The organism is Candidatus Protochlamydia naegleriophila, from assembly GCF_001499655.1.
In the GTDB taxonomy this organism is placed as follows: Bacteria; Chlamydiota; Chlamydiia; order Chlamydiales; family Parachlamydiaceae; genus Protochlamydia; species Protochlamydia naegleriophila.
The window spans coordinates 1,614,798-1,672,468 of record NZ_LN879502.1 but is presented as its reverse complement, the minus strand read 5'-3'; the positions used below and the strand labels follow the sequence as shown (position 1 = coordinate 1,672,468).

51 protein-coding genes (2 of these 51 cut by a window edge) are annotated in these 57,671 nt (G+C 43.2%); 25 read left to right on the top strand and 26 right to left on the bottom strand.

The genetic code is table 11. From position 1 onward, the window contains the following. Both ftsH and PNK_RS07010 read left to right on the top strand, forming a co-directional pair. On the top strand, positions 1 to 195 hold the end of the coding sequence (gene ftsH / locus PNK_RS07015; RefSeq protein ID WP_032125743.1) for an ATP-dependent zinc metalloprotease FtsH. 2,553 nt of this gene lie to the left of the window's left edge; only the last 195 of its 2,748 coding nucleotides appear in the window; the start codon falls outside the window, past its left edge; the stop codon is at positions 193 to 195. A 443-nt stretch (positions 196 to 638) separates the two neighbouring features. Further along, positions 639 to 1,730: a hypothetical protein gene (locus PNK_RS07010; protein WP_162264038.1), complete on the top strand. Its 1,092-nt coding sequence runs from the start codon at positions 639 to 641 to the stop codon at positions 1,728 to 1,730. Between the two features lie 47 nt (positions 1,731 to 1,777). Here the strand turns inward: PNK_RS07010 and PNK_RS07005 are convergent, their stop codons facing one another. Both PNK_RS07005 and PNK_RS07000 read right to left on the bottom strand, forming a co-directional pair. Continuing rightward, the gene (locus PNK_RS07005) at positions 1,778 to 2,524 is read right to left on the bottom strand and encodes a glycosyltransferase family 2 protein (RefSeq protein WP_032125741.1); all 747 of its coding nucleotides are present in this window, start codon (positions 2,522 to 2,524) and stop codon (positions 1,778 to 1,780) included. Positions 2,525 to 2,629: 105 nt separating this feature from the next. Then, positions 2,630 to 3,373, bottom strand: a complete 744-nt coding sequence (locus PNK_RS07000) for a glycosyltransferase family A protein (protein WP_032125740.1) — start codon at positions 3,371 to 3,373, stop codon at positions 2,630 to 2,632. 381 nt (positions 3,374 to 3,754) lie between these two features. Here PNK_RS07000 and PNK_RS06995 point away from each other — a divergent pair, with 381 nt between their 5' ends. Beyond that, positions 3,755 to 5,518, top strand: a complete 1,764-nt coding sequence (locus PNK_RS06995) for a DUF4116 domain-containing protein (protein WP_059061175.1) — start codon at positions 3,755 to 3,757, stop codon at positions 5,516 to 5,518. 139 nt (positions 5,519 to 5,657) lie between these two features. On the opposite strand, the gene pnp is transcribed toward PNK_RS06995, so the two are convergent. From pnp to PNK_RS06980, 3 genes are all read right to left on the bottom strand, one after another. Beyond that, a complete protein-coding gene (gene pnp, locus PNK_RS06990; RefSeq protein ID WP_032125738.1) occupies positions 5,658 to 7,751 on the bottom strand; it encodes a polyribonucleotide nucleotidyltransferase in 2,094 nt (697 codons plus the stop codon). 684 nt (positions 7,752 to 8,435) lie between these two features. Next, the gene (gene rpsO, locus PNK_RS06985) at positions 8,436 to 8,705 is read right to left on the bottom strand and encodes a 30S ribosomal protein S15 (RefSeq protein WP_032125737.1); all 270 of its coding nucleotides are present in this window, start codon (positions 8,703 to 8,705) and stop codon (positions 8,436 to 8,438) included. 267 nt (positions 8,706 to 8,972) lie between these two features. After that, positions 8,973 to 9,233, bottom strand: coding sequence for a hypothetical protein (locus tag PNK_RS06980; RefSeq protein WP_231909231.1), 261 nt, complete (start codon positions 9,231 to 9,233; stop codon positions 8,973 to 8,975). Between the two features lie 208 nt (positions 9,234 to 9,441). On the opposite strand from PNK_RS06980, the gene PNK_RS06975 reads away from it, so the two are divergent. From PNK_RS06975 to PNK_RS06965, 3 genes are read left to right on the top strand one after another with little or no spacing between them, the layout of a single operon-like run. Further along, positions 9,442 to 10,125: a hypothetical protein gene (locus tag PNK_RS06975; RefSeq protein ID WP_059061173.1), complete on the top strand. Its 684-nt coding sequence runs from the start codon at positions 9,442 to 9,444 to the stop codon at positions 10,123 to 10,125. Next, positions 10,125 to 10,658 carry a tRNA adenosine(34) deaminase TadA gene (gene tadA, locus PNK_RS06970; RefSeq protein ID WP_059061171.1) on the top strand — a complete coding sequence of 178 codons (534 nt, stop codon included), beginning with the start codon at positions 10,125 to 10,127 and terminating at the stop codon, positions 10,656 to 10,658. Before PNK_RS06975 ends, tadA begins: the two co-directional genes overlap by 1 nt. Further along, positions 10,633 to 10,875, top strand: coding sequence for a hypothetical protein (locus PNK_RS06965; RefSeq protein ID WP_059061169.1), 243 nt, complete (start codon positions 10,633 to 10,635; stop codon positions 10,873 to 10,875). Before tadA ends, PNK_RS06965 begins: the two co-directional genes overlap by 26 nt. A 3-nt stretch (positions 10,876 to 10,878) precedes the next feature. On the opposite strand, the gene PNK_RS06960 is transcribed toward PNK_RS06965, so the two are convergent. Together PNK_RS06960 and PNK_RS06955 are read right to left on the bottom strand one after the other, a co-directional pair. Further along, positions 10,879 to 12,183, bottom strand: a complete 1,305-nt coding sequence (locus tag PNK_RS06960) for an OTU domain-containing protein (protein WP_059061167.1) — start codon at positions 12,181 to 12,183, stop codon at positions 10,879 to 10,881. Between the two features lie 67 nt (positions 12,184 to 12,250). After that, positions 12,251 to 13,522 carry an OTU domain-containing protein gene (locus PNK_RS06955; protein ID WP_032125732.1) on the bottom strand — a complete coding sequence of 424 codons (1,272 nt, stop codon included), beginning with the start codon at positions 13,520 to 13,522 and terminating at the stop codon, positions 12,251 to 12,253. Positions 13,523 to 13,987: 465 nt separating this feature from the next. Here PNK_RS06955 and PNK_RS06950 point away from each other — a divergent pair, with 465 nt between their 5' ends. The 13 genes from PNK_RS06950 (at position 13,988) to metG (ending at position 24,901) form a co-directional block, all read left to right on the top strand. Then, positions 13,988 to 14,296, top strand: coding sequence for a type B 50S ribosomal protein L31 (locus PNK_RS06950; protein WP_032125731.1), 309 nt, complete (start codon positions 13,988 to 13,990; stop codon positions 14,294 to 14,296). A gap of 267 nt (positions 14,297 to 14,563) precedes the next feature. Then, positions 14,564 to 15,640: a peptide chain release factor 1 gene (prfA, locus tag PNK_RS06945; RefSeq protein WP_032125730.1), complete on the top strand. Its 1,077-nt coding sequence runs from the start codon at positions 14,564 to 14,566 to the stop codon at positions 15,638 to 15,640. Beyond that, positions 15,637 to 16,485 (top strand): peptide chain release factor N(5)-glutamine methyltransferase, encoded by an 849-nt coding sequence (gene prmC / locus PNK_RS06940; protein WP_059061165.1) that lies wholly within the window; start codon positions 15,637 to 15,639, stop codon positions 16,483 to 16,485. The genes prfA and prmC overlap by 4 nt, the downstream gene beginning before the upstream one ends. A gap of 60 nt (positions 16,486 to 16,545) precedes the next feature. After that, positions 16,546 to 17,874: a signal recognition particle protein gene (gene ffh, locus PNK_RS06935; protein WP_032125728.1), complete on the top strand. Its 1,329-nt coding sequence runs from the start codon at positions 16,546 to 16,548 to the stop codon at positions 17,872 to 17,874. Next, positions 17,865 to 18,191 (top strand): 30S ribosomal protein S16, encoded by a 327-nt coding sequence (rpsP, locus tag PNK_RS06930; RefSeq protein WP_032125727.1) that lies wholly within the window; start codon positions 17,865 to 17,867, stop codon positions 18,189 to 18,191. Before ffh ends, rpsP begins: the two co-directional genes overlap by 10 nt. A 7-nt stretch (positions 18,192 to 18,198) precedes the next feature. Beyond that, positions 18,199 to 18,867 carry a tRNA (guanosine(37)-N1)-methyltransferase TrmD gene (gene trmD / locus PNK_RS06925; protein ID WP_032125726.1) on the top strand — a complete coding sequence of 223 codons (669 nt, stop codon included), beginning with the start codon at positions 18,199 to 18,201 and terminating at the stop codon, positions 18,865 to 18,867. 105 nt (positions 18,868 to 18,972) lie between these two features. After that, positions 18,973 to 19,368 (top strand): 50S ribosomal protein L19, encoded by a 396-nt coding sequence (rplS, locus tag PNK_RS06920; RefSeq protein WP_032125725.1) that lies wholly within the window; start codon positions 18,973 to 18,975, stop codon positions 19,366 to 19,368. A 116-nt stretch (positions 19,369 to 19,484) separates the two neighbouring features. Further along, on the top strand, positions 19,485 to 20,156 hold the full coding sequence (locus PNK_RS06915; protein WP_059061162.1) for a ribonuclease HII: 672 nt from the start codon (positions 19,485 to 19,487) through the stop codon (positions 20,154 to 20,156). A 184-nt stretch (positions 20,157 to 20,340) separates the two neighbouring features. Continuing rightward, entirely contained in the window at positions 20,341 to 21,213 is an 873-nt protein-coding gene (locus PNK_RS06910) for a YicC/YloC family endoribonuclease (RefSeq protein WP_051981999.1), read from the top strand. Between the two features lie 36 nt (positions 21,214 to 21,249). Further along, positions 21,250 to 21,840 carry a guanylate kinase gene (gmk, locus tag PNK_RS06905; protein ID WP_231909230.1) on the top strand — a complete coding sequence of 197 codons (591 nt, stop codon included), beginning with the start codon at positions 21,250 to 21,252 and terminating at the stop codon, positions 21,838 to 21,840. 1 nt (position 21,841) lies between these two features. Beyond that, a complete protein-coding gene (locus tag PNK_RS06900; RefSeq protein WP_051981998.1) occupies positions 21,842 to 22,180 on the top strand; it encodes a hypothetical protein in 339 nt (112 codons plus the stop codon). Between the two features lie 14 nt (positions 22,181 to 22,194). Continuing rightward, on the top strand, positions 22,195 to 22,788 hold the full coding sequence (locus tag PNK_RS06895; protein WP_032125721.1) for a hypothetical protein: 594 nt from the start codon (positions 22,195 to 22,197) through the stop codon (positions 22,786 to 22,788). 46 nt (positions 22,789 to 22,834) lie between these two features. Further along, complete coding sequence (gene metG, locus PNK_RS06890) at positions 22,835 to 24,901, top strand: methionine--tRNA ligase (RefSeq protein ID WP_032125720.1); 2,067 nt, start codon at positions 22,835 to 22,837, stop codon at positions 24,899 to 24,901. Between the two features lie 148 nt (positions 24,902 to 25,049). Here metG and PNK_RS13765 read toward each other — a convergent pair whose 3' ends face one another. The 3 genes from PNK_RS13765 to PNK_RS06875 form a co-directional block, all read right to left on the bottom strand. After that, positions 25,050 to 25,721, bottom strand: coding sequence for a DUF1653 domain-containing protein (locus tag PNK_RS13765; RefSeq protein WP_162264037.1), 672 nt, complete (start codon positions 25,719 to 25,721; stop codon positions 25,050 to 25,052). 178 nt (positions 25,722 to 25,899) lie between these two features. After that, positions 25,900 to 26,175 (bottom strand): 50S ribosomal protein L28, encoded by a 276-nt coding sequence (gene rpmB, locus PNK_RS06880; RefSeq protein ID WP_032125719.1) that lies wholly within the window; start codon positions 26,173 to 26,175, stop codon positions 25,900 to 25,902. Positions 26,176 to 26,304: 129 nt separating this feature from the next. Next, a complete protein-coding gene (locus PNK_RS06875) occupies positions 26,305 to 26,748 on the bottom strand; it encodes a hypothetical protein (RefSeq protein WP_032125718.1) in 444 nt (147 codons plus the stop codon). Between the two features lie 267 nt (positions 26,749 to 27,015). On the opposite strand from PNK_RS06875, the gene sthA reads away from it, so the two are divergent. Then, entirely contained in the window at positions 27,016 to 28,413 is a 1,398-nt protein-coding gene (gene sthA, locus PNK_RS06870) for a Si-specific NAD(P)(+) transhydrogenase (protein WP_051981997.1), read from the top strand. A 241-nt stretch (positions 28,414 to 28,654) separates the two neighbouring features. Then, a complete protein-coding gene (locus PNK_RS06865; protein ID WP_059061160.1) occupies positions 28,655 to 29,176 on the top strand; it encodes a hypothetical protein in 522 nt (173 codons plus the stop codon). 103 nt (positions 29,177 to 29,279) lie between these two features. On the opposite strand, the gene PNK_RS06860 is transcribed toward PNK_RS06865, so the two are convergent. Further along, positions 29,280 to 31,880, bottom strand: coding sequence for an ATP-dependent Clp protease ATP-binding subunit (locus PNK_RS06860; RefSeq protein ID WP_032125715.1), 2,601 nt, complete (start codon positions 31,878 to 31,880; stop codon positions 29,280 to 29,282). A gap of 562 nt (positions 31,881 to 32,442) precedes the next feature. On the opposite strand from PNK_RS06860, the gene ispG reads away from it, so the two are divergent. Beyond that, positions 32,443 to 34,419: a (E)-4-hydroxy-3-methylbut-2-enyl-diphosphate synthase gene (gene ispG / locus PNK_RS06850; protein ID WP_059061158.1), complete on the top strand. Its 1,977-nt coding sequence runs from the start codon at positions 32,443 to 32,445 to the stop codon at positions 34,417 to 34,419. A 107-nt stretch (positions 34,420 to 34,526) separates the two neighbouring features. On the opposite strand, the gene PNK_RS06845 is transcribed toward ispG, so the two are convergent. From PNK_RS06845 to sctU, 8 genes are all read right to left on the bottom strand, one after another. Further along, entirely contained in the window at positions 34,527 to 35,111 is a 585-nt protein-coding gene (locus tag PNK_RS06845; protein WP_032125713.1) for a cob(I)yrinic acid a,c-diamide adenosyltransferase, read from the bottom strand. Between the two features lie 23 nt (positions 35,112 to 35,134). After that, positions 35,135 to 36,691, bottom strand: coding sequence for a transglutaminase family protein (locus PNK_RS06840; protein ID WP_079992850.1), 1,557 nt, complete (start codon positions 36,689 to 36,691; stop codon positions 35,135 to 35,137). Between the two features lie 560 nt (positions 36,692 to 37,251). Then, a complete protein-coding gene (locus PNK_RS06835; RefSeq protein ID WP_079992849.1) occupies positions 37,252 to 38,835 on the bottom strand; it encodes a 4-alpha-glucanotransferase in 1,584 nt (527 codons plus the stop codon). A gap of 150 nt (positions 38,836 to 38,985) precedes the next feature. Further along, the gene (locus tag PNK_RS06830) at positions 38,986 to 39,450 is read right to left on the bottom strand and encodes a CesT family type III secretion system chaperone (RefSeq protein WP_059061156.1); all 465 of its coding nucleotides are present in this window, start codon (positions 39,448 to 39,450) and stop codon (positions 38,986 to 38,988) included. Between the two features lie 52 nt (positions 39,451 to 39,502). Continuing rightward, a complete protein-coding gene (locus tag PNK_RS06825) occupies positions 39,503 to 39,856 on the bottom strand; it encodes a hypothetical protein (protein ID WP_059061155.1) in 354 nt (117 codons plus the stop codon). A 96-nt stretch (positions 39,857 to 39,952) separates the two neighbouring features. Then, positions 39,953 to 41,056, bottom strand: a complete 1,104-nt coding sequence (locus PNK_RS06820; RefSeq protein ID WP_059061150.1) for a hypothetical protein — start codon at positions 41,054 to 41,056, stop codon at positions 39,953 to 39,955. A gap of 34 nt (positions 41,057 to 41,090) precedes the next feature. Then, positions 41,091 to 43,271, bottom strand: a complete 2,181-nt coding sequence (gene sctV / locus PNK_RS06815) for a type III secretion system export apparatus subunit SctV (RefSeq protein WP_032126092.1) — start codon at positions 43,269 to 43,271, stop codon at positions 41,091 to 41,093. A 39-nt stretch (positions 43,272 to 43,310) separates the two neighbouring features. Further along, positions 43,311 to 44,384 carry a type III secretion system export apparatus subunit SctU gene (gene sctU / locus PNK_RS06810; RefSeq protein ID WP_032125708.1) on the bottom strand — a complete coding sequence of 358 codons (1,074 nt, stop codon included), beginning with the start codon at positions 44,382 to 44,384 and terminating at the stop codon, positions 43,311 to 43,313. 569 nt (positions 44,385 to 44,953) lie between these two features. On the opposite strand from sctU, the gene ychF reads away from it, so the two are divergent. Both ychF and PNK_RS06800 read left to right on the top strand, forming a co-directional pair. After that, positions 44,954 to 46,051: a redox-regulated ATPase YchF gene (ychF, locus tag PNK_RS06805; RefSeq protein ID WP_032125707.1), complete on the top strand. Its 1,098-nt coding sequence runs from the start codon at positions 44,954 to 44,956 to the stop codon at positions 46,049 to 46,051. 198 nt (positions 46,052 to 46,249) lie between these two features. Then, positions 46,250 to 47,392 (top strand): THUMP domain-containing class I SAM-dependent RNA methyltransferase, encoded by a 1,143-nt coding sequence (locus PNK_RS06800; protein WP_059061149.1) that lies wholly within the window; start codon positions 46,250 to 46,252, stop codon positions 47,390 to 47,392. A gap of 125 nt (positions 47,393 to 47,517) precedes the next feature. On the opposite strand, the gene PNK_RS06795 is transcribed toward PNK_RS06800, so the two are convergent. Next, positions 47,518 to 47,970, bottom strand: a complete 453-nt coding sequence (locus tag PNK_RS06795; RefSeq protein WP_051981995.1) for an outer membrane lipoprotein — start codon at positions 47,968 to 47,970, stop codon at positions 47,518 to 47,520. A gap of 313 nt (positions 47,971 to 48,283) precedes the next feature. Here PNK_RS06795 and PNK_RS06790 point away from each other — a divergent pair, with 313 nt between their 5' ends. Then, a complete protein-coding gene (locus PNK_RS06790) occupies positions 48,284 to 49,786 on the top strand; it encodes a leucine-rich repeat domain-containing protein (protein ID WP_059061143.1) in 1,503 nt (500 codons plus the stop codon). Positions 49,787 to 50,267: 481 nt separating this feature from the next. Here the strand turns inward: PNK_RS06790 and PNK_RS06785 are convergent, their stop codons facing one another. The 6 genes from PNK_RS06785 to rpsA form a co-directional block, all read right to left on the bottom strand. Then, positions 50,268 to 51,209 (bottom strand): bifunctional riboflavin kinase/FAD synthetase, encoded by a 942-nt coding sequence (locus tag PNK_RS06785; protein ID WP_059061141.1) that lies wholly within the window; start codon positions 51,207 to 51,209, stop codon positions 50,268 to 50,270. A gap of 144 nt (positions 51,210 to 51,353) precedes the next feature. Further along, complete coding sequence (gene truB, locus PNK_RS06780; RefSeq protein WP_059061139.1) at positions 51,354 to 52,067, bottom strand: tRNA pseudouridine(55) synthase TruB; 714 nt, start codon at positions 52,065 to 52,067, stop codon at positions 51,354 to 51,356. Continuing rightward, complete coding sequence (gene rbfA / locus PNK_RS06775; protein ID WP_032125704.1) at positions 52,048 to 52,443, bottom strand: 30S ribosome-binding factor RbfA; 396 nt, start codon at positions 52,441 to 52,443, stop codon at positions 52,048 to 52,050. Before rbfA ends, truB begins: the two co-directional genes overlap by 20 nt. A gap of 6 nt (positions 52,444 to 52,449) precedes the next feature. Next, entirely contained in the window at positions 52,450 to 55,218 is a 2,769-nt protein-coding gene (gene infB, locus PNK_RS06770) for a translation initiation factor IF-2 (RefSeq protein WP_059061137.1), read from the bottom strand. 4 nt (positions 55,219 to 55,222) lie between these two features. Beyond that, positions 55,223 to 56,497, bottom strand: coding sequence for a transcription termination factor NusA (gene nusA, locus PNK_RS06765; protein WP_032125702.1), 1,275 nt, complete (start codon positions 56,495 to 56,497; stop codon positions 55,223 to 55,225). 684 nt (positions 56,498 to 57,181) lie between these two features. Continuing rightward, on the bottom strand, positions 57,182 to 57,671 hold the 3' portion of the coding sequence (rpsA, locus tag PNK_RS06760; RefSeq protein WP_032125701.1) for a 30S ribosomal protein S1. The gene runs 1,250 nt beyond the window's last position; the window shows 490 of its 1,740 coding nt (coding positions 1,251-1,740); the start codon falls outside the window, past its right edge; it ends in the stop codon at positions 57,182 to 57,184.

Below are 57,671 nucleotides of genomic sequence, written 5' to 3'. Positions count from 1 at the left end.
TTCGAAACACTCGACAGTGAAGATGTTCAAGAGATTGTCATTAAAAAGAATTGGGATATTGTCCGTAAGAGAGAGAGACTTAAAAAAGCTGCAGAGCTCCATAAAAAAGACTCTGTAACTCCACCACCGCCTCCTCCTAAGGAAGCAGGAGCCTCTAACTCCGGGTTGCCAAATTCTTTAGGGCTCTCTTCCTAAATCTTGGCCTATCCTATCCTCAGAAGCCCTAATCGATATGAACCGATTAGGGCTTCTTCATTTAATCCCTCCTTTGCTTTCAGATGACGGGTTAAACAGTTGTAGAGGCTTATGCTTCTAAGATGAATGTCTTGACCAGCCCAGGCCATTTTCAGGCCATTTAGCTATTGCTATGCATGGCAAAACAGAATTGAAAAGTACCTGTTTACGCGGTTCTCAAAGGGTGTTTTTTGTCTGAGTGGATTGTGTAAAGTGATGATGTCATAAAAAATAAACTAAAAAGCAAGCACATAAAGTGAGTTGCTTGACTAATAATCTTTGCAATAAATCGCTTGCTTGTTTTATGCATGGAATTAAGTCGTCCGATAGACAAAACACCAGAAGGTGCCTTTGGCATGGCTGAAAGAGCCATCTTGTTGGTGTATATAACCATGGAGGGCCTTATGTCCAGCAATCTGACAATTGGAGCTTCGGCTCAAATATTTGCTTCTACAAGCATATCAGATGGTAGTCACCCATTTTTTCAATATGATTCACAAACAGTTGACAAATTGAAGGCTGAATTGAGGCTGTTAAGCAAGCAAGCTTTACAAGGCATTGCGATTGCTAAGCAAGAAGGGGTTGATATCAGCGAACAAGTGAATAACATGTCTTATTTGATTCAAGATAAGCTTACTGGTTCTTCACAAGGGTTGGAGGTTAAATACCGCCATCAGATAACCATGAGAGAGCGGTATTGTCGGCAGATTATGGAAAAAATTTGCAAAAAGAAATTCATGAAGACTGATCAAAATGCCGTCAGCCTTTTAAAATCCCGTTTGAAGCGCTTGGAATGTCTTGCATCAAAGTATATCTCTCTTGCAAACGGAAGGGATATTGACATTGCAGAGCCTACAGTAAATATGATCATGAGTATTTCTAGTAGTCCATCTGCCAATGAGCTTCATCAATTACAAGAGATCAGGTATCTTCATCTTGTGAAGGTACTTGAAAAGTATTGCAGTGAAATCTGTACGCGGATCAATCGGAGCTATTTCACTAAAGTTAATCAATCTGTGACTTCCGATTTAAAATGGGATCTCCAACTACTTGTCATTACGACTGGTGAATATACGAAGATTGCGAACAAGGAAGGGGTGGATATTCAATCTCAGATTAAAAACATTATAGCTACGATTTTGAATGCCCCTTCATTCGATGATCCTCATCAATCGAAGGAGCTGATTTATCGTCAGCAACTGCTTCTAAGAAGTGCTTACTGCAGTCAAATCATCCGCAAGGTGACAGAGCATCGCATTCGACGCACGGCTGATGCAGCAAGAAATATGCCGGAGCTTGCTAAGCAGGTTGAATGGATCACTACCTGTGAAAAATGGCTGTTAGATCGTCTGCCAAAAGAAGAGCTTCCTCTCGTTCAGCATCCAGAAGTTGTCAAAATCGAGTGTCAATGGCTCGAATCTAAATTAGAAGGAATGATGAAAAAAATTTTAGCAAAAGCTAGGGTTTCCACTCCTCTTAATATAGTGTTTAAATAGGACGTGAGTACAGGCAAAGGATTGGCTTGCGCCATCCTTTGCTATGTTTAGAAAATGGGTTTGTAATGAGGTTTTCCTCGAATATAATTGGTGGCTTCAATTTGTTCTTTCCGATTGATCTTATAGTCACTCAAAGGGTTGACGATATTATAGACATAGAGTTTTTCTGGTATGAATCGGACCTTATGAGCAGCCATTTCGAGCATGGGATACATTAGAGCCTTATCCCATGAGACGCGAAAGTATTCGCCTGATTCCGGATCCCGCAGATCTTCATCTTTAATTTCTCGAAATAGGCGATATTTGTACGTTTTTAAATGTCCAAAAATGTCGACGATTTCACGATAAAGCTGTTGTTCGATGACAAACTCCGGAATAGGCAGAGCATAATTCATTTTGAGACAGTCGGGCGGGTAGGTTTGGAACTGTCCCCAGGTGAGATACACATCTTCTTCGGAATAGACTTTGTCGAGAATGTTCAAGGCGTGCTCATCATAGAGCCAATCATCTCCGTCTAGCATGACAATCACGTCGTCATCTTGGCAATCCAAGGAGCGGATGGCCTCGACAATGCTTGCTAAGGCTCCTTGATTGTTGGAGTGAAAAATAGATTTCCAGTTGTTGCGTTGACAGTAGTCGGTAATGATTTCTCTTTGCTTCTCAAGTGTTGAAGCATCGTCGATGACGCAAACATCATAATTTTTATTGAGCTGGCTTTCTACCGATGCCAATGTATTGGGAATAAAACTGACGCTGTTGAAAGAGGGAATGACAATTTTAAATCGTCCTTTCATAAGAGAGCCCCATTAAGATGGATTAATACTCAACCTGAGCCTTGAATGAATTCTAGCTTCAGGTTCTTATTGTCTTTTTATCGAGCCGATTCGTTCTTGGATCAATTAAGGCAGCGGAGGATAGCTTGGCTGAGCTTTGATATACTGCTCCTCTAAAAATTGTTCATCTCGGCTAATTTTATGATCGTTTAAGGGGTTTTCAACGTTGTAGATGTAAAGAATGCGATCGATATGGCGGATGTGATGACCAGCAAGCTCCAAAAGTGGATAAAAAATGGCACGATCACTCGTGACCATGTAATAATCACCTTGAGCGTTGCGCAAATCCTTGTCTTTGAGATGTTTCCAAAGGCGAAATCTAAATGTTTTCAGATGGTGATAAATCCAAGGCGTTTGCCTATAGAGCTGTTTTTCAATGACCTCTGGACTCACTGGAGCGGCATAGGTGATATTAATGCAATTTTTTGGATAGGTTTCAAAAGATCCATATGTTAAATAGACCTCAGGCGCGGCGTATACCTCTTGGAGCGTCTTAAAAACTTGATCATCGGAGAGCCAGTCATCTCCATCAATAATTACAATGACATCGTCATCCTGACACTGCATCGACTCAATGCCATCTTTAATGCTGACGAGCGCTCCTTGATTGCATGTGTGAAAAATAAAGCTCCACCTATTCCGGCGGCAAAACTCTTCGATAATCACTCTTTGCTGAGGCAGTGTAGAACAGTCATCAACGACACATACATCGATGTCCTTAACTGTTTGCATTTCAATGGAATGAAGTGTCTTAGGTAAGTATTTAACACTGTTAAATGAGGGAACTATAATTTTTAAACGACCATGCATAGTTTCCAATACACGAATTAAAGGGTGTATGTTGATTGGGCTTGCCTTACTCGCAAATCAGATTCAAAAAGAAATTCCTCTTCGGCGCTCAGCTCGTAAACCCGTTAAGATCTCGCAGCTTCAATAAAATGGCAAGAGATTTTTTAAATTAAAGTTTTCAAAGCCTTAAAATTTTTCTAAGTTGTTGTTTTATAATATCTTAATAATGCTTTTAGAGTGTTTTAACTATTTGTTAGTACAATTTTATTTACTGCCATTAATTAATAAAAATAAATTTGTTTTGGACCGTTCAATAATTCGATAATTGTGCATTTTATGATTATTCATGAGATGGAAAATGACAGATGAGCGGTTTAGGGCAGTCCTAATAAAAGAGAAATTATGACTGAAATAGACCAAGTAAGTGAACTATATGTGTACAGGCCCTCGCATCTAAATCAGCTCGCTGTAAAAAGGGAAGTTGAGAGTAAGAGTGGATTTGAAATCGAGGTATCGTCTAGAAAGAGGCAGAAGTCTGTTAAAAATTCAGAGGGCTTCCACTATCTGCCGAAAGAGATACTCTATGAAATTTTTTCTTACATAGGGTGGAATGGTCAAGACGCTTTGCACTATGCTCTTGCGGGCAGGCAATACTACCAAATAGCCATGTCACATCCTCTTATGCGAATGGGCCATACCATTAGCAGGTTAAAGGATTCTGGCGACTATGCTACTACTCAGCAGGCCTGTTTTGAAGGTGTGTTGATTCCAAGAGAATGTGCATTGGGGCAAAGCGAAGTGGAGAAGTTGCATCAAATTGATCCTCAAGGTGTCGGCTTTAACCGGTTACTACATTCGGCAACAGATTTTACAGGACTTGGCCCTGTATTGCAGGAGCTTTTTAAGGCATTGACTTGGTATCCCGAATTGACAATGAATAGTGTCCATGATCAAAAAGTGAAAGCGTATGCGCAAACGGTGCATGCCTTATTTACCAAGCTTTTTGAGGTGACGACTTTGGATGATGAGACTCTTAGCGGTTTCGATTGGAAGGGGGTTCCAAGGCTAGCCATTGATTATCAGCGTGCTTTAAGCATCCGTGATGTATTAGAGTCAAAAACGCCTCCTCAATTTGATGGATGGGAAAGCAATGAGGCTTATTTTCATTTTTGTCTAGAATCTAATGGCTTGCTGCTGGAAAAGGCATCGGCCGCTATCCAAGATAACGAAAAGTTTGTCCTGAAGGCAGTTAGGCAGAATGGGAAGGCTCTGCAATTTGCATCTGAAAGGCTAAGAAATAATAAAGAAATTGTTTTAGCGGCCGTTAAAAATGACGGGATGGCGCTTCCTCATGCATCTTTAGAGTGTAGAGCTGATAGAGATATTGTCTGGGAAGCTGCTTTAATGCATCCCACGGCTATTTATTATGCGGATCATGCTATTACTGGGGATATTAGTTTTGCCTTAGCGTTGCTTAAACATAGAAAAGAAATTTTCACTTTCATTTCTCCTCAATTGAGAGAGGACCCTGCTTTCATTTTACGAGCCTTAAGTATTAACGGCCTCGTACTCGGCTATTTAAACGAAGAGAATCGAAAAGAACGTGATCTTGTATTAGCGGCTGTGGCGCAGAATGGCTTAGCGTTGGAATATGCAGACGACGATTTAAAAGCAGATCCAAAAATTGTCCAGACAGCGCTCAAGCAAAATGCATTGGCGGCCGAGTATATGGCTGAGCGTTTTGAAAAAATTAAACAAGTTGCTTTATTTGCCGTTTCTGAAAAAGGAATTGCCTTGGAGTTTTTTGAAAGTTTTCAAGATGATTACGAAGTGGTTGTTAAGGCTGTGGAGCAAGATGGGCTTGCACTTGAGCATGCCTCAGACAGGTTGAGAGGGATTTTTAGCTTTGCCTACCGTGCCGTTCGTCAAAATGGGCTTGCGCTCAAGCACGTGGAAGAGCTTGGTGATAACGAAATGTTTATTGTTGTTCAAGAGGCAGTGAAACAAAATGGACTGGCCTTGGAATTTGCAGCAGATCTTCAAGATAATGAAGAAATTGTGAAATGGGCCATCTTGCAAAACCCACAAGCCTTCAGATTCGCTAGCGAACGTTTACGAGCACGAGGCGATTTGGCGGCTATAGCTGCGCTTAAGGTTCAAGCTTGAGGAGCGAGGATTCTAGTAAAATGCAAGAATGGTTCTGGGACCAGCGCTTTTAGAGTCTTGCGAGTATGATAAAAGGGGTAATCAGGCAATGCCTGATTACCCCTTGCTTTTTAAGGTCTGTTTTTCACAAAAATAGACGCTATTGGGCTTGTAAAGTTGCTTTACGGCTTAATTTAATCTGTCCTCTTTCGTTGATGTCGAGAACTTTTACCGTGACAATATCACCTTGTTTGACAAAGTCTTCAAGGTTATTGATGCGGCTGACATCGAACTCGGAAATGTGGCAGAGACCTTCTTTTCCTGGCAAGATTTCTACGAATACTCCGAATGGAGCAATAGAAGTTGCTTTTCCAGTATAGACTCTTCCAATTTCAATTTCAGCTGTCAAGCCATAGATGATGGCTTTAGCTTTTTCGATGCTATCTAAATCGTTAGCAGCAATGCTTACAAGGCCCGAATCATCGATGTCGATTTGAACACCTGTTTGTTCGATGATTGCACGGATTTGCTTTCCACCCGGTCCGATGACTGTTGCAATCTTACTAGGCTTAATCTGAATGGTTTCAATGCGTGGAGCATAGCGAGACATTTCCCCCTTAAAGGTTGGGCACACGGCCAACATCTTATTGAGGATGTGGATACGTCCATCTTTTGCTTGTTGCAGTGCAGCTCTCATAATGTCGATTGTAATGCCTTCGACTTTGATATCCATCTGGAAAGCCGTAATTCCTTGGTGGTCTCCAGTGACTTTGAAATCCATATCGCCAAGAGCGTCTTCAATTCCTAGGATGTCAGACAAGATAATATAGCGATCACCTTCGAGAATAAGTCCCATAGCGATTCCAGAGACTGGGCGCTTAACCGGCACGCCAGCATCCATTAGAGCTAAGCAGCCACCACAAACGGTTGCCATTGAAGAAGAACCATTAGATTCGGTGATGTTTGACTCTACGCGAATGGTGTAGGGGAACTGCTCTTTTGGAGGAATGACTGCCATTAAAGCCCGCTCAGCTAACTTGCCATGACCAACTTCGCGTCTTCCAGGAGCGCCAATGCGTCCAACTTCACCAACAGAGAAGGGGGGGAAAAAGTATTGGAGGTAGAAGCGCTGGTTTCCTTCGCCTTCTAGATCTTCAAAACGCTGAGCCATACCTGCACCGCCTAAAGTACAAACGGCAACGGCTTGTGTTTCACCTCTTGTAAATAACGAGCTTCCATGGACTCGTGGAAGAAGACTCTGTTCGACGTCGATTTGACGGATTTCGGTTGACTTGCGTCCATCGGAGCGAAGATTTTCATTCAAAATCATGCGGCGCATCATCTTCGAAGAAATATCTTTCAATGCATAGCTAATGTGCTGAGCTGGATATTTTGGTTCTTGTCCAGCCGGCATTAAACTGTCATTGACAGCTTTAGCGACGTTGGCCAATGCCTCTTCCCGTTTTTGCTTCTGTTGAATGCGCAATGCTGATTCTAGCAGAGGATTAGCAATGGCTTCGATGTCGTTGTATAGCTCTTTTGGAAGCAGGCGCAGTGTTTCACGATTTTTCGCTTTACCAACTTTAGTTTTCCATTGCTCGAGAGCTTGGCAGATAACTTTAATGCTCTTGTGGCCAGTTTCGATGGCTTCCAATACCTGCTCTTCTGTTAGGAAATCGCAGAAACCTTCGATCATTAGAACTGCTTCCTCTGTTCCGGCAAGCATCAAATCGAGTTTGGATAGCTTCTGTTGTTCGATGGTTGGATTGACGACGAATCTTCCGTCAATAAAACCGACGCGTACAGCACCAACAGGCTTAATGAGGGGGGCGTCTGAAATCACAAGGGCTGCAGAGGCTCCGCAAATGGCTAAAGGCTCTGGCGAATGAACGCCGTCGTAGGACCATACGTAAGAGAGGATTTGAACTTCATTGTAATATCCCTCTTCAAACATAGGGCGTAAGGGACGATCGATTAAACGAGAGACTAAAATTTCCCGTTCTGTGGGACGACCTTCGCGCTTAATAAATCCGCCGAGCGTTTTACCAGCAGATGAAAACTTCTCCTGATAATCAACTCGTAACGGAAAGAAATCTGTTTCAGGATCCGCAGTGGGAGCTGCGCAAGCTGATGTAAAAACAATGGTTTCGCCGCAGCGAACAACGACTGCACCGCCTGCTTGACGGGCAATTTTACCGGTTTCAAATACGATTTCTTGTGCACCGACTTGGACGGATATTGTTTCACGTTGCATCTAATTATACTCCATAAAAAACTAATCTTAAAATTGAATTAATAACCTGAGCTTAGGGTTGCTTGAAAAATCGAGGATTGACAGAACCGCTTATTAGGATAAAACAAGGTGTAAAATGCCTGGAAAGGGCTGCTTAAGAAAGTGAATCGAACGATCCTTGTTCCTAGCTCACACGAAGTTTGATTGATCGTTAGGCAATTAGCCTTATCCTGCCACATAGTGATCTGGTCGATCCTGTTACTTTGCTATTCGAATTTTCAATTCTGCTTCTGATAAAATGTATGATTGGTAAGTTGTAGTTGTTGGTTGTAAGAGCTATTATCGCCTGAAAGTTCTTGCGAAATTTAGTTTCTTTATCAGCTGCCCTAACTCAAAAAAGAGCATCTTTTAAAAACATTAAAGCAAGATGGTGAAATGAAAGCCAAGGAATTTTCTCTGTTTACTTAAGATAAAATTTTATCTAACAGGTAATTAAGCTATTGCTCAAAGGCGAAAACGTCTTAGCTGATATGATACAAGAGTCTCTTAGAGTATCTAAGAGCGGAAATAGAACTCAGAAAACGGGCTTCAAAAAAGCGCTTAAAAGGAATCTGATTTTCTTTATCTCTCATCACTTTTCTCTTGATTGGGTAAGAAAAAGGGCAGCTTTTGGCTGCCCTTTTTCTTATAGCTTTCAAGCTTAAATTATCTTCTAAGCTTTAACTTGTTGATCAACGTTTGATAACGTTTTGTGTCTGTTGAATTGAGGTAATCTAATAAACGGCGACGTTGACCCACTAATTTAAGAAGTGCTAAACGAGATCCATGATCTTTAGGAGCTCTCTTTAAGTGATCTGTCAGCTCTGTGATCCGCTCTGTTAAAATGGCGATTTGGACGTCGGCAGAACCGGTATCTTTTTCATGCAGCTGAAACTTCTTTGTGATTTCTTCTTTGGTACCTTTGTCTAGTGACATTCAGGAATCCCCCGTAATTTAGAAGCCAAAATGGCTAAGTTTTGAACATGATTTCTGTAGATAACTCCTATAATCATAACAAGATTGAGATTTATTAGCAAGAAAAACCTGGGGAATTGATGAGATTAAAAGTAAGTAAATGGCCTTATAATTAACGTGGAAGGGTAAATTGGGTTGTAAATATTTCATCAAGATTGTTTTAAGACGATGACTTTCTAAAATAAAACTAAAAAAATGTATAAATAATTTTAAAAAATTAACTTTAAATTAAACTTTGGTATCTAGAATAACTTCTATATATGGAGGGAATTTCTTGAAAGTGTCACGGCGAAGAACGACTTTGAAGGGAATGCTGATTTTTCCGTGGTATTTTTCCATTTGCAACTCGTCCCAAATTTTCCCTTTTAATTCTTCTGTGACTGGTTCGTATCGGTATTTCTTCAATAAACTTTCAATATAGGCTTTCTCTTTGCGACGAATAATCTCCACTCCGTAAAAGGGATGTTCATCTTCTGTATGTTGGTTCATAAGGAGCTCCGTACAAAGAAGGTGCATGGCAAAAGCAAAAACACAGTGAGTGCTTGCGCTGATTGAGAATCTCATTTTTCACGTATTTTGTGTATAAGCAACAGATTGATTTAAATAAAAGAGAATTGTCATTTTGCATTCTTGAACTTGCATTTTTCGGGTCAAACATGCTAGCTTGAAAGTCTTTTATTTCAACTATAGGTTTATCATGTATAAAAATGCGTCGTACAAAGAAAAATTTGCCCTTTTGAATGACTGGTTTGGGCTTGTCATTGATTCGGTTAAGAAAGACTTGAAGAATGAGCATCTTAAAAAAGACTTGTATTTCGTTAAGAAATTTTTGGGTTCCAAAAACTTAAATAAACTAACGACGGAAGACTTAACAGAAGCTTATCAACGAGCCATTGTTGAGGAAGAAAAAGGCGAAGAGTTGGCAGAATTTATCACTTCTCGTTGGTTGTTGAAAAATAGCGAGCTTTATGAATTGTTTGAAACGCGTTTGTCGCAGATTAATCCCAATTTCACCGATTTAGAGGAATTGACAGTTGCGCAGGCGCAGCCATTGATGGATGATTCTGTTCGCCAATTTGGTGCTGCACAAACCTATCTTTTTTCTGTATTGAATTCAGTTGTTTTCCCGAAAGAAGTTTTTGAGCGCCTGGAACAGCAGGCTAGACAGCAAAGTCAGGAAGAAGAGCAGGATAATCAAGTCAGAATGGAAAAAATGACGACTGACAATCTGAAAAAAGCCTTCGAAACAGAAGTTTCCCGTTTAACAGATAAGTATGAAAAGAAGCTTGCTGGATTGCAGAAGAAGTATGTCACAGATGTCGAAGGTTTGAAAAAGCAAATTGCTCAGTTGCAGCGCAAGCTTCAAGGAAAGGATGCTTAATGTCTTTCCCCTGGAGTATTAGCCCCCAAAGCGACGATGAACGTTTTATGCTTGAAGCTTTAAAAGAAGCTTGGAAAGCATTTAAAGCAGATGAGGTGCCTGTAGGGGCTGTATTGGTGAAAGATAACCACATTATTGCACGGGGATACAATCAAGTCGAGATGTTGAAAGATGCGACAGCTCATGCCGAAATGCTTTGCCTGACGGCTGGCGAATCTGCCCTAGAGAACTGGAGGCTTTCCAATACAACTCTCTATTGTACCATTGAACCGTGCAGTATGTGTGCAGGTGCAATGTTGTTGACGCGTATTAGCACACTCGTGTGGGGAGCCCCAGATTTGCGACATGGTGCAAACGGAAGTTGGGTGGATTTATTCGAGCCTGTTCATCCAACCCACTCAATCCAAATCCGCAAAGGGGTTTTAGAAGGGCCTTGTGCGGAGATTTTAAAAGACTTTTTTCAGATGCAAAGAGACAAAAAATCCTCTAAGCAAAAAGGGCGCACTAATGGAAACGAATTCCCCTTGGAATGAAATCAATCAGCTGCTTCACGAAATGGCTCAAGGCCAACACAGTACGCTTTTAAGTTGTGGAAGGCGTCTGATTCCCTCTTTAACAACAGATGACATACTGCAGCCGAATGATTTTCCGGAGTTGGAAAACCATCCTCATTTCCGCTATGAAGAGGGACTTTTGGCTGGCATTCATAGCGTGCAAATGGCTTTGTTGGCTTTGAAAGAGCGTCTTTAATCGTTAAAGCCAGTCTTGATGCAATTTGAAGTGGTTGTTATTGACGAAAGCAAGCGTTAGCTTAGGTACCTCGGATTGTGTCGGATTAAACACCTCTTTGCGTTCGGTTTCTTTTGAATAATCAAAAATGACCTCGATAGGAATGCGATAGATCTCGCTCAAGGCTACAATTTGAGCCGTTCCGCAGTAAAAACCCTCTTCTCGTGAATGTTTCAAGTAACTCTCTACGTCGTCTTCTAGCACAATATTTCTTTTCAGTTCTTCGATCGACGATTGAATGTGATGAAGCTGGCTTTGCTTGGCTTTCATTTCTGCGGTTGTCAAATCGCGAGCATCTTCGTGAGTCGCAGGATCGAGGCCTTTTAAACGCTCCTTTAACACTTCAATATCATCTTCCAAGATTACGGTCATTACTTGTTGGCTTTGAATCTTTTTTTCTACAATCTCATTGTGGTCGATAATGCCCCCCATCAGGCTGATCATGACCGGTAATGTGTGGCGTATTTTTTCAAGAAAGTCGGCGGCTTGCTGCCGCAAACGCCTGCTCGGTTGACTCAACAAGGCTTCTTCATTTTTTAAATTTTTCTTCAGCAGGTCTGGGGAGATGGTCCAGTTCAATTCGCTTTGAATGGCTTCACTCTCATTATACAAGAGTTTGATTCCCACTCCAATTGCGCAGAAAAGGCAGTCTCCTTTATCTGGGACATCGATCGTATGCCGATCTTCTTCTGCATTCGAAAGCTTAATCGCATTTGAAATGACGTGAGGGGAATTCATTTTATCTTGTATGGAAATGCGCTCACTATCTTCGTTTGATGGGTGGATTGCCTGAGATTCTTTTTTGATAGCCTTTTCTTCGCTCTTTACACGAACATGCGGGCTTGCTTCCAATGCCTCATTGGGGACTAAAGGAGCGGCTTGGTTGGATTGAAGAGGACGGGATTCATTTGGAGCCTTGTAATTCTCGTTTGAAGCAGTGGGTTGAAGGGCAGGGGGGATATCTGCTGGAGTTTTGACATTCCCTTTTGTGGCAATGGATGGAAGTGAAGGTGATTTTTTGAAGAGGAAATTGTTTAAGGTGGGCTGCGGCTGTTTGGATGGTTTTATTGGAGGGAGCGGAGGAGGTGTGTGTGTTATTGATTTAAGAGGCGCTTTCCATAGAGAGCAAACGCGTACAACTAGCTCTAGCAGTTTTTGGTGGAGGCTAGTAAATTGCCTCCACGCCCGCCCAATTCTATTTGTAAAAGAGCGCCAGCTTGTCGGTGGCTGTGGCGAATTGGGAAGTTGAGGGCTAATAGGGGATGTCATAATGATCTCCTTTTTCAAGGGGTTTGCATGTACCACGGCCCTCTTTATTATACCCTAAGGGTAATTTTTAATGCGCGGCTGCTAGAATGTACTGATAGTGGTTGCCGCCAGAGCGATATAGTTGGATGGGAGGAAGTTCGGATTTCATCGGATTGAAGGTTTGTGCTCCAAATTTTGCGGGAATCAGGGGGTCATGAACCTCAATTGGAATGTTAAAAGCAGCGCTTAATGCAAACAGGTGTAGGCTCGAGCACCAAAAGCTGTCTTGCGAACAGCGTTGAAGGAACTCTTCGTTTGAGTGAATAATGACCTCTGCATCTATTCGCTTGCTTAATTTTTCATGTATGTCATATGCCTGATTGATAAGGGAGGTGTAGGTTTTTTCTAATGATTCTTGTCGATTGGATATCAATTGGTTGAATTGCTGTAAGGTGTTATTTTCAGCTTCTGTAAAGATGTGCCCGATTTTTCCTTGCTGCACGGCGATGTGCTTAATCCAAACGGATACTTGTTGCTTTAAAAGAGGGGTTACATTCGTAGTCGGTTTTTTGTCTCTAGTCAAAGTCTTGATGAGGTTGTGCTCTATCTTTAAAAGATCGCTTCTTAAAAAGTTGGAAGCACGTCTTTTAAAATCTGAATTATATTCCCCTCTATCGCTATCCAAATACCCATAACATTCTTCTGATAAGGGATGATCCTCCAAGAGACACTTCGTTATGAAATCAAGGCCTTTTTGCCTCAATGTACGATGCGAGTGCTGAATCATCTCCCCGTCCACAGATTGATCGTTTAAAAGATGGGGATATTGAATTTCAAGCCCTTTTAAAATAGCGTGAAGTTGGCAATTGCCATCACTTGGTACGTTAATGAGGGTTTGATTGATTGGATGGGGTTTGTGCTGTTCTGTAATTTTGGTGGTCGGCTTGCTCTGTAATGGTGGTGCGGAGTACTCAAATGGCGGTTGAGTCCATGCTTGCGCTCTTGGTTGTTGAACCCGGGCTTGCGGTTTTGATGTGAGAGTGCGATGCACAATGGTTGGGGTGGTACGTTTAGTTTTGTTAACAGTCTTTTCTATCTGTTTTGGCGTGCAAGCATCCAAATCAGTTGAGGGAGTCGGCTTTATGGGAGTAATTGATTGGGTCGATAAATCACACGGCTTGAGGGGCGTTGATTTGTTAAAGTTTGCCTGTGCTTGTTGATTTACTCTTTGAGTCAAGAAAGAAAGTGGGGATGGGATGTTTTTTAAAAATGTATAGAGTCTTCCTAAACCTACCATCATCCGACTAGGTAAAGAAAAAAGAGTTTTCTGAAATGAATAACTTGAAAATGGATTTATCATGAAAATTACTTTTTTAAATTGTTTTAATAGGATTTATAAATTTATTATATAATTTTATTTTGTTTTTATAAACAAAATATTTATTAAATTATTGTTAAGTTTGTTGTTTATTGTTATTTAGTGTTAATGCTGGAGAGGAATTTAGATTAGAAAAAAGGTTGGGGGTATGGGATTCGGGTGAGGGTAATAATTGAGTGGGTTTAGAAAAAGATTGTTTTTTAAAGAAGAAATCTTTATCTTAAGGGGTTTCCATTGGCTAATAGAAGCTTACAAAGATCAAGCAGCTTCTGGGAAGTGTTCACGAAGTCTGATGATTTGCTTTAATGTTGAGTGGAAGGATTGGCAGTCTAATTTCTGCTAAGGCGGACTCGCTTTGAATCAAACCAACAGGCTTTGTGAATGTTAAGCCAAATGAATAAACAACCTGTATTTAATTACTAACGTTTCTCTTTGAGGAGTCTTATAATGAAAAAGAATGTCCATCCGCAATACCAGAAAGTCTTGTTTGTTGATTCTGCTTCTGGTTACCGTTTTGTATGCGGATCTACTTTACAGCCTGAAGCAACTGAAAAGTTTGAAGGGGTAGAATATCCAGTTAGTTATCTCTCTATTTCTTCTTCTTCGCACCCTTTCTTCACAGGAAGCAAGCAATTGGTTGACTCTGAAGGCCGAGTTGAGAAATTTAAGAAGCGTTTCGAGCGTAAAAAGGAAGCTGCTAAAGACGATTCTCAGCAAGAATCTGGATCTGACAGCAAGCAGAAAGGTTCTAAATAATTCGTCGCAGGGTGGTCTAAGGTAATATCTTTAGCTTAGGCCTCCTAGCTTTCGTTCTTTTATCTTCTTTGTTACTTATAAATAATGACTTGAAGTATTAGAGTTAAAGTATGAGTTGCTCAGTTTAAATTGAATTGAAGTTATCACTCAGATGGTCTAGATTTAGCCGTCTTTTAATTCTGATTAGTCAATCTCATGTCCAATTTTAAATATCAATTCCCGGTTTTTATCTGAAGCTGGTGAAAATAAAGCAGAGTAGATTCTTTGATGGAAAAGAAAGTTCATCAACTTCTTGAGCGTTTGTCAGAAGTCGAGGAAGTGTTGGGGCAGCCGCACGTTTATGACGACCAAAAAAAATACCGTGCACTATCGCAAGAGCATGCTTATTTGAGCCAGCTCAAGCATACATGGGAAGAAAAGCAGTTGTCTCAGAGGCAGCTTGAGGATAATCAAGAACTTCTTAAGATTGAAAAAGATCCTGAGTTTGCAGAAGTGTTAAGGGATGATATCCGTCAGCTGGAAGCGCGTGTTCAAGAGCTTCAGACTGCGATGGAAAATCAGCTTGTTCCTCCAGATCCATTAGATAATCGCCCTTCCATTATTGAATTGAGAGCTGGTACGGGTGGTGATGAGGCTGCTTTATTTGTTGGCGATTGTGTGAGAATGTATAAGTTATTTGCCGATCGCAAAGGGTGGCGTTATGAATTGCTTTCTTGCACTCCTTCTGATGTGGGGGGCTATAAAGAGTATGTCATGGTCTTTTCCGGACCAAATGTTTATCGTTTTATGCAGTATGAGGCCGGAACGCATCGGGTGCAGCGCGTTCCAGAGACTGAAGCGCAAGGACGTGTGCATACCTCTGCAATCACCATTGCTGTTTTGCCTGAACCGGATGAGGACGAAGAGATCGACCTGGATGATAAAGATCTGAGGATCGATACCTATCGCTCCTCTGGTGCAGGCGGTCAGCACGTTAACACGACAGATAGTGCCGTTCGTATCACTCACGTCCCTACAGGAATTGTCGTGTATTGTCAGGAAGAGCGGAGTCAGCATAAGAATAAAGACAAGGCTATGCGCCTTTTGAAAGCTAAAATGGCTGAAATCGAGCAGCAAAAAAAGCAGCAGGAGTTAGCTAGTACGCGCGCTCAGCAAGTGGGTTCTGGTGATCGTTCTGAAAGGATTAGAACCTATAATTTCCCGCAAAATCGCATTACAGACCATCGCATTAATCTAACGAAGTATAATCTGGACTATGTGATGGAAGGGGATTTGGAAGAGATTACAGCAGCGCTCGTGACCTACTTCCATCAGGAGAAACTGAAAGGGACAGAAGAAGCATGACCTCTGTTGCAGAGGCGCTGGCTTTTGTAGCTCAGGCGTTAGCTGTGAAGAAAAGTTCGCTTGTGCGTAGGCAGGCAGAAGAGATTCTTTGCTGTGCACTTGCTTGCGACCGCTCTTTTCTCTATTCGCATAGTTGTCAGCAACTAAGCGAGGGTGAGTGGTTATGCTGCCAAGATTACTTGTCGAGGCGCTTGCGAGGTGAGCCGTTAGCGTATATTCATGGTGTGGTGGAGTTTTATCACTGCCAGATCAAGGTGACGCCTGCTGTGCTGATTCCTCGTCAAGAAACTGAAATTCTCGTTGATAAAATTGCAAAAACATTGGCAAGGCAAGATTTGCATGGAAAAGTGCTCTTGGATCTTTGTTGCGGTTCTGGCTGCATAGGAATTGCCTTGAAAAAGCAGTTTCCCGATCTCACGGTAGTTTTGGCTGACTTTTCTTTTGAGGCATTGCAAGTGGCCAGGCAAAATGCCTTGGATAATCAGGTTGATGTGACTTGTCTGCAGGGAGATTTTCTAGAGCCATTTAAAGGGGAGCGGGCGCATTATGTTGTGTGCAATCCCCCCTATATCTCAGAAGCTGAGTTTAACGAGTTGGGTTTAGAGGTTAAAGAGTTTGAGCCAAAGATGGCTCTTTTAGGGGGGAGTAGCGGATTGGAGTTTTATGAGCGATTAGCCAGCGACCTTCCGGCATGTCTCTTTCCTAATGCGCAGGTCTGGTTGGAGATTGGGTATTTGCAAGGAGAGGGCGTGCAAAAACTTTTTCAAGGGGTTCCTTGGAAAGGACAGCACCTTGAAAATGATTGGGCGGGCCATCATCGCTTCTTTTTCCTTGAAAATGAATGATTTTTTGAGTATCCTGTTTTCATTTAAGAATTAAGCCCTAAAAAGCGTATAGAGGATTTCATGTTAGGGACGTTAACAACAAAGTTGCAAGATGTTTTTTCGAAGTTAGGCGGAAAGAAACGTTTGACAGAAGAAAATATTTCTGACGCGGTCAATGAAGTGCGTTTGGCTTTGTTGGAGGCAGATGTCAATTATGGAGTCACTAAGACGCTTGTTAAGCGCCTTAAAGAGAAATCTTTAGGTGAGCAGGTTATTAAATCGGTTACGCCTGGTCAGCAGTTTATTAAAATCGTCCATGATGAGCTTGTTGTGTTGATGGGTGGTGATGAGGCGAACCTTCAGCTTGAAGGTAAACCTGGCGTGATTATGTTATGTGGATTGCAAGGGTCTGGTAAAACGACGCATAGTGCTAAGTTGGCCAGGTATTTGAAGAAGAAAGGCCAGTGCAAAAATCCATTGCTAGCTGCTTGTGATTTACAGCGTCCTGCAGCTATCGAACAGTTAAAGATATTAGGTCAACAAATTGGTGTGCCTGTTTTTTCTATGGCCGGTGAAAAAGATCCTGTTCGCGTTGCGAAGGAAGCTTTAAAACAGGCGCAAGAGGGACAGCATGATCTTCTAATCGTGGACACGGCGGGTCGTTTGCATATTGACGACGAGTTGATGACGCAGTTAGAAAAAATTAAAGACGTTTTGAAGCCAGGTGAAATTCTTTTCGTTGCGAATGCAACCACGGGGCAAGATGCCGTTAACGTAGCTGCTGAGTTCAATAAGAGGATCTCAGTGACGGGTACAATCTTGACCATGTTGGATGGTAATACGCGCGGGGGTGCTGCGATATCCATTCGCGAAGTGACTGGTAAGCCGTTAAAATTCGAAGGGGTTGGGGAGAAAGTTGATGATATTCAACTTTTTAATCCAAATTCGATGGCTGACCGTATCTTGGGAATGGGAGATACAATTAACCTGGTTAAGAAAGCTCAGGAGCATATCGACGAAGCAGAAGCTCAAAAGCTCGAACAAAAGATTCGATCGGCGACTTTTACCTATGATGATTATTTGAAGCAGATTCAGACAGTCAAAAAAATGGGATCGATCAAAAGTTTGTTGGGTATGTTACCTGGAATGGGTCAACTTCCTGCGATGGATTTTGACGAAAAAGAGTTTTTTAAAGTTGAAGCGATGATTTTGTCCATGACTCGTGATGAGAGGACTGAAAAATGCGAGTTGACAGCTCCGAGACGTAAGCGCCTTGCTCAAGGAAGTGGAACTAAGATTGAAGATGTCAACAAGCTTGTTAAATCGTTTAAACAAGCTAAACAATTTTTTAAAAATATGCCAAATATGAAACAATTAGAAAAGATGTTGGGAGGATCCCTATGGCGTTAAAAATTAGATTGCGGCAACAAGGTCGCACAAACCGTGCTTTCTTTCGTTTAGTTGTGACCGACTCTCGTTCACCTCGCGATGGTAAGTACGTTGAAGCTCTCGGCTGGTACAATCCAGTAGAAGCTGAAGACGATAAGAAGTTGTTTTTCAAATCAGACCGCATTAAGCATTGGTTGGACCTTGGTGCCCAATTGACAGAAAGTGCTGCTTGTTTGATCAAGAAAACTTCTCCAGAAATTATTCGTGCTCAGACGGAGAAAAAAGTAGCCGCTCGTGCTAAAGCAGCTGTAAAGCGTAAAGAAAAGACGCAAGGCTAAGAATAAGGTGATCGTCGATATTTTATCTCTTTTTCCTGGCTATTTTAGAGGGCCTTTCGATGAAAGTATCCTCAAGCGAGCTCAAGAAAAGAGATTATTGACGATCAATTTGCTTGATATACGGGATTTTGCCGACAATCGCTTTCGCCGCGTTGATGATCGACCTTATGGGGGTGGTCCTGGAATGGTGATGATGCCGCAGCCAGTGACAGCCGCCATTCGTCATGTGAAGAGCCCTCAAGCGAAGGTCATTTACATGTCTCCTCAAGGGAGACCGTTAAATGCAGCCAAGTGTCGTCAATTAGCGCAGGAACAGCATCTAATTCTTTTGTGTGGTCACTATGAAGGAATTGATCAGCGAGTTCTAGATGAAGAAGTAGATGAAGAAATTAGTATAGGTGATTACGTCCTGACTAACGGCTGCTTGGCAGCCATTGTCCTTCTAGATGCTGTCTCCCGTTTTATCCCAGATGTTTTGGGTCATGCTTCTGCTGCAGATGAAGATTCATTTGAAGGGGGACGATTAGATTATCCGCACTATACGCGGCCAGAAGTCTTTGAAGGGCGTTCCGTACCGAGTGTATTATTGAGTGGAAACCATCAGGAAATTGCCAAATGGCGCCTGGAGCAAGCACTGAAAAAGACGCTGGACGTTAGACCCGACCTTCATGCTTAGCAGAAGCCCTGCAAAAAAGTTAAAAATGATTTGCTTAACAATCGATTGAAAGAGGATAATTCTTTCCTTCGAGGCAAAAAGAGTGAAATTTAGGAGAAATTGATCATGAGTCGATCTGCCATTATTGAAAAGCTGCAAAGCCAGCAGATGAAAAAGGATGTTACATCCTTCCGCATCGGTGATACTGTTCGCGTTCACATTCGCATCATTGAAGGCGATAAAGAAAGAACACAGGTTTTTGCAGGAACTGTCATTGCTCGTAAAGGACAAGGCCTTTCTGAGACCTTCTCTGTGCACCGTGTTGCTTACGGCGAAGGCATGGAAAGAGTTTTTATGTTGCACAGCCCACGTATTGCAAAGATTGAAGTCGTAAAAGAAGGTGATGTCCGTCGCAGCAAGCTTTACTACTTACGTGGAACATCTGGCAAGGCTTCTAAAGTTAAAGGCCGTTTTGGTGCTCGCCGTGCTCCAGCTCCTGCTGCAGAAGCTAGCGCAGAATAAACCTTTCATGGTTTAAACGATTGTATTGCTTAACCCAGGTTTGCTAGCAAACCTGGGTTGTTTTTATTCCGATTATTGCCTTCTTTTTTTAACGTCTCTTCACCCCGACTACTGCCATGCCCCACTCCAGTTTAAGCGAAGACGAGCGCCTCCGTTTGGTATCAATGACGGCTTATGAAGAAGGAATGTATTTGAAGGGTTATCAATGCATTGCTGGTATCGATGAAGCGGGTCGTGGACCTTTGGCAGGTCCTGTTGTCGCTGCTGCTTGTATTTTGCCGCGCGGTCTTCTCATTCCCCAAGTGAATGATAGTAAAAAGTTGACTCCAAAAATACGCGAGCGTTTATTCGGCCGTTTACTGAATGATCCGTCTGTCAGGTATGGAATCGGAATCGTTGAACCGATTGATATCGATCGGATTAATATCTATCAAGCAACCATTCAAGCCATGTTAATAGCTGTCCAGCAACTTCCCGTTCCTCCCGACTGCTTGCTAGTTGATGGCATGCCGCTTCCCCATCCAAACCTGCCTTGCTTGAAAATTATAAAAGGCGATCAATTATCCCAGTCGATTGCTGCTGCTTCCATCATTGCCAAAGAAACGCGTGATCGCTTGATGAATGACTATCACTTGCAATGGCCTCAATATGGCTTTAACCAGCATAAAGGGTATGCAACGGAGCGCCATCTAGAAGCGATTTTACAGCACGGCCCTTGCCAAATTCACCGCCGCTCTTTCGATCCCATCAAATCCATGATTGGACAAGGCGCTGAGGTGAACATTTAACATTCAGAATCGCTTGCCTGCTAAGATTTGAATCAAGTCTAGAAGATGTAATTGGCAGTTTATGAGTAATAGTTAAGATCCTGGAGCTTAGTTTTTTTCAGAGGGGAATAATCTTGACAAAAATTAAAAATTTTATATAATCAGCTAAACCTCAATTTAATACCGTTTATCTATGCTTAAAAGTATGACAGCGTTTGGTCGTGCAAATTTCAACACCGAAATGGGCCACTTCACCGTTGAGATTCAATCCGTTAATCGTAAATTTTTAGAAATCAATGTACAGCTTCCGCGCGAACTGAGCTATTTCGATGTGGAAATCAAAAAATGGCTGCAGCCTTATATCACGCGTGGGCAAGTAACTGTCAAAGTAATGGCTTCTTTTGAGGGTAAGGCGCCTTTTATTGTTGTCCCCAATTTGGCATTGGCTAGGCAGATTAAAGAGGCGTGGTCGACGATTGCGAAGCAGCTGGAGTTGGATGGAGAATCTATTGACTTAGAGCTCTTATCGCAGTCAGAGGATATACTCCGGTTTGAAGAAAATCGCCATGAAGAAGAGAACTACCGTCAAATATTGAAGCAGGTGTTGGATCAGGCTGTTGCAGGCTTCATGCAGATGAAGTTTCAAGAAGGGGATGTCTTGCTAGGTGATATGTTGAGCCGCTCGGAAAAGATACGCCAAGCCATGAAGATCATTGAAGAAAGAACGCCTTATGCGACCAAAAAGTATCGCGAAAAGCTTATGGCGCGCTTAGAAGACTTATTGCCCGAGCATGTGGAAAATGAAGAGCGCATTTTGCGTGAAGTTGCATTGTTTGCAGAGAAGATTGACATTGCAGAGGAAATTACGCGTTTTTTCTGCCATTTGACTCGTTTTGAAGAACGCATTCAAGGTTCTGATTCGAGTGTTGGAAAGACCCTAGAGTTCATTTTACAAGAGCTTGGCAGAGAAGTAAACACGATTGGAAGCAAGTCGTCAGATATTGAAATTGCTAGGCTTGTGATCGACATTAAGAGTGAATTGGAACGCATCCGAGAACAGATTCAAAATATCGAGTAGGATATGGGGCTTTTGGAGAATAGAGCGAAAGGATTAATGTTTGTTATTAGCGCTCCGGCTGGAACGGGTAAAACGACTCTTGTAGATATGCTGACAAACGAGTTTGCATCTGTCGTTGCCAATATCTCTTATACCACCCGGCAGCCTAGATCTGGGGAGGTATATGGGCAGCATTATCATTTTATTACCCAATCAGAGTTTGAAGCAAAAATAGCTGCCTCAGATTTTCTCGAGTATGTTAAGCTATATGGGACTTATTATGGAACATCGCGCCGTTGGATTGAAGAGCAAAGAGCGTCTGGGCAGCATGTGATTCTCGTCATAGATACTCAAGGTGCTTTACAGCTGAAAGGACGTTGCGATGCAACTTTTATTTTTATACGTCCGCCCTCATTAGAAGTGTTAAAGCAGAGGCTGGTTCACCGTCAAACAGAGTCGACAGAGATGATAGAACAGCGACTGGCGTGCGCAGAACGGGAATTGGATGCCGCTCAATATTATGATTATCAAATTATCAATGATGACCTTAATGAGGCTTATCAAGTGTTAAGAAGCATTTTGATCGCCGAATGTCACCGCACCTCTTATGTGTGTGAAACAAATAGGTCATTAATAAAAGGAGCATGAAATGGAAAAAAAGAATCGATTCACGAATGAGAGTCTTTCTAAGAAATTTAAGAGTAATTTTGAGCTCGTTAATTACGCCATTTTATTGGCAGAGAATATGATTAAGACAGGGCGCGATACACGTGTTAAGTCCGAGATGCAAAATCGTGCAATGTTGATTTTAGAAGAAATCAATGAAGGCAAAGATCATTTTGATGAAATCAAAGATTCTTCTGCAAGAGCATCAAATCATCAAGGCAGCAGTCAAATGAATGAGGAATTGATGCAGGAAGAGAAAGCGGAAAGACGCAAGTACCGTACAGCTGCTGCTCCAATTTCCTTTGATGAAGATGAAGAATAGCACGGAGTAGAAGGATGGTTGATGCAACAACTGGATGGGTGTTACTTTTATCCGTCGCAATTGTGGCTACTTTAGCTTTCCTTATTTTTGCCTTTTGGTTCGGCTGGTGGATGTCTGGCCGAGCCATGGGTGTAAGTCCCTATACTGGAGTGCCGCTTAGGCGTGCTACCGATCTTTCTTATTATGCAGCCGAACAAGCGCTCCTTTTTCTTTACAACTTCCAGCAATATGACAATCGCATTTTTAAGCTAAGCCGCGCTGCCTATTGCCGCGAAACTGGCCGTATTTTTACCGAGTGTGTAACGTGGATGGATACGGTGAAGGTTGATTGGACTTTTTTGCAAAAGCGCTATCCTGGTATTTGGGTTTCTTGGGGAAGTTTGAACAGCGATCAGCAAAGAGCTATTAGTGATGCTCACGAATCCTTAGAAGGTTTTCAGACTGAAGTCTCAAGTCCTTCTCCAGCTCCTCGAGCGATTGAACCGGAATATGCCTATACGAAGCCCGGTCCTCTTTATGTTGATATTCAGACGAAAGTTCTGCTAGGATGGAAGGTCGTTCCCGGAACCGAACTTGAAGTTTTGATCGTTCAGAAGCCTGTTCGATAGTATTCGTTAATGCCTTTCTAAATAAATTTTGAAACAGGACAGTGCCATGACACAAAAGATTTTGATTACTTCTGCCCTTCCCTATGCAAATGGTCCGCTTCACTTTGGCCACCTTGCAGGTGCTTATCTTCCAGCAGACTGCTATGCCCGCTTTCAAAGACTTATGCAACAAGACGTGCTCTATATTTGCGGATCTGATGAGTATGGCATAGCCATTACGATGAGTGCGGATTTGGCTGGCCGTACGCCAAAAGAGCATGTTGATATTTTTCATCACATCAATCGCGACTTCTTCCATAAGTTGCAAATTTCATTCGACCATTATTCGCGAACAACTTGGGAAGGGCATGTCGAGCCTACCCATCAGTTCTTTAACGATCTGTTTGCGAACGGATTTATCGAGGAAAGAACAACGGATCAGCTCTATTCAGAAAGCGATCATAAATTTCTTGCCGACCGCTACGTCGTTGGAACCTGTCCCCGTTGTGCTTTCGAAACTGCAAGAGGGGATGAATGCCCTCGTTGTGGTGCCAGTTATGAAGCCACTGAGCTAAAAAATCCTCGTTCAAAGCTTACAGGTTCTCCTCTTGTCCGCCGTCCGACAAAGCATTGGTTTTTGCTGTTGGATAAATTTAAAAGCCGGTTAATGGATTGGCTGCAGACCAAAAATTGGAAGCCCAATGTTATTAACTTCATCAAGGGCTATATCGATAATTTGCATCCAAGAGCAATTACGAGGGATTCTAATTGGGGGATTTCTGTTCCGCTTCCGGATTCAGAAGGAAAAGTTCTCTACGTTTGGTTCGATGCTCCGATCGGCTATATCTCGGCTACGAAAGAGTGGGCCTTGTTGAAGGGGAATCCTGAAGAGTGGAAAGACTATTGGATGGACCCAAAGTCCAAGCTGGTCAACTTTATTGGAAAAGACAACATTCCATTTCACGCTTCCATTTTTCCTGCGATGGTGATGGGGCAAAATCAGCCCTACAAACTTGTGGATGAATTGCCAGCCAACGAATTTTACAATTTAGAAGGACGGCAATTTAGTAAATCAGATGGCTGGTACATTGATTTAGAAGACTTCTTCCAGCGCTATACGAGCGATCAAATTCGCTATGCGATTGCTTCCAATGCGCCAGAGACATCCGATAGTGAATTTACTTGGAAAGACTTTCAACTGCGCTGCAATAGTGATTTGCTTGGAAAATATGGTAATTTGGTTAATCGTGTTCTGGTCTTTATTCGCAATCAGTGTGACGGTATCATTCCTGATTTGGGCGATTTGGAAGAGCAGGATCAGGTGTTCTTAAATCAAATTCAAAGCTTGGTTGACCAGGCAGCAGCTAGTTATGCGAGCTTTAAAGTAAGGCGGGCAAGCCAGGTTTTCATGGAGTTGGCTCAGCTGGGTAATATCTATTTTGATGGCAAGAAGCCTTGGCAAGATGCCAAAAATGAAGAAACCCGGTCCAGGATGAAAACAACGCTTGCTTGTTGCATAGAGTGTTTAAAGGCTTTAGCCTTGATTTCTTTTCCGGTCATTCCTAAGACCGCTAACCAGTTGTGGCATTTACTGGGCTATCAAGGAGATATCGCTCTGGTTGATTGGAACCGGGTCAAGGTTGAAAAAGTGACTGCCGGGCAAAAAATTCTTCCTCCTCAAATTCTCTTTCAAAGAGTGGAAGACGAGGCTATTGAGTATGAAGTTCAGAAATTGCAGCAGCTTTCGGCGGCTCAAAAAAGCAAGTCAGTACCTATTCCAGCCCCAGCTCCCGCAGCTATCACGCCTTTAAAGCCTGCAATCGATATTGAAGACTTTCGCAAATTAGACTTGCGCGTGGGTGTCATTCTCAAGGCTGAGCCTGTCCCAAAAAGCAAAAAGCTGTTCAAACTATTCGTTGATATTGGAGTAGAGCAACGGGCAGTTGTTGCTGGAGTGGGGGAGTTTTATAAGGCAGAGGATTTAATCGGCCGCAAGGTTGTCGTTGTTGCGAATTTAAAGCCTGCTGTTTTGATGGGGATTGAAAGTCAGGGGATGCTGCTTGCTGCGAAGCAGGAAAGTTCTTTAGAAATTCTTTTCGTCGAAGGAATTGATCCAGGCGGCATTGTTAGTTAGTTTTTGGGGAATTGATTGCCTGAGATAGGCGCTCTCCCCAAAAATAGGTTTTGAATGGATCACTACCCAGGCAATAATGCCTGGGCTACATCAAGCCTTTTAGAACTCTCATTTGATTCATTCTTGCACATACTCCTGAATCCTTAGGCTACAAGCTCTTTAAGTTCTCTAGCCCTACTTTAGCAATTAAGGATACGATGGGTTCAAAAAGAGGTGTGGGGAGTTGATCCCAAGCAAACCACTCCCAGCCTTCGCACTTGTCGGGTTCCATTAGCTTAAGATCGCCCGTAAAGTCTTGAACAAACATGAATAGGGTCACATAATGTTTGTTTGCTTCCATGTGATTATTTATCCAAGGACCTTGTTTAATCGATAAAGGAGTCAAATTGGCTTCCTCTTGCAGTTCTCTTTGCACGCACTCTTCAACGGTTTCTCCATGCTCCAAATGCCCTCCTGGAAAGGCCCAGTAGCCGGTGCCATGCGAACCTCGCCTTTTTCCTAATAGGACTTTTCCCTGTTTGATGACGGCAATTCCGACACCAACTCTAGGGGGGTCTTTGACGACTATTTTTTTTTGTAGTTTAAAACGGGGAAGCTTCTCTTGAGTGTCTGTGCAGACAGTGTCAGAGAATAGGTTGAGAGGACGCACCCACACTTTTTGCTCCCCTTCCAAGGATTGATAAACGACACATTCTTCGAGCGTTTCGCTATGGTGGGCGATTGCTAAAACGCGGTAATGGTGTCCTTTATAGTGCTTATAGATGCCTTTTTGCAATAGCTGTGCTTCATCTGAAAGGGAAGGGAGAAGGGGCTTCGACATAGACAAATCTCCGATATTAATTTTCAATAGCAACGTTCGTTTGGTGCGAGCTAGCATCTTATGAATGGGAAAAAAAAGCAAGAAACGATTTGAAAAAAGTGACAAAAAAATAGAAATAAAAAAAAACTTTAAGATTGTAATCTATTACTCTCTAAAGTTTTTTAATTAGGCAAGAGGGTTAGACTGATTCACCATTTGCACGCATTTCGCGTACAACAGCTGCAACGCCGAGACGATCAATCGTTCTCATAGCTGCTGTAGAAAGCTTTAATGTGATAAAGCGGTTTTCTTCAGCGAACCAAATTCTCTTTTTGAAGAGGTTTGGTAGAAAGCGACGTTTAGTTTTTCCTGTCACTTTAAGACCAATACCTTTCTTCTTCTTAGCAATACCACGGATGGCGTACTTATAGCCGCGTGTAGGCTTTTTACCTGTAACTTGACATACTTTTGACATAGTTTCTCCAATAGCGATCGACGAATGAAAATAAGGAATATAGCAGAAATAACCTTAATAGACAAGGCAAAATTCAGAAGATTAAAAAAATTAAGAGAAGAATTAATAACTTGATAGATCTTTAGAGGGTCAATGTAAAGGAAGCCATCCTTCTCGGATATTAAAGCGTTTATAGACATGGCGCTTTCTTTCGTGTGCGACTTGCTGCTCATACTCAAGATTTGGCAATTCCTGGCCTTGCAATTCGCGCTTTAATTCTTCGATTTTTTCTTTCAAATGTCTTAAGCGGAGCCAATCGGTCTGAGTATACTGCCCAATGGGAACATTAAACCGTTCTTCATCTTCTGTAGTGAGTTCGAGCTTTTGATACAGCTTTTTGTCTTTCTTTTTCAGCTTATTTAATTCCCGCTGAAAGCTGGAGACAATTTCTTCAATCAATTTGGGAGTTAACGTTGCAGTCTGGGGGTCTTGGATCACGTTCGCAATCGCGGCCAGTTCCGACAGTCTTTCAATAAAAATTTTTCGGAGCGTTTCGGATAAAATGGTTTCAACTTTAACAAAGTCTACCTTCATAGAAACCTGCCTAGTTATTTTTATTATAAACCTATTTTTATTAATGAGCAATATGATCTCTGTGCAATTTTTTGGTGCAGAATATCATCAGCGACAGGTTTGAGGAGAAGCTAAGTATCGCTATTGATTTTATCAGTGGAAGTGTGCTAACAAACTATTTGATAAATTCACCTGCTCTGTATGGAGGAAAAAATTCCAAGTTCAGGCTTTTACAATTGAATCAATTCCCTACTCATTCTTGTATTGAAGGTATTTCTAGAAGGCATTATGGAAGATATTAAAGCTGACGTTGTCGTTATTGGATCGGGGCCCGCGGGACAAAAAGCTGCCATACAAGCGGCTAAACTTGGTAAAAATGTCATAGTCGTTGAAAAAGATGCAGAGCCTGGCGGGGCCTGCTTATATTCAGGGACCATTCCTTCAAAAACATTCCGTGAAGCTGTGGTTGATTTGACGCGGTTTTATGACCGTCATTTCGAGGGCAAAGAGTATATTTTACCCGATGTCACAATCGATGAACTCAACTTTCGTTTAAATTCGGTCATTAAGGAAGAACGCAATATTATCACGCGGCAATTTAAGAAGAATGGGATTCGCATCGTGCCAGGATCGGCCCGTTTCGAGAATCAAAACACCTTAATTGTCGTCGATAGTGATTACCGTCTCAAATATCAAATTAAGGCCACAACTTTTATCATTGCAACAGGATCTAATCCGCGCAATCCAAGCGATGTTCCCTTCGACCATCAAGTGATTTTGGACTCTACCACGCTGCTTGGAATCGGGCGCGTTCCCAAGAGCATGATCGTGCTCGGGGGGGGGATCATTGGGTCTGAATATGCCAGCTTTTTTTCTGCTCTTGGCACTGAAGTGACGGTGATTGATCGCAAAGAACACATGCTTCCTTTGCTCGATGCAGAGATTGGAATTCACTTGCAAACGGCGCTGACTGATATTGGTTTAAAGTTTTTAGGTAAGAAAGAGCCGATCGAGATCAAGCGGGTCGAAGATCACGCCTATGTGAAATTTAAAGACGGCAGTTCTTTAGAGGCAGATGTTCTACTCTATGCATTGGGAAGGGTTGCCAATATCGAGGCTCTTCACATCGAAAACACGGGCATTATCGTCGATGCCAAAGGATACATCCCCGTCAATGCCTTATTTCAAACAACAGTTCCCCATATTTATGCAGTGGGTGACGTCATTGGGGGGCCTTGCCTGGCTTCGACGAGCATGGAGCAGGGACGCTTAGCTGCACGCCATGCATGCGGAGTGCAAACTCATCATTTCCCTACATTCTATCCTGTCGGTATTTATACGATTCCAGAGATTTCTAGCTGCGGCTATACAGAAGAAGAATTGAAGGCATGGGGATTTCACTATGAAGTGGGCCGCGCTCACTATTATGAAATAGCTCGCAGCCATATAGCCGGTAGCAATACGGGATTATTTAAAGTCCTTTTCCACGCAGAAACCCTGGAGATTTTAGGCGTTCACGTGATTGGGCGCAATGCGACAGAGGTGATTCACATTGGCCAAATGGGGATCAGTTTCCGCGCGCATTTGGACTATTTCATTGATCATGTCTTTAATTACCCGACCTATGCCGAAGGGTATCGCGTCGCTGCTTTAAACGGGATCAATAAAATTAAATTCAAGAAGTAAAACAAAGGCTCTGAATGCTATAGCATCTGTCTTTTTTGATTCAGGGACTTTTGAAGCTTGGCAAACGGGCTTCTAAAGTTCTGTCTCTCGATAAAAGTTGGCCATTGATTTCTCGTGGCTTTTCTGCTATAATAGGTCTTGAAAAAGTCTTTAGTTCCTTGTTTAAGACAATTAATTTCATCCCAAATGAAAGGGACTAATACATAAAATTCTTTGTGTATGAGACTTGAAGGTAAGATTTATGACTCATTCGCATTCAAAGCCTGATAGCAGCGATTCCCAGCATGAAGGAAATCCCGACCAGGAAGAAATCACTTACAAGCGTCCTGAATTCATTGTAATTGATGATCGGCCGACTAATCCTTATGGCTACAAAAAACAGACGCGTTATAATTCTTCGGGCGAGCAGGCGGGAAATGAAGATCATTCCCAGGTTCAACAAGGCCCTTTTTCACTCCGCTTTTTATGCCTATTAGGCGTGATTTTCTGTTTCATCTTTGGGATAGGGTTATTTTTTATCGCCTCTCTTTCAACGGTTGCTGCAGTTGTTTTTTTATTGCAAAATGGCGAACTCAATCGGGGCGTGCGAGCGCTTTGGAAATTATTCTCCAACGTCATCGTTGTGGGAGCGGGTTGCATGATTGGGCTGATCAGTCCCACGATTGGCATCGGACTCATGGCGGTTTACTTTTCGCTTTCGGGCAGATTATCAAGCAGCGATGGGCTAAAAAGAGCAGTTAAGCGCTGGTTTAATATCCCTTAAGACAGCGACCCCCTCTTCAGGTGCATTCGTTAGTCTCATGAAATTAAGACGAGCCATTCCCTGCAAAATAGCTTATTAGCCCTTGCTGGGAATGGCTGGATTCCTATTTCTTATCGATCTTAAATTTAATTGCCTGTCCTTCCAACTCCAGCTTAATTTTGCTATGAGGTGGAATTTTACCTTCCAAAATGGCGGTTGAAAGTTGATTGACGACCTCATTTTGAATGTAACGCTTGAGAGGGCGTGCGCCAAAATGTGGATCATAGCCTTCCTTGGCCAGATGGGCCAAAACTTGCGGAGTCCAGCTGAGCTCAACATCGCGATCTTGCAGGCGCTTGGCGAGTAAATCTAGCTGAATTTTGACGATTTTTTCCATATCGTTTTCCCGAAGGGGAAGGAAGGGGAGGATATCGTCTAAACGGTTGATAAACTCGGGACGGAAGTGATTCCTGATCACTGGATCTAGCACCAACATGATCTCTTCTTTAGAAAGGCTGTGCCGGTTGTGCTCCATTTTATCGAGCAATCGGTCGGATCCAATATTGGAAGTCATGATGAAGAGTGCATTTTTACAATTGACTACGCGGCCTTTACTATCGGTCAGGCGCCCATCGTCAAATACCTGTAGTAGAATGTTGAAGACGTCGTGATGCGCTTTTTCGATTTCATCGAATAAGACCACGGCATAAGGACGGCGCCTTAAGGCTTCAGTTAACTGTCCTCCTTCATCATATCCGATGTAGCCAGGAGGGGAACCAATTAGTTTCGAAACTGTATGCTTCTCCATGTATTCAGACATATCTAAGCGAATGAGAGCTTCCTCTTGATTAAACAGTTGGACTGCCAACGCTTTTGCAAGTTCTGTTTTACCGACGCCGGTCGGTCCTAAAAAGAGGAAGACTCCCATGGGGCGTCCAGGATCGCTTAAACCAGAACGTGAACGGCGAATAGCTTCGCTGACAGCAGAAACTGCCATGTCTTGGCCGACAACGCGTTTTTCCAGCTCTTTTTCTAAGTGGAGAAGACGCTCAGCCTCTCCTTCTAACATCTTGTGGACCGGGATTCCTGTCCATTTCGCAACAATTTGGGCGATGAGGTGCTCGTCCACCTCTTCTTGCAGCAGGCGGTTGGGCTTGCTGTTGAGTTGGGTTTGCGCTTCTTCGATCTCTTTTTGAAGATGAGGAATGCTGTTGTAGCGCAGCTCTGCTACCTTGTTGTAGTCTGCATTGCGTTCAGCAGCCTCTTCTTCGAAGCGCAATTTTTCAAGCTTGTCTTTTTTCTCTTTCAGCGATTCAATGATTTTCTTTTCTTGATCCCATTGTTGACGCAAGACATTGAGCTCTTCCTTGATCTGTGCGATGCGCCCCTCTAGTTTTTCGACTTCATTCTTGGCAAGCGCAGTATTTTCCCTTTTCATGGCTTCCTGCTCGACAATTAATCCTGCTAATTCTCTTTCTTTGTTGTCGATGGGAAGTGGGCGGCTGCCAAGTTGCATTCTAATTAAACTGGCTGCTTCGTCAATAAGGTCGATGGCTTTATCTGGCAAGCGGCGGTCTGGGATATAGCGATAGGATAAAAAAACGGCAGCGTGAATGGCCGACTCTGTGATGCGCACACCATGATAAATCTCATAACGCTCTCGCAATCCACGCAAAATGGCTATGGAATCTTCAACGCTTGGTTCATTGATCATGACAGGTTGGAAGCGCCTTTCTAAAGCAGCATCCTTTTCAATGTGCTTTTGATACTCGTTTAAGGTCGTTGCACCGATGCAATGGAGCGTTCCGCGCGCAAGAGCAGGCTTGAGTAAGTTGGCAGCATCCATGGCTCCTTCTGTTGCTCCGGCACCAATTAAGGTGTGAACCTCGTCGATAAAAAGAATGACTTGCCCTTCACTTTTCTCAATGTCCTGTAAAATCCCTTTTAAGCGTTCTTCAAATTCGCCGCGGTATTTTGTCCCTGCAATCAAACTTCCCATATCCAGGGCAAGCAATTGCCTATTTTTGAGGGAGTCGGGCACATCTTGTTGAACAATGCGCTGGGCCAATCCCTCTGCGATGGCCGTTTTTCCAACGCCCGGGTCGCCAATGAGCATGGGATTATTTTTTGTGCGGCGGCTCAAAACTTGCATCGTCCGCCTGATTTCTTCGTCACGTCCAATGACTGGGTCTAGCTTTCCTTTGCGTGCGAGTTCGGTCAAATTTTTGCAGTATTTTTCGAGTGCTTGCAGATTGGCTTCTGCACTGGGAGAATCCATATGACGATCACCTCGAATTTTTTTGATTTGTTCTTCTAGCTTTTCAAGTGAGACGTTGGTCAATTTTTTCCAGCGAGCAAAAGGATCGCCTCCATTTTTCCAGTAAGAAACGAGGAAATGATCGCTGCTTGTATAAGTATCTTTCCAACTTTGGGCAATATTTTGGGCATCTACGATGCGTGCTTGCAGATTGCGGGATGGTGTGGGAGGCTGCGCACTACTACCTAAAAAAGTGGGAAGATGTTCGAGGCTGTCTTCTACTTCCCGAAAGAGCTTATGGGGACTTGTTCCCAGGCCGTCGAGGATTGAAAAAAAGTAGCCTTCTCGGTCCTTTAAAAAGGCCCATAGCAAGTGATTTTCGGTGACTTCGGTTTGATTGCGACGCTGTGCTTCAGCAAAAGCTGCTTGAATAGCTTCTGTAACGCTATCTGTAAAGTTCTGATTCATGGATCAATCCCCCTTACTTAAAATCTGATGATTTCTATTATCAAAAAAAGCGCTTAAATGAACAGAAAATAATAAAGAGGAATTGGGTATGATTTTAAAGGGGGCTTGCAGGTTGCATTTTAGACTTTTCAGTAGAGATAGTCAATCTGGAATGAGCCCATATTTAAGTGCTAACTGCTGTCTTTTAAGAGCTAACTCTTGTCTTGGAATATGCGCGGCAAATTCAGGTAGGGATTTATTAAATAGGCGGCTGCAATGACAGAGTGCTGATGGTCTGCATGGAATTTGGCAATCTCCAGTCGCTCTCTTTAATGATCTTTGAATTAATCCTTTGCCTGCTTTTTTTTGAAAGGAAGGGTAGGCAAATAAGCCAATTGTTTTAACAGGCGGATGCCGATTTCTGGAAGATAGATTTGGTGGGTTTGCGATAGTTATTGTTTTTCTTATGAAATAAGACGTTCTATTATCTTTAAGTAAACATAAAGAAATTGGTTTTATCATCCAATTGTGGTATCATATATTCTCTAAAAAGTCATTCTGTCATCTAAAGCAGGAAGTAAAGATGAATAAGAAATATTGTGAGGCGATTTATCAGACCCAAAGGCGACCAACACGCACGGTTATGGTTGGACATATAGGAGTGGGAGGCAATAACCCTGTACGCATTCAGTCGATGACAACTTCTAATACAAGAGATGTTGAAGCGACCATTGACCAAGTGATTCGACTGGCCGACAATGGGTGTGAAATTGTACGCATGACTGTGCAGGGGATAAAAGAGGCTGATGCATGCGAATACATTAAGAATGGCTTAGTTCAGCGCGGCTATAACATTCCATTAGTGGCTGATATTCATTTTTATCCGCCAGCTGCGATGCGCGTCATCGATTTTGTCGATAAGGTGCGCATTAATCCGGGTAACTTTGTCGATAAGCGGGCGAGCTTTAAGCAGATTGACTACGATGATGAATCTTATTCAAAGGAACTCGAGCGGATTGAAGAAAAATTCACTCCATTAGTGGAAAAATGTAAGCAACTAAAACGAGCGATGCGTATTGGCACGAATCATGGATCGCTATCTGACCGGATCATGAATCGCTACGGCGATACTCCTTTTGGGATGGTAGAATCGGCTTTGGAGTTTGCAAGGATTTGCCGCAAAAATGACTATCACGATTTTCTCTTCTCGATGAAAGCCTCTAATCCACAAGTCATGATCCAGGCGTACCGTTTATTGACTCAGGAAATGTATGATTTAGGATGGGATTATCCTCTGCATCTCGGTGTGACAGAGGCGGGAGAGGGGGAAGATGGCAGGGTTAAGTCGGCTATGGGAATTGGATCGCTACTTCTAGACGGAATCGGCGACACGATTCGCGTTTCTCTGACTGAAGATCCTTGGCTTGAAATAGATCCTTGTCAGCGCTTAATTAAGCTTGGACGAGAGTATCAAGATCAAGGTATTGCCCCCTTTACTGAAACGCATCGGAAAATAGAATGCTTGGAGCGTCGCCCTGTTGACTTGTCAGCTCGCGTTCCGATGCATCGCGATGGAACGGTCTTTGTTACGCTGCCTCCTCAAATGCTACACAATCCATTCCTTTATCAACAGCTGGGCTGTGAAGGCTCTTTTGGTCGTCCCAAGTTAAAGACTGTGACTGCTGACAATCTGGTCTTAAAAGAATTTGGCTTCAACCAGGCAGCGATGCAGAGGCTCCAGCCACTAAAAGACATCGGAGTTGGCCTTTTTTCAACTCATTCAGAAGCGCCCGCCATAACTATCGCCTCGTTGCAAGAAGCTGCGCAGAAGGTTAAAACCGATGCTTTCGCTTCCCGCTTTTCGGTTCATTCCTTTCCTGAGCAGCCGCTGGTGGTTCAAGTAAAAGAGGAAGTTCCAGCTGCATGGCAAGGTTTGCTCGATGTGAAGCCTGATTTAATTTTGCTCGCACCAACAACTAATCGTTTGCACTATTGCAGGCAGTTTTTTGAATGGGTGCGGGAAAATCAATTAGCGTGTCCTGTCATTTTAAACTTTGCTTATAGCGGAGATAAAGAGGATGTGACTCTTTTGGCGAGCATGGAGTGCGGCGCGCTCCTTTGTGACGGGCTGGGCGAGGGGCTTTGGTTAGAAGGGCCTTATGAAATCGATTTCTTGCGTCAATTGAGCTTTTCGATTCTGCAAGCGGCTCGCATGAGAATGTCTAAAACTGACTTTATCTCCTGCCCCAGCTGTGGACGTACGCTCTTTAACCTGCAAGATGTAACCAAGAGAATTCAGGCCCGCACTTCCCATCTTCCAGGCGTCAAGATTGCGATCATGGGATGTATCGTTAATGGGCCTGGCGAGATGGCAGATGCCGATTTTGGCTACGTTGGGTCGAAGCCAGGTATGATTGACCTCTACGTGGGCAAGGAATGCGTTGAACGCAATATTGACTTTGCTGACGCGGATGATCGCCTCATTGAATTGATTAAAACTCATGGCCGCTGGGTAGAGCCTAGCCAAGATGAAGTATCGGCTATAGAAGTGCTTTCCTAAGCTAATTTGACGCTAATTGCGACTGCACGCAATTGCGCGAGGCTCCTGCAAACCACTAGATTTTTGCAAGAGCCTCATGGGGTAAATGGAGGTTTTGCTTGGCAATGTCAGGCATGCTGACAGGTTTTATGGGATTGCCAAAGGGTTTCTGGGGCTTTTAAGTGATGATTGACAAAGCGTGAAACGGCGAATAAATAGTCTGATAAACGGTTTAAGTAGATCAAAACGTCTTGAACGACATCCCCTTGTTCATAAAGAGGGACTACGTAACGCTCTGCCCTGCGTATGATGCTGCGCGACAGATGCAAAGCAGCGCCTGCTGGATGACCGCCTGGCAAGATAAAGGTCTTTAATGCTGGCAGCTGGCCTTCCATTGCATCGATCCACTTTTCCAGTAAATCGATAGCTTCGTGGTCGAAGCGTGTTTTTTCAAGTTTTTGATTCTGATGGCAGCTGCGCGGTGTTGCAAGGGCTGCTCCCACATCAAACAAGGCATGTTGAATGATTTCGAGTTGATCTCTTGTTTCTTGATAGAAAGGCTCTTTTGGCAGAAAAGAAAGGGCTAATCCCAATGCAGAGTTGCCTTCATCAACGGTTCCAAGCGCATCGATAAAGGGATCATTTTTGTGAACTCTTTGACCTGAGAATAGCGAAGTTGTGCCTTTGTCGCCTGTGCGAGTATAAATTTTCACGCGATCACCTGTGTTAAATTAGATTATTCTGGACACTCTTTCACAAGAGCCATTCTAAACTCTTTGAGTTGCTTGCAATCATACTCTCTTGCTTTGACTAATTGTTCCGATTGGCGAAGATGATGCCAAGCTCGTTGATAATCTAAGCGCTGAGCATATAAAATTGCCAAATAATAATTGACTTCGGGGTCCTTATCATAAAGAGCTTGATATGCAGCCAAGGTGTCTAGTGCTTCGCCCATGCGGTGCAGTTGAGCCCAAGTCATGGCCAGCTGTAAAAGACCTGCCCGAAAGCGGGGATGCTCTTTGACTATCGTTTCCAATGCCTGTTTCTTTGCGAGCTGGGCCTGGCGATTGTCGTCAGACCGCGAAAAAAGAATGGCAATACTGGAGCTATCTATGTGGCCCTGCAAGTAATCCTCCGCTATTGTTGAGCGTGTAACTGCATAGTCAGGAATGTGGTCTTTGACTTCAGTTAGCAACTGTTTTCCCCTCTCCTCTCTATTCGTCAATAAACAGGCATAGCCCATCAACTCCTTCAGTAGGGGATCGTGAGGGAGATAGGGATCTCCCTTTTGATAGGCTAAAAAGGCCTGCTCGAATTCTCCCTGCTGCCAAAAGACGGAGGCTTGATTAAAGTGGGCAAGTCCAATCACTTCTTTGATCGTCCTCTGCTGCAAGGAACGGGTATTGATGCCTAAATATTCTCCGCTGTCGAGATGGATGCCTCTAGCTGTTGTTTCGATATTGATGACTCGCTTCGGTGCGCGATAGCGCACGTAGATGTGTCCAGGAGGCGTAACCATCTCGAGGGGAAGATTGAGGCGTTGGGCCAGGCAAAGGTAGAGAATGGATACCCCTAAGCAAACGCCTCGATGAGAATCTAAAACGGATGGCAAAAAAGTATAAATATCGATGTCTTTGGCATAGAGGGAATGAGGAGGAAAGCGGAAACCTAGTTCATCAAATATGAGTGTATTAATGGCTTGGATTTTAGCTTCAGGCAAAGCAGATGCTGGAAGACGGGCAAGGATCTGGAGAGCCATGAGATCCATCAAGGCTTCATAGGTCCTAATGCGTCGTGAATCGGCGCCAAATTGGCTCAGAAACAATCCTCGTGCGAGATCAACCTCTTCAACCGGTAAAGTCCAAACGGCTTCTTCGCTCCATACGTAATGCCCTTTCAGTTTGTTGTGAGCAAGGGATGACGAGAGCTTTTCCAGCTCAGTTAACTCTTCATCGGAGAGGGCCTCTAATTCTTGATCGGGCTGTTTATTAACCAAATTGACGAGAGCTTGAACAACGGAGCTTGAAAAGGGAATTTCGTGTAAAGATTGCGCTCGAGCGCTTTCCTTGCCGGATAGAAGTTGCCAAGCGTCTTGCAAAGCCTGGCGTCCTTGCGGACGGTCACCATAGAGTTCGTAAAAAGCAAGATGCTGCGAAATAGACGTTGGATCGAGGCTATTATAAAGCATTTTAAGCTTTTGATCGGTCGAAGGGAGGGCGTTTAAGTCACTAAAATAGGCACAGGGGGTGAGGCCGAGTAATAAGGCTGTGAGAGACGGATAAAAATGAGCCATGATCTTGCTTATGTAAAACGACACGCCCTAGTTGTTTAATATCAGAAAGTAAATTAACACTCCTCATCCAAAGAGACAAGCCCAAAATGAAGCGATGAGGGCGGAAAGGGGGACTTGGACATGTGGAAGAGTATAGTATCTTGTGAGGGTTTACTTTTATCCCTATCACGATCAAGAGAATCTCAGCAGCGGCTTTTTGCATGACCTTGATAGGGATAAAAAATGATTTAGCTTTCAACCGATCGAGATTGCAGCTTCAGATTTTCGATCAGCGTATTTTTTTGCAAGAGCAAGTCCTTGCCGCTGTATCTCTTTGTCTGTGCTGTTTAGTCCAAACATTCCCTCTTTATGCGGATTGAGCAAAATGCTGATAGTTGAGCCATTGATAAGGTCGCAGCATAGTTGAAGGCTGGTTCGGGGTGCATAGCAAATGAGAGGTTTTGGGCTTGACCTCTCAATTTTTTATTTCTTGAGACAACAAGACTCAGCGAAAAGCTTTTAACCCTAAATCTAATTGTCAAGCTCGGCCATGTTCAAGTGCGATGCTGAGGGATAAGGGTTTAAATGATGAGTTCACGCATGAGGTGTTGCAGGCTTGTGTGAGACGTGAACTCTTCTAAACTTGGCTTGAACCTGTAGCTCCAATTCCGATCGGATAAAATGCCCGGCATATTGATCCGTTCATCTTCTAAGAGGGGCCAAGTGAGTCCGGGAATGAGGGCTAAGTATTCTTGCAAGAGATTGATATGAAATAAGCTATTTGAGTGGTGGCTATCCCATAAAATTTCTCGCTGATATTCTCGACTCAGGTTGGGGTGATAGGTCCATCCTTTGAATTGTGCAAAGATTTGAGCGTCGAGCGGCATGTTTTGCCACCATTGCTGCAAGGTTTCGCTGTCGTGAGTCGAGACGGTTGTCATGCTGATCAGAGGATAGTCTTGGGGCAATATGTAGCGGGCATTATCTTTCCATAAACGCTCCCAGCGCATGACTTTAGTACCGCAGATGCCAAGAGCTGTTAAGCAGTCCCTTACTTCAGGTGGTACAACGCCTAAATCTTCTCCAATGGGGAGCATCGTACATTCTTTTAGCATCATAAGCATGATGCGTTGTCCATGATCGACCCAGGTCGATTCATCTTGAGGAATAAAGACTCCATCTTTCCCCGTTAATCCTCGGGTAATCGACCAAATGCGGAAGAAGCCAACGATGTGGTCGATTCGATAGACGTGGTAATAGCGAGAGGCGCACGAGAGACGGTCGATCCACCATTGGTAGTTTGCGCTCGCAATTTTTTCCCAATTATAGATAGGAAATCCCCAGTTTTGTCCTTCAAGGCTGTATATATCGGGCGGAGATCCGGCAGAATAATTTAAGTCGAAAAGATGGCGATGGAGCCAGACCTCGGCACTGTCCCGGTCGATTAAAATGGGGATGTCTCCCATCAAAAAAACCTCGTGCTTATCAGCATGTTCTTTGCTTGCATGAAGTTGCTGGTCGCATAAGAACTGCAAAATGCTATGCCATTCGACCTCTTCTTTGTGTTCTTCGGTCAGTTGATTGATTAATTCCGGGGTTGGCGATTGATCATTAACAGGCCAGCTTTCCCAGCTTGAGCATTGATAAAGAACTTTCAATGTCTTGTAGACGGCATAGCCTTTCAGCCAGGGAGAATTTTGAGTGAATGCGTGATAAGAGCGGCTGTTCAAGATCAATTGTTTTGTTTGCTCCACATAGTGGCGTAAAAAGCGCTCCTTATTTTCGCGGACTGTCTTATAATCGACTCGCGATTGCTGAGATAATTTGGGAATGGCCTTTAGCTCGTCTTGTAAGAGTGGAAATTGGTCCAGATAGGGAAGGGCGTGAAGGCCTAAATAGATGGGATTTAAAGCAAAGGCTGACAAGGCACTATAGGGGCTCGTTCCAAGTCCTGTATCGTTTAAAGGGAGGAGCTGGATTAAATCGAACCCAATGAATCGGCACCAATCGATAAGCGGTATGAGGTCTGTGTATTCGCCAATGCCTGAGGAGTTTGCAGAATGCAGGCTAAAGAGCGGGATGATAATTCCGTGATGATGCTTAACACCTATGCGTTGCCACTGTTTGGCGGCTGGGGAATGAAGAAGAGAGGTCGGATCTGTCATAAGTGCTGCTTGTTGCATAGGTTTAAATAATGCACATTAAGAAATTGGCAATAAAATGTGAATGAAGTTTTTACGGATGTTCAAAGATTAAATTTTTAGCCGCTCCTAAAGTCAATTTTTTTGGGCGGTGTGGGCTTTAAACCCGCGTTATTAGCGTGAAAATCCAAATGGCGGAGCCACAGCCGGTTGAGGAGATGTGACCGCTCCGAGGGCTGGAATATTGCCTTGATTGATAGAGTCGGACCATAACTTGGCTTTAGCTATAAAGGGGTTGAGTAGATTCGAAATTTTATCCTGATCCAGTTTAAGGGGATCGACGAGAAGATAGAGAAAGAGGTTGTTTGATTTGCGGCTTATACCGAAAATGCCCGTAAAAGGAGGGTAAAACTCGTTAGCTTTTAATGCCTCTTTGATGACATCGTCTTGAAAGCGACCTCGAGGCAGTTCGCCGATGCGGCAGCCAATCAATAAAAAGCCATAGCGATTCAACTCCATTTGAAGGGAGATTCCATGACCCATCCTAACGAGGCATGACTCATTTTGATCGGCCTGTAATCGACACTTAAAAAAGGGTTCAAAATCTTTTAGGATTGATTCGAATTGGCTGCTGACCATAGTTCACTCCTATCTACTTTCACTTTGGACATCATTTTTGTGAGAGGGGTTCCTAGCTTTCTGCTTCGGCTTCTTCTTCCTCATTTTCCAATTCTTTTTCCTCAAGCTCCTCTAGCTCATCTTCTAAGTCTTCGAGCGCTTCGATGACTGCTAAATATAAGTCATCGCGGTGTTGCATCGAGCGATAGAGGCGGGGAGAGACTCCCTTGATCATATTGCGAATCGAATTGAGTACTGTAATTTTGGTAAAGACGCTTTCAAGAGGATCGGTAGCGATGGGATCCACGATGCGGGAAACGAGCTGATTCATTTTTTCTGCTGTAGGATAACGCTCATCGGCGGCATCGAAAAAGAGCTTGCCGATCGATTCGTAGTTGATGTGTGCACGAAAAACCTCTCGCTTCATTTCTCATCCTTCTTTCGATTCCGGTTGTAATTCTTTGCCTCGTTTATATGGCAAAAGTGAATTAAAACGCTTTATCTATTCATCGCGCTTAAGGCATTAAAAGCCTCCCCGTTTTGAAGCCATGGGATCATCAATATATCCGGCACGGTACATGGTCTTTTCTGAGACCTTAGCTTCTTCTTTAGCACTTTTCAAAGTGTGGTACATAGCACTTCTTTCTTTAGTTGCTGCCGCGTATTGTTGCAATTGCACTGGCTCAAGGGTTGGCATATTAGTCGGATTGAGATTGTCTCCTTCAACCGTCTTTACATTGACGCGCTTGAGTTGCGATCCTAAGTGGTGAAAAAACTCTTTAATTTCCACAAATAATTGTTGATAGCCGCCGTTTGCTTCATAGTGCTTGCGTATGTCTTGCACAGTTTGAGGGTTGTCTAAAATATTGCGTAATTGATCAAGCGCTTCCTTCGTTGATAACTCAGATTCATCTACGATTCCACTGGCGAGACCAATGATTTTTTGGGCCGAGTCAATGGCTTTACCATTGGGCTTGCCATCGGGTCCCGGCATGTTGTAATAAATATCTTTAGCGACTTTAATGTGAGCTGCAACTTCTGTCAAGCGTTTGCTCTCGGGACTGTCTTTAGGAACTTTTTCTAACTGTCTTTCAGCTGCATAGATCAAGAATTCAAATGTTTTGTCAACTTGGGCACTATCGGGATCTTTCTGTTTACCCGTATTGGGGTCGATGGTGCGGAGGCGTGCAACAACGTGATCGATGATTTCGGTGGAAGACATTTTAGGTGTGATGCTTACACCAAGCTCTTGAGCTAAGGCGCTTAAGAGGGCTACTTCTACGTGGTAGTGTTTGTTATTACCACGTCCCATGAAGTCGCCAGCAAATTGATCGGCGTCTTCTTTGCGTACCAAGACTGACTCTTGGACCTCTTTAGCTTTTTCGATCTTTTCAGAGCGGGGAGGAGCAATAAGCTTTTTGGTTGGTGCCATCATCCCTGTGCTGGCATTTTCCTGCTCTTCTTGGGCAAGTTTTTCTTGGGCTGCTTCGGCTGCGTTTTCATCTAGAGTTAACTCGGCAAGTTTTGCTGCTTCCTGAGTTTTTTCGAGGCTAGCATCAAAATCTGCGTCCTGAGAATCAAATGCTCTCCTAGCAGCTGCGGCGTCAAAAGACGATGGAATACCCATGATATAACCTCCATGGAGAGGGGGTTTTTAGAATTTAAGAAATCTGAATACGACCCAATGGTTGTATGCGGATTTCTGGAACAATTTCTTGGTAAGACACCACAGAAATATCCGTAAATTCCATTTCAATGAGCTTGCGAACGAATCGTCGAACGTCAATCGCGGTTAAAATAACTGGAGGTTGCCCACCAGGTGGAGGGGGAGATACCGTATTGCGAACACCTTGTAAAATCAGCTGAACAGAATCGGGATCCAACGCTAAATAAGATCCAGCCGATGTCTGTTTAATGGCGCCTCTTACCATATCTTCAATTTCAGGGTCTAAAATATAAACCGATAATACGGACTGACCCTGAGAATATTTATAGCTTATGAACCGCTTTAGTGAAGAGCGAACATACTCTGTCAAAAGAACTGTATCTTTTTCGGTTTGCGCCCATTCACCAAGAGCTTCCAAGATTGTGCGTAAATCTTTGATCGAAATCTGTTCTTGAATCAATCGCTTGAAAATATCAGTCATTTTTTGCAAGGGAATCAAACGCGTGACTTCCTTCACTAGATCAGGAAAAGATTTTTCCACAAACTCTAACATAGACTTGACTTCTTGGATTCCAACAAACTCGTTTGCGTAGTGGCGGAAGAAGTAAGACAAGTGCAAGATCATGACTTCAAGCGAGCTCCAGTAGCGAATACCTGCCTTGTCGAGCAATTCCTTGTTTTTGGCATCGACCCATAAAGAGGGAAGGCCTAGTGAGTTTTTATAAGAGACAAAGGGAAGATTGTAGCGTTTGAGATTTTCCTCTGATTCATTGGTCAAAAGATAATTCTCTAAGACTTTGCCTCGAACAATGGGGACTTCGTTTAAGTGAATCGAATACTCATCCTTGTCCAATATGGGAGAGTCTGTTCTGACGTGTACGCCAGGAAAACGGACGCCTAAATCGGCATAAAGAGCTTGTCGCATTTTGGGAATCATCTGATCGATAAAGCTTGAGCCTTTATTTGCCTTTTGAATTTCAGATGACAGCCCTTTGCCTGCTTCCAAAACAACGGGAAGAGTTAGTGCATAGCTATCGACTCCGCCGCCAGATACCACCTTGTGCCCGCGAACGGATGTGTCAACCGCCGATTCTCCACCAGCAGCCGATTGAATCGTCGCACCTCCACCACCGGCTCCAATGCTTCCGCCTCCACCGCCACCGAGGATTTTTTGCTCGTTACTCCAAAGAGCGTAACCAATTAGTCCAAGGCCGGCTGCGGCGATCAGGAAAGGGGGCATAGGGAAGCCTGGAACCAGGCTCATACCCATCAAGAAGGCGGCCGTTATCATCAAGGCTTTAGGTTGCTTCAGGATTTGGCCTGAAATTTCAGTACCTAGGTTTTCAACCTTCTCAGAACCCGAGACGCGTGTGGTGACAATACCCGCAGTGATCGAAATTAAGAGAGCGGGGATCTGAGAAATCAAACCGTCACCAATGGATAGTAAAGCGTATGTTTTGGCTGCATCGGCAGCTTCCATTCCGTTAAGAGTCATTCCAATGATCATCCCACCGATGATGTTAATCAAGGTGATGACGATACCTGCAATAGCATCCCCCTTGACGAACTTCATCGCACCGTCCATCGCACCATATAACTGGCTCTCGCGTTGGATGGCTAGACGTTTTTCGCGCGCTTGGTTAGAGTCTAAGATACCGGCCCGCATATCGGCGTCGATACTCATCTGCTTACCAGGCATAGCGTCCAAGGTAAAGCGCGCTGCGACTTCGGCTACCCGCTCAGCACCCTTGGTGATGACCAAAAACTGCACTAAAGTAATGATCAAGAAGATAACGCCCCCGACGACGAAGTTACCACCGACGACGAAGTTACCGAATTGGAAAATGATTTCACCAGCATTAGCATGTAAGAGGATCTGACGAGTAGAGGCAATGTTTAATCCCAAACGATAAAGGGTCGTGATCAATAACAAAGAGGGGAAGATTGATAAGTGAACGGCGCTTGGAATGTAAAGGGCGACCATCAAAAGTGCGATCGAAGAAGACAAATTAATCGCGATCAAGTAGTCAATCACGTGCGGATTGACCGGGAAAATGATCATGACCAGGATACCGATGATAAGGACCGCTAAGGCGATATCACTTGAGCGTGAAATCGCTTCGAGTGAGCGATCGCCCCCTAACCGGGCTGTAATACCATCAAGGATTTTACGAATGGCATCCATGTCTACTTTTCTCCACTTAATCTTTTGAGATTACAAGTTTAGAGGCTCTGGAATTTCTGTTCCATCTTTAAGCGATGCAATCCAACGCATAATTTCTGCTAACGCTTCATAGGTGTCTTCAGGGACATACTCATAAATTTCGCCTTCTTCCCATAATTTATGTGCCAAGGGAATGTTTCGCAGAACGGGAATATCATTTTTCTCAGCAATTTTTACAATTCTTTCTGCTAAAATATCTTTACCCATTGCTAAAATATACGGGGCTGCATCCATATGTCTTTCATAACCAATTGCAATGGCTAAGTGTGTCGGATTGGTCACAACAGCCTGGGCACGTTTGACTCCGCCGGTTGGCCCTTCTTGATAGGCTATTTCTTGCGCAATCTGACGACGTTTACCTTTAATGTGCGGGTCGCCCTCACTATTTTTGTACTCTTGTTTTACCTCAAACTTTTCCATCATCATCTCTTTCGCAAACGTTTTCTTTTGATAGATAAAGTCGGCTATTGCTACCACAATGAAGAATAATCCTACTTTTAATACGACCTCGATCAAAAAGGCGTGGAACACAATCAGCGCTCCTGAAATGGGCATCGACACCGTTTGAATTAAAACGGGGATACTATTGTACATCACCCTATAGATCAAATAGGCCGCTATTCCGACTTTAAGTAACGATTTAATCAACTCCACCAATGTCTTTAACTTGAATTTAGACTTTAAGTTGTCAACTGGATTGAACTTCTTAATGTCAAACTTAAAGACCTCAGGTGCAAAAACCGGGCCAACTGTCAGAAAAGTAATTGTTACCCCAACCATGGCAACTAAGGCCATCGTCGGAATACTTGCCAAGAAAATCACTTCGTTGGCCTTAAAAAATAAGTTCAATATCACAGTTGTAAGCTCTGGATTTCCCACCGAGCGAAACGTGGCTACAAGAAAATCAGCCAGTTGGTGGTAAAGACTCGTTGCTAACGCCAAGATGATGGCAACAGAGGCAATAAACGTAAAAGCAGTAGGCAAGTCTTGCGATTTGGCAATTTGCCCCTTTTTTTTAGCGTCTTTAAGCTTTTTAGGGGTCGCCTTCTCGGTTTTGTCGCCCATAAATTACCTCCGAGAAAAGGGCTAAAATAAATATCACACATTCCTTCTTATAATAGTATAGCGCTTATTTTAAGTGTTGTCAATATCTTGAATTTAAAAATTAAAAAAAGTATAGATTGTAAAATCTATAAAAATTTCTTTAATTTATCTGAAAAAATAGCCTTTTTATGTGAGTTTTAGTTGGAGGTATTTCAGTTTTTAGTTTTCACTTAATTGTTGTTTTTTTTGTTCTCGTTAGTTGAAAAGTGATTTAAACTTTTAAAGTATTTATGCGGATGAAAAACATGAGATGTCAGTTTTAGAAATGACTTGGAAGACTGGGTTTATTGATGGAAAGTAGTAAATTGATCGTTTTGAGGCTTGTCTATTGTCTATGCTTACCCCATCGAATCCTTTCCGCGGTTCAGTCGCGATTTCTCTTTCATGAAGGAAGGAAGCGCATTGCTCTAATTGACTGTTTTTGATAATCTTAATGTAATTTTTAACGTATAGATCTCGAGCTCGCCTGTTTAATAGGGGAGACAATATGTAGAGATGGAGTCAAACTTGGGCCAAGGAATTTAATTTTTATGTCAACGAGTCTTTCAGTTGGAATTGTTGGTTTACCGAATGTGGGAAAATCGACGCTCTTTAATGCTTTAACATCCAATCAAGCAGCAGCTTCAAACTATCCTTTCTGTACTATCGATCCCAATGTAGGGATTGTGGATGTGGTTGATGATCGCCTAGATCGTTTGTCTGTCTTGTCAAACAGCAAAAAAATTATTTATGCGAACATGCAATTTGTCGACATTGCTGGGATTGTCGAAGGCGCCTCAAAAGGGGAGGGCTTAGGCAATAAATTTTTGGCCAACATTCGCGAAACAGATGCCATCGTCCATGTTGTTCGCTGTTTTGAGTCCGATGACATTGTACATGTGGCTGGTAAGGTCGATCCTATTCATGACATTGAGATCATCAACATGGAACTTCGTCTGGCCGATTTGCAGATGGTTGAAAATGTGTTGGGAAGGGTTGAAAAACAAGCTAAGACAAAGAAAGAATTGGCTCCGGCAGTTGAGGGGCTCAAGAAAGCTATGGCTCATCTAAATGACAATAAGCCAATCCGGACGCTTGAGTTAACTGAAGAAGAAAAAATCGGGCTTCAGCCTTATCCCTTCCTGTCGGCTAAAAAGGTCTTGTACGTCACGAATGTATCGGAAGAAGAAATACCCGCAATGGATAACGAATATGTTCGCAAAGTGAAGGCCTATGCAGAGGCGGAAGGAAACGCCGTAATTCCTGTTTGTGCCAAATTGGAAGAAGAAATCGCACAATTGCCACTCGCGGAGAGAAAAGAATTTTTACAAAGCTTAGGTTTAGAGCAATCAGGGCTTGAGCGTTTAATTAAAGCTTCTTTCGGCATGCTTGGTTTATTGACTTATTTAACGACTGGTGAAATCGAAACAAGAGCGTGGACGATTACTGAAGGCACCAATGCAGCCGAAGCTGCCGGAAAGATTCACTCTGATATCCAAAAGGGATTTATCAAAGCTGAAGTTGTGGCCTTTGAAGATATGATGGCTTATAAAGGAAGAGGTGGAGCTCGCGAGCAAGGAAAGGTGCGGGCAGAAGGAAGAGATTACATCGTTAAAGACGGCGATGTCATCCTCTTTATGCATCATTAGATCGTTTTGTAAGTCAGAAAAATAAGAGGTTAAACCGCAAAGATAAAGAGAACACAGAGAAGATATATTTTTTAAGGGGAAAAGCCTAGAACCAAAGATCTCTTAAAAAACTCTCTCTTTCTTCCCTGTGTTTTCTTTATCTTTGCGGTTTTGTGTATAACTCCATAGGTGAGTTTTTAAGTTAAGGAGTGTCTGTAAGTGAATGGAGAGAAGTCATTATTATTTGTCAGCTGTGCGCCCGCTCTGGAACCGCTTTTGCTTGATGAATTGAAAGAATTGGGTGTTAAAGATTTACATGTTGGCTATAGGGGGGTATTCGTCGATCAATGGGATTGGCCGACTCTTTATAGAATTAACTATGGCTCACGCTTAGCGAGTCGTGTCTTGCTACCATTGGCCCGCTTTAGATGTTTTGATCGCAAGTCGCTTTATCGCCATATTTTTGACATCGACTGGTCTGCTTATTTAAAAGAAGGTTATACATTTGCCATCGATGCCAATGTTCATCATCGCGAATTGCGCAACAGCTTATTTGCGGCTCAGGTCGTTAAAGATGCCATTTGCGATCAAATGAGGCAGCGGACTGGAAGAAGGCCTTCGATCGATGTGCAAAACCCAACGATTCAACTCAATCTGTATATCCAACAAACGCTTGCAATCATAAGCTTTGATACGTCAGGAACTCCGTTGCATAAAAGGGGTTACCGGCAAGAGAGCGTTGAAGCGCCGGTTCAAGAGTCGCTTGCTGCAGCCATGCTGCGCCTCGCCCACTATAGTCCAGATCAAATCATGCTTGATCCTTGTTGTGGATCGGGTACACTGCTGATCGAAGCTGCTTTAATGGCGACACAGACGCCGCCTGGATACTTAAGGCAGCAGTGGGGATTCATGCGCCATCCAGAGTACAGCGTCACAGAATGGCTTAAGGTACGCAACAGGCTCGATGAAAAGCGGCAGCCTTTACAGCCGAACCGCTTGTTTGGAATCGATATCAATAAAAACGCTGTTTGGGCTACAAAGACCAATTTGAAGGCGGCGGGTTTTGGACAGACTGTAGAGGTGTCTCAAGCGGATTTTCGCGATTATACGCCTGCTATTCCTCCAACTTTAATTCTGACGAATCCTCCTCACGGAAGGCGCCTTGAAGATGAGGATCAATTGCGTCCTTTCTATCGCGCACTTGGCGATTTCATGAAACATAAATCTGCCAAGCCTTCGCGGGGCTTTATTTTTACAGGCAATCTTGAATTGGCTAAAGAGGTGGGGCTTGCGGCTTCAAAGCGGCATGTTCTCAACAATGGCGGCGTTGATTCGCGCCTGCTTGAATATGATCTCTATTAGGTTGTCAGGATTTATGCTCCGCTCTTGAGAGGATCGTAAAGAGTTGCTTTAAGGAAAGCTCTTAAAGCCAGACTGAAAAAAATAAGAGCTCTTTTTCACTTTAGTTGAAGAAGAGCTCTTTAAAATTACATGGGCGCTAGCCGTGAGTGTCCGCTTGGGCTGACAATGACGTAGACTGGCTGACCGACGTTGTAGGGGCCGGGACTTTGGACGATGGTCATTAACCCGCCATTTGAAAGCTCGATGATATACTCTAAAGCAACTCTTTGATTAGAGCGCTTTTCGATCAAAGATCCTGTGACAGCGCCTGTAACAGCGCCTAAAGCTGTTGGAAGAAATCTTCCCCTTCCTATTGCACTTCCAATTACACCGCCTGCAACTCCGCCGCCCACAGTTCCTAAGTGGCTCGAATGTTTTTCTACAATTATTTCTCTGATACTTCTAATGACGCCTGTATAGGTCATCGAAGCTTCTCCGACATATCTTGATGTATGGCCATAACTATGGGCGGAAAGAGACCCTGTGTTCATCAATGTTAGGGCGCTCACTGCTAAGATGATTTTGCTTGCTATTTTCATATGTAGAACCTCTTAGGGATTAATTTTTCACGTGTGTTTAGGGGCTATACCATCTCAAAGAGATGCTTTTGCTAAATTTCGAGGGTCCGAAGTCGGTCTAACTTTCTAATGATCGAAGATGCCCGAGAATGCATTATTAATCAATATTCTAAAATCCTGCTTTGCTATACAAAGTGGTGGACTTATTGTGCTGAATATTGAAACTTATTTTTTGATATTTCTTGCAAATTCATTTTTATCAGGTAAAATGCGGGCTATGGATGATTGTCAGCCATTATGACGATTGGAACTGAAATTACAGAGGAACGCCTAAATGCAGCCGCCCGATTTTTTATCTGTAGATCTCAAGCCCTATAGCGCCTTTTCAACCGACGCAGAGCTTTTTCAAGCTCTCAGTCGCCAACCAGCCGATCTCATTGCTTTTTTTGAGACATGCTGTGCAGATGAGGTGTGGATGAGACGGCATGTGCCTTTTGTCCGTTTAGTTTTGCGATGGGCGGCCAAGTCATTTTATCTAAACCGCCTTCCCATTTATTATGCCAAGCAATTTGCTTCAATCATTCGGACCTATTATTCTGCATTGAAACCTTTCCTTTTCTTTCAACCGGCCCTCTTTTCCACTTTTAAATTGATCGTTGATAGCCAGGCACGACTTGTAAATAGCTTGCTATTCGGAACGAGCAGCCCCTTTTTTAAAGATCTTTTTGCCAATTGCTTTAACGAGTTAAGAGATCAATGGGCTATTTCATCTCCTATGGCAGTTTTTGAGTGGATTGAACGCTATGCGACTAGGGGAACCTGTGACGAGTTGTGGAGGTGTGAATATCAAGAACTATTGGATATCATGCGCCAGGCTAAAGTCTGGGGATTTCCGGGTCTCGTCAAAGAATGCGCTCAAATGTTAAAAAAATACGTCACTCGCGACAACGTTGTCGAGATGCTTCTTCTGGCCCATAAGCAAATTTTTTTTGAATGGAAGAAGATTTGCTGTGCGATTTTCAACCAGCAATATGATGGAATGCGACTCCTGGAGTCGGACTCTGAGAGCGATTTTAGAGTGGAGATTTTAGACTTCAAGCAAGATACCCTCGAATTATTCAATCGATTGGCCCCCTTTGTGACGCATTTGGCATTTAGTGAGAATCTAAGCTCTAACCGATACTATGGAAAATTAGTCGATGCATGCCCAAGATTAATAGGGATGGATTTGAGTGGATCAACAGAATATGACAATCAGTTTGATGATTTACCAGGCTCTTTAGCTGAGCTCAATTTATCGGCATGTCCTTGGCTGCGTCCGGCCCATATCAAAGAAGTTGGCTACCAATTTTTAAACCTGAAAAAGCTGTATTTGGATGGCAATGCTCAGCTTGATTTCCAGGCTTGGGGAGAGCTCAACCGCTTGCGCTATTTAATGGCGCTTAGCCTTGTCAGGTGTCACCAACTGAGAGATGAAGATTTAAAGTTAATCGTCCGCAGCTGTTCTCACTTGTTAGAGCTCGATCTAGAAGAATGCCGCAAACTGACGGATAAAGGTTTGAGCGAGGTTCTGATCACCTGTCCGCAGCTCATTAAACTCAACTGCAGCAGATGCGATGAATTGACCGATCGCACCCTTGTGGAATTGGGTGTGCGCGGTCACCAGTTGGCTCAGCTGGAGCTAGAGCGGTGCACTCAATTGACAGATGAGGGATTGCTGCAATTTGTGCATTTGAGAACGAACTTGAAAACTCTAAACATTAAAGGGTGCGAGTTCTCTCTTCGAACGATTGAAAGAATTCGGCGTGATTATCCTTTCTTAGAGATCATAGATTAATCCAATCTTCCTGAAATTTAATAATAAAGATAATTGCTTTTTTATTAACTTTAAAAATAAAGTAGATCTAGTCTGATTGTTTTTTGTGTGTTTTAATTACAATCTAACATTTAATTAATTATCTTTTGTTGCAATATATGGATTAATATTAAACCTATCAGATAGATATGAATCCAATGAGATCTGCTGAACATCTAGTGATGTCGAACAATTTCAAGCCTGTATTCAATCCAATAAAGATGAAAGTACGGCTTTTACTGCCTTGGCAAGACCTTTTCAAGAGAACCTGACTGCAGGATCAGTAGTATAGGGTTCTTGGAAAGAGGTTGGCTTGAGGGCAAAATGAAAATATTCGTTTAAACTTCTCTTAAATCCTTGAGCCTACTGCAACAATCCAGTGCATGAGGCTATCGGATTTAAGTAATTGATTCTGGTTTCAGAATCAATGAGCTTCTTAAACCATTTGGCTATGCGGCAGATTTTAAAAATTGAGAGGATCGCGCTGCTTTTGATAGTTTTTGGCAAAATCGACGTCCTGCTTAATTTGTTCCCGCAAAGCCTCTAAGCCATCGAATTTTCTCTCGGGGCGTATAAATTTAAGAAAGATGACTTCGATTGGGTGCTCTGATAGTTCGACATTCTCGGCTAGAATGTGGACTTCTAGCAATGGGACTCCATCTTGTCTGACGGTCGGGGCAACGCCTAAATTGGCAATGCCTTGATAGATTTTGCCGTCTTTATTGACTTCCACCACATAGACCCCTTGTGGCGGTAAGCAAAGTCCTTTGACTGGAATGTTTGCTGTTGGATAGCCTATCTGCCTTCCTTTGCCAAGTCCTGTGGAAATGCCTGAATAGATTGAGTAGGGGCGACCGAGCAATACTTCGGCCTGATCGAACTCACCCTTTTGCACTAACTGTCTAATTCGTGTGCTAGAGACAGGAAGTCCCTCATAGCGATATTCTTCCAAGTAATAGACTTCAAAACCCCAGGCTTCAGCAAGTGATTGCATGACATCGCGGTTGCCTTGTCTATCGCGTCCCAAAGTGGCGTCATGTCCAAGAATAAGGTGCGAAAATGGAATGAATTGCCTAACCCGCTCAACAAATGATGCGGCGCTGTGAAGAGCGAGATAGCGAGTAAAGGGGAGGAGCATTAAGTGATCGACTTGATTGGCTTCTAAAAGAGCGATCTTGTGTGGAAGCGTGCAAAGTAAAAGGGTGGGATCTTCTGGGCGTAGAACTTCTGATGGGTGATTGCTAAAAGTAATAACGACTGTATGTGCCTCTACTCGCTTTGCAACAGCTTGAGATCTTTGTAAAACGGCTAAATGGCCAAGATGTACTCCATCGAAATTTCCTATTGTCAAGACAACGGGTGTTTTTTGATCTTTGAATTCTTCGAGCTGATGGTAAAGATGCATAGAAGGTCCTCAAATAGCGTCGTTGCGGTCAGTAAAGTGGTTGTCTAAATCTAAAAAACATCCCTTTAACATAGGCTAAAGGGATATATTCGGATGTTTTGCCTTTATAGCTCTCTTTAAGATATCCTCTAAGAGCCCTAAAGGCTAGTTATTTAAGTGGATAAGAGATTCGGCTAGATTGAGCGTAGGCTCCTGCAGTTGTGTGCCATCTATACAATTTTCCAAAAGAAAATTGCCACTGCGTGTGCGAGTGAGGTTCGATAAATGAGCACCGCATCCTAATTTCTGCCCAAGATCATAAGCCAGGCTGCGTATGTACGTTCCTTTGCTGCACTTGATTCGTAGTTCCAGGTAAGGATAGGTGAATGAAAGAAGCTCGGTTTGCACGTTAATTTTAACCGGTTCTCTTTCAATCTCAATACCTTGACGCGCCAATTCGTATAGTTTCTTGCCTTGCTTTTTCTTTGCAGAAAACATAGGAGGGATTTGCTCGATTTCGCCCTGAAAAAAGGTTAGCGCTTGCTGAATCTCTTCGACGCTTGGAACCTTTTCGGAGCGAGATAAGATTTGTCCTTCGCAATCATAGGTATCAGTCACAATGCCTAGATGTACTTGTGCGACATATTCCTTATCGCTTAGCAAAAAGCGATCTGAGAGGCGGGTATAGTCGCGGCCAATTAACATGACCATGACGCCTGTCGCAAATGGATCAAGCGTGCCAGCATGTCCAATTTTCTTTACATTCAGCAGCTTGCGAAGTTCTCTAACTAAACTAAAAGAGGTTTTTCCTTTCGGTTTATTAATGAGTAAAATGCCTTGAACGGCGGGAGGAGGAGCGCTAGGGCTCCTGTTGGTCATGGTCACTGCTGTCTCCTTGGCGGGACTCTCTTTCTTTAGTGATCTCTCCAAGCAGCTCTTCGATGCGCATGTGTTTGTCTACGCTGTCATCGAGTTTAAAGTTGAGCTCTGGGAAGTAGCGCATAACGACTTTTTGAGAGGCGTTGACAGCAATAAAACCTGCTGCCGATTTTAAAGCAGCCAAGGTTTCTGCCTTATCCTGTTCAGTTCCAATTACGCTAATAAAGACTTTAGCGTAGTGTAAATCTTTTGAAATCTGAACGCGAGTCACCGTGACAAGCTCCGTGACGTGCGGGTTGCGCACGTCACGTCTGATCACTTCTGAGATGACTTCTTTTAAAAGAGAATTAAGTCTGTCTGTACGTTCTATAGCCATAATCTTTTATAACTCTTGTGAAATATAAGTCACGTCATAAGCTTCGATAATGTCGCCTTCGCGAATATCGGTGTAGTTATTAAGAAGAATACCGCATTCAAGTCCTTTTTGAACTTCGCGAACATCTTCTTTAACGCGTTTGAGAGAGGAAATCGTTCCTTTCCAAACAGTCTCTTGACCACGCTTAAGACGAACATAGTTATTACGGTGAATGCTTCCTTCAGATACTTGACAGCCTGCAATGACGCCTGCATGTGAAGATTTAAAGGTTGCTTTGACGATGGCTTTACCTTTTTCAGTTTCTTGAGCAATCTTCTCAAGCAAGCCAGCCATTAAGATTTTAATATCATCGATTGCGTGATAGATGATGCTGTGTAAGCGCACCTGAATGCCCAGCTGCTTTACTAAAGGCTCTGCATGGCTCTCAATTTGCGTATGGAAGCCTAAAATCACAGCTTTAGATGCCGCTGCTAACTGAACGTCAGATTCTGATACTTCACCGACACCGGTAAAGATGATGTTTAAATCAGCCTTATCCGATTCAATTTTAAGCAAAGCAACTTTAAGAGCTTCCAACGATCCCTGCACGTCTGCACGCAGAACCAGATTGAGAGTCTTTTTGCCTGTTGCAGAAGCTTGCTGTAAGATATTTTCCATAGAAACTTTCTTTTTCTGCTGCTGCATGAAGCTCGTTTGGCGAGCACCTACTGAACGCACTTCTGCAATATCGCGGGCTTCCTTTTCATTCTTCACAACGATGAACTCTTGTCCGGCTTCAGGAAGGCCTGATAAGCCTGTGATTTCAACAGGTGTTGAAGGTCCGGCTTCTTGCAGTTCTTTGCCATATTCGTCGTGCATGGTTTTAACACGGCCCCATAGTAAGCCGAATACCAAGGCATCGCCGCGCCTGAGTGTACCGTTTTGAACGAGAATAGTGGCAACAGATCCCATTCCTTTGTGCATTTCAGATTCAAGAACGGTTCCTCTGGCTCTCATTTCTGGATTTGCACGCAACTCTAAGACTTCAGCTTGTAGAGCTAGCATCTCTAACAATTCAGGGATACCTTCTCCAGTAACTGCCGAACAGTTGACTGTGATTGTCTGACCACCCCAAGCTTCTGGCAAAAGGTTTTGCTCTGATAATTGTCTATAGACGGTTTCCGGATTGAAGTTTGGCTTATCGCTCTTGTTGATGGCGACAACCATAATGACATTCGCAGCTCTTGCGTGCTGAATGGCTTCAATCGTCTGTTGTCTTAAACCCTCGTCTCCCGCAACGACCAAAACGACGATGTCTGTGACATCGGCACCTCTTGCACGCATGGCAGAAAAGGCTTCGTGACCAGGAGTATCTAAGATGGCAATATCGCCAACTGCAGTATGGCAGCGGAAAGCGCCGATATGCTGCGTAATGGCTCCAGCTTCACCGGCTGCACGATTACTCTTGCGTATAGCATCGATCAAACTAGTTTTACCATGGTCGACGTGCCCCATAAATGCTACGACAGGGGGCCTTAGCTGGAGCTGCTCTGGTGGAGAGTGTTGCAGCTCTTCGCGAATACTCTTGTCTGTAATCTGAATGCGCTTTTCTTCCGCTGTATCAATAGAGATATCGCAGCCAAATTCCTGTCCGAGAAGTTGAATGGTTGTTTCATCTTCCAATATGTCATTTAAAGTGACGACGATTCCTTGCAAAAAGAGCTTTCCAACTAATTGAGAAGCTTTTAATTTCATCTCAGAAGCTAGATCTTTAATTGTGATAGGCAGACGTACCTTCAGAGAAGTTGGACGGATAGTCGTATCTTCTTGGTATTGATGACGCTGCTTAGCTCTGCGCTTACGCCAGTGCTGATCGTCTTCTGTTGAGCGCAGGCCTTGTCTATCGCGTGCATCGAATTGACGTGTTTCTTGTTTACGAGCAGGTTTTACGTCGCGGAATTCTTTAAATTTCGCTGTTTTAATCCCTTTGCGGTCATCTTCCGCAGGTGTTTTGACTTCGTCGTCGAAAGCCTTGGCCTTTGGTTTGATTTTATTTTTATCGTTTTTGTCTTTAGCGCCTTCAGCCGATTCTTTTGAACTTTGGCCGGCTACTCCGGCTTCTGCTTTTGGTTGAGGCTGAGGAGGTGCTTTGGGTTTTAAGAAGTCTCTCATATGCTTGCCTGTTGGACCCAGCTTATCACGGGGTGGATGAACTTCGCGAGGAGTAACATGCACGTCTTTGCGGGGTGCATGAGGAGCTGGAGCGGATGCCGCTTTCTCCTTAACCTCTACTGGTTTTGGTTTTGGTTCCTCTGCAACTGGTGCAGAGGATTCTACAATAGCAGGTTTCTCTTCGGCTTTTTCTTCAACGACTTCTGTAACCTCGATTTCAAAAGAGCTCTTTATAGGTTCTTTTAAAAAATCTTCCCCGAAAATTTCCTGGCGAATTTCTGCGCTAGTCTTAATGCGAGGTTCTTCTTCCTCAGATTGGGCAGTGTCGATGTGTTCTAACTCTTCTTCGCCTGATGGCTCGATAGCGTCTGGCGTTTCTTTAGTTGGATGATCGGTAGAAGACTCCGCAAAAGCTGACTTAGAGCGAGCTCGAATCCGAGGAGCTTCTTCTTTTGGCAATTCTTCTGCTTCAGCTTTAGCTGTTTTAGGAGCAGATTTAGCTGGAGAAGCCTTTTTAGAAGCATCCTCTTCTTTTTTCTTCGCCAATTTGCTTTTCAAACCGGTTAAATTAATGGCTTCGGCAATTTGGGCGTTTTTGATGTTCAATTTAAGATTCTTGGCCAACGCTCTATGTCCTTTGTTTTCTTATTTGTTCTAAAATTTTATCTGCCATTTCTAGGCTGATACCGGGAATGGCTGCTAACTCTTTGGGAGTTGCTGTCAGAAGAGATTTTAAGGTGTTATAACCCGCATCGACTAAGTGGTCAAAGATCAGGCTGTTAATTCCTTCAATCGCTTCCAGAGGTTGATTTAGAGTTGGATCGTCTGTTGCTGCAAGCTCATTCCTTTGAATAGCCATGGCTCGGTTGTAGTCCGTCATGCGTTGGACTTCTAAGTCATAGCCAATTAAGCGACTGTTAAGTCGCGCATTCATTCCTTTTTTTCCAATAACGGCAGCAAAATCATCGTCTTCGACGACAATAGAAATGACATCTTCTTCTTCATTTAAGCTAATCTTACGGATTTCTATTGGCGATAAGGCGTTTTGCAACAGCTCTATCGGATCGTTAGAAAACGGAATAATGTCAATTTTTTCGTTGTGGAGTTCACGAACGATATTTTTAACACGGTTTCCTCTCATGCCCACACATGCGCCAACCGGGTCAACTTTTAAGTCGGTTGAACGGACGGTTAATTTTGTGCGGTAACCAGCATCTCTTACAATCTTGTCAATGAGGATTGTTCCATCGCTGACTTCTGGAACTTCCTGGACAAGCAACTGCTTGACAAATTCGGGGCTGCTGCGCGATAAAATGACTTCTGCACCGCCGTTTTCGGTGTCTTTCACTTCGAGCAGGAGAGCTAAAACTTTTTCACCAACTTGATACTTCTCAGTTTTGGGATACTCGCGTGTTGGTAAAATGGCTTCAACTTTGCCCAAATCGATAATGAGGTTGGAGCCTCTCACAAAACGCTTAACGGTACCGGAAATGAGTTCGTTAACGCGGTGGCGATACTCTTCGTAAATGACATCGCGCTCTGCACCACGCAACTTTTGGGTAATAATCTGGCGCGCTTTTTGCGCAGCAATACGCCCAAAATCTTTCGGTGTGACAACAACATCAATAAATTGTCCGATCTCGCAATCAGGATCAATTTCTCGAGCGGCAATTAATGAGATCTCTTGCGAAGGCACTTCTACGTCTTCAACAATTTCTTTTTCGCAGTAAACATCAATATTTCCAGTCTTAGGATGAATGGTAACTGTGACATTAGAAGCTCCTGATACGCTTTTACGAGCTGCAGCTTGTAGAGACTCCTCAATGGCACTAATTACAAGTTCACGCTTGATGCCTTTTTCTCTTTCTAAATATTCAAAGATTGCAATGAGATCTTTGTTCATGCTTAATGCCTCAATTCTGTAATAGATAAGATGTCTTAAATCCCTATTAACCTGATCTTTGGATTTTTTTCCTTCACTATTAGGCAAGAGCGATAGATTTCATCTTTAACTTTCAAGCCTTTCGACTCGGAGAAAAGAGTGCTATATCCACGCATGCCTGATCTTTAGGAAGTTCCAAAGGCCAGATCATAATGGACTTCTTGCATCATTAGAAATTTGGTCTTTTCTTTTCTCGATTTATTTTGTTGATCCGGCTGCCTACCTCCGGCAGCAGCCGGATCAATAAAATAAATCATCAAGAAAATTCAAAATTTCCAATGGTACAAAAAGTCTAATGAGAGGAAATCATTACTTAGACTAGCCACTTTGCAATTTTAACAAAATGCTATAAAGAAGAAAAAATGACTAGATCTAAGAAGACAGTGCCTTTTGTAGACACTATCGACCCTCACGTTTATCCTTAAAGGATTTTTTGCCAACTGTTAAGAAACGACCTAACAATGAGCAAGGAATCATTTAAATTTAAATTCTCGTAATGAGACAAGACCTCCAAAAGGAGGTCTTGTCAAAGCCCAAGCTTAACTAATCAATTTTCACCCTCTCCATCTTTCCTTTGCTTGGGAATTGCTAAAGGAACTTAGCTGGATTTAATTTGTCCAGCAGAGAGTGTGAAAGAGGCGAAGCCTACTCTTCTGATTCTTCGTGCTCAGATTGCTCTTCTTTTTTCTTGCGTTTAGCAGGAGTTACAACAATATCGTCGCGGTTATATTGATTTTGATCAATCAAATACTCTTTAATCGATAAAGCAATTTTCTTGTGCTCAGGATCTAACTTGATTACCTTTGCAGTGACTTCATCGCCTTTTGAAACAACATCTTCAACTTTTCCGAAAGCTTGATCAGAAAGTTCTGTAACGTGGATCAATCCTTCGATTCCGCTGTCTAACTCAACGAATGCTCCGAAAGCTGTAATCTTTGTCACTTTACCTTTTACCAAACTACCCACTGGCATTGTCTTTTCGATCGATTCCCATGGATTTGTGCTAAGTTGCTTTACACCAAGCGTAATTTTTTTGCTTTCTTTGTCAACAGACAGAATGATTGCATCAACGATGTCGCCTTTGCGCAAGACTTCAGAAGGATGAGAAACTTTCTTGATCCAGCTTAGATCAGAA

Excerpts from the sequence above, each read along its gene's own strand:
- ispG (WP_059061158.1), top strand. The coding sequence starts at position 32,443 with ATGAATAAGAAATATTGTGAGGCGATTTATCAGACCCAAAGGCGACCA.
- rbfA (WP_032125704.1), bottom strand. The coding sequence starts at position 52,443 with ATGGCTATAGAACGTACAGACAGACTTAATTCTCTTTTAAAAGAAGTC.
- PNK_RS06900 (WP_051981998.1), top strand. The coding sequence starts at position 21,842 with ATGGAAAAAAAGAATCGATTCACGAATGAGAGTCTTTCTAAGAAATTT.
- PNK_RS06820 (WP_059061150.1), bottom strand. The coding sequence starts at position 41,056 with ATGGGTATTCCATCGTCTTTTGACGCCGCAGCTGCTAGGAGAGCATTT.
- PNK_RS07010 (WP_162264038.1), top strand. The coding sequence starts at position 639 with ATGTCCAGCAATCTGACAATTGGAGCTTCGGCTCAAATATTTGCTTCT.
- PNK_RS07005 (WP_032125741.1), bottom strand. The coding sequence starts at position 2,524 with ATGAAAGGACGATTTAAAATTGTCATTCCCTCTTTCAACAGCGTCAGT.
- rpsO (WP_032125737.1), bottom strand. The coding sequence starts at position 8,705 with ATGTCACTAGACAAAGGTACCAAAGAAGAAATCACAAAGAAGTTTCAG.
- PNK_RS06875 (WP_032125718.1), bottom strand. The coding sequence starts at position 26,748 with ATGAAGGTAGACTTTGTTAAAGTTGAAACCATTTTATCCGAAACGCTC.
- PNK_RS06835 (WP_079992849.1), bottom strand. The coding sequence starts at position 38,835 with ATGACAGATCCGACCTCTCTTCTTCATTCCCCAGCCGCCAAACAGTGG.
- prfA (WP_032125730.1), top strand. The coding sequence starts at position 14,564 with ATGGAAAAGAAAGTTCATCAACTTCTTGAGCGTTTGTCAGAAGTCGAG.
- sctU (WP_032125708.1), bottom strand. The coding sequence starts at position 44,384 with ATGGGCGACAAAACCGAGAAGGCGACCCCTAAAAAGCTTAAAGACGCT.
- ychF (WP_032125707.1), top strand. The coding sequence starts at position 44,954 with ATGTCAACGAGTCTTTCAGTTGGAATTGTTGGTTTACCGAATGTGGGA.
- sthA (WP_051981997.1), top strand. The coding sequence starts at position 27,016 with ATGGAAGATATTAAAGCTGACGTTGTCGTTATTGGATCGGGGCCCGCG.
- tadA (WP_059061171.1), top strand. The coding sequence starts at position 10,125 with ATGTCTTTCCCCTGGAGTATTAGCCCCCAAAGCGACGATGAACGTTTT.
- PNK_RS06860 (WP_032125715.1), bottom strand. The coding sequence starts at position 31,880 with ATGAATCAGAACTTTACAGATAGCGTTACAGAAGCTATTCAAGCAGCT.
- pnp (WP_032125738.1), bottom strand. The coding sequence starts at position 7,751 with ATGCAACGTGAAACAATATCCGTCCAAGTCGGTGCACAAGAAATCGTA.
- rpmB (WP_032125719.1), bottom strand. The coding sequence starts at position 26,175 with ATGTCAAAAGTATGTCAAGTTACAGGTAAAAAGCCTACACGCGGCTAT.
- PNK_RS13765 (WP_162264037.1), bottom strand. The coding sequence starts at position 25,721 with ATGTCGAAGCCCCTTCTCCCTTCCCTTTCAGATGAAGCACAGCTATTG.
- PNK_RS06790 (WP_059061143.1), top strand. The coding sequence starts at position 48,284 with ATGCAGCCGCCCGATTTTTTATCTGTAGATCTCAAGCCCTATAGCGCC.
- PNK_RS06795 (WP_051981995.1), bottom strand. The coding sequence starts at position 47,970 with ATGAAAATAGCAAGCAAAATCATCTTAGCAGTGAGCGCCCTAACATTG.
- PNK_RS06865 (WP_059061160.1), top strand. The coding sequence starts at position 28,655 with ATGACTCATTCGCATTCAAAGCCTGATAGCAGCGATTCCCAGCATGAA.
- PNK_RS06910 (WP_051981999.1), top strand. The coding sequence starts at position 20,341 with ATGACAGCGTTTGGTCGTGCAAATTTCAACACCGAAATGGGCCACTTC.
- rplS (WP_032125725.1), top strand. The coding sequence starts at position 18,973 with ATGAGTCGATCTGCCATTATTGAAAAGCTGCAAAGCCAGCAGATGAAA.
- gmk (WP_231909230.1), top strand. The coding sequence starts at position 21,250 with ATGTTTGTTATTAGCGCTCCGGCTGGAACGGGTAAAACGACTCTTGTA.
- PNK_RS06840 (WP_079992850.1), bottom strand. The coding sequence starts at position 36,691 with ATGGCTCATTTTTATCCGTCTCTCACAGCCTTATTACTCGGCCTCACC.
- PNK_RS06995 (WP_059061175.1), top strand. The coding sequence starts at position 3,755 with ATGACTGAAATAGACCAAGTAAGTGAACTATATGTGTACAGGCCCTCG.
- PNK_RS06830 (WP_059061156.1), bottom strand. The coding sequence starts at position 39,450 with ATGGTCAGCAGCCAATTCGAATCAATCCTAAAAGATTTTGAACCCTTT.
- PNK_RS06955 (WP_032125732.1), bottom strand. The coding sequence starts at position 13,522 with ATGATAAATCCATTTTCAAGTTATTCATTTCAGAAAACTCTTTTTTCT.
- prmC (WP_059061165.1), top strand. The coding sequence starts at position 15,637 with ATGACCTCTGTTGCAGAGGCGCTGGCTTTTGTAGCTCAGGCGTTAGCT.
- PNK_RS07000 (WP_032125740.1), bottom strand. The coding sequence starts at position 3,373 with ATGCATGGTCGTTTAAAAATTATAGTTCCCTCATTTAACAGTGTTAAA.
- PNK_RS06950 (WP_032125731.1), top strand. The coding sequence starts at position 13,988 with ATGAAAAAGAATGTCCATCCGCAATACCAGAAAGTCTTGTTTGTTGAT.
- PNK_RS06915 (WP_059061162.1), top strand. The coding sequence starts at position 19,485 with ATGCCCCACTCCAGTTTAAGCGAAGACGAGCGCCTCCGTTTGGTATCA.
- PNK_RS06960 (WP_059061167.1), bottom strand. The coding sequence starts at position 12,183 with ATGACATCCCCTATTAGCCCTCAACTTCCCAATTCGCCACAGCCACCG.
- nusA (WP_032125702.1), bottom strand. The coding sequence starts at position 56,497 with ATGAACAAAGATCTCATTGCAATCTTTGAATATTTAGAAAGAGAAAAA.
- PNK_RS06825 (WP_059061155.1), bottom strand. The coding sequence starts at position 39,856 with ATGAAGCGAGAGGTTTTTCGTGCACACATCAACTACGAATCGATCGGC.
- metG (WP_032125720.1), top strand. The coding sequence starts at position 22,835 with ATGACACAAAAGATTTTGATTACTTCTGCCCTTCCCTATGCAAATGGT.
- truB (WP_059061139.1), bottom strand. The coding sequence starts at position 52,067 with ATGACCAACAGGAGCCCTAGCGCTCCTCCTCCCGCCGTTCAAGGCATT.
- PNK_RS06785 (WP_059061141.1), bottom strand. The coding sequence starts at position 51,209 with ATGCATCTTTACCATCAGCTCGAAGAATTCAAAGATCAAAAAACACCC.
- PNK_RS06965 (WP_059061169.1), top strand. The coding sequence starts at position 10,633 with ATGGAAACGAATTCCCCTTGGAATGAAATCAATCAGCTGCTTCACGAA.
- PNK_RS06895 (WP_032125721.1), top strand. The coding sequence starts at position 22,195 with ATGGTTGATGCAACAACTGGATGGGTGTTACTTTTATCCGTCGCAATT.
- rpsP (WP_032125727.1), top strand. The coding sequence starts at position 17,865 with ATGGCGTTAAAAATTAGATTGCGGCAACAAGGTCGCACAAACCGTGCT.
- ffh (WP_032125728.1), top strand. The coding sequence starts at position 16,546 with ATGTTAGGGACGTTAACAACAAAGTTGCAAGATGTTTTTTCGAAGTTA.
- PNK_RS06975 (WP_059061173.1), top strand. The coding sequence starts at position 9,442 with ATGTATAAAAATGCGTCGTACAAAGAAAAATTTGCCCTTTTGAATGAC.
- PNK_RS06980 (WP_231909231.1), bottom strand. The coding sequence starts at position 9,233 with ATGAACCAACATACAGAAGATGAACATCCCTTTTACGGAGTGGAGATT.